The organism is Paenibacillus allorhizoplanae (assembly GCF_927798215.1).
In the GTDB taxonomy this organism is placed as follows: Bacteria; Bacillota; Bacilli; order Paenibacillales; family NBRC-103111; genus Paenibacillus_E; species Paenibacillus_E allorhizoplanae.
In genome coordinates, this window is record NZ_CAKMMW010000016.1 from 1 (window position 1) to 57,671 (window position 57,671).

Annotated in this window: 45 protein-coding genes and 2 pseudogenes (1 of these 47 running past the window's edge); 4 read left to right on the forward strand and 43 right to left on the reverse strand. The window is 41.4% G+C overall.

Annotated elements, in window-relative coordinates; translation table 11 throughout:
- Window positions 1-195: 195 nt before the first annotated feature.
- Window positions 196-594, reverse strand: coding sequence for a DoxX family protein (locus L6I86_RS22770; protein WP_236290730.1), 399 nt, complete (start codon window positions 592-594; stop codon window positions 196-198).
- Window positions 595-969: 375 nt separating this feature from the next.
- On the opposite strand from L6I86_RS22770, the gene L6I86_RS22775 reads away from it, so the two are divergent.
- Window positions 970-1,839 carry a sigma-70 family RNA polymerase sigma factor gene (locus L6I86_RS22775; RefSeq protein ID WP_236290731.1) on the forward strand — a complete coding sequence of 290 codons (870 nt, stop codon included), beginning with the start codon at window positions 970-972 and terminating at the stop codon, window positions 1,837-1,839.
- A 379-nt stretch (window positions 1,840-2,218) separates the two neighbouring features.
- Here the strand turns inward: L6I86_RS22775 and L6I86_RS22780 are convergent, their stop codons facing one another.
- The 10 genes from L6I86_RS22780 to L6I86_RS22820 all read right to left on the reverse strand — a co-directional run bounded on the left by L6I86_RS22780 (window position 2,219) and on the right by L6I86_RS22820 (window position 8,915).
- Entirely contained in the window at window positions 2,219-2,857 is a 639-nt protein-coding gene (locus L6I86_RS22780) for an immunity protein Imm33 domain-containing protein (RefSeq protein ID WP_236290732.1), read from the reverse strand.
- A gap of 208 nt (window positions 2,858-3,065) precedes the next feature.
- Window positions 3,066-3,512, reverse strand: coding sequence for a GNAT family N-acetyltransferase (locus L6I86_RS22785; protein WP_236290733.1), 447 nt, complete (start codon window positions 3,510-3,512; stop codon window positions 3,066-3,068).
- 293 nt (window positions 3,513-3,805) lie between these two features.
- Entirely contained in the window at window positions 3,806-4,306 is a 501-nt protein-coding gene (locus L6I86_RS22790) for a hypothetical protein (protein ID WP_236290734.1), read from the reverse strand.
- 98 nt (window positions 4,307-4,404) lie between these two features.
- Window positions 4,405-4,536, reverse strand: coding sequence for a hypothetical protein (locus L6I86_RS35705; protein WP_276574888.1), 132 nt, complete (start codon window positions 4,534-4,536; stop codon window positions 4,405-4,407).
- 30 nt (window positions 4,537-4,566) lie between these two features.
- The gene (locus L6I86_RS22795) at window positions 4,567-4,767 is read right to left on the reverse strand and encodes a DUF4926 domain-containing protein (protein ID WP_236290735.1); all 201 of its coding nucleotides are present in this window, start codon (window positions 4,765-4,767) and stop codon (window positions 4,567-4,569) included.
- 315 nt (window positions 4,768-5,082) lie between these two features.
- Window positions 5,083-5,526 (reverse strand): nuclear transport factor 2 family protein, encoded by a 444-nt coding sequence (locus L6I86_RS22800; RefSeq protein ID WP_236290736.1) that lies wholly within the window; start codon window positions 5,524-5,526, stop codon window positions 5,083-5,085.
- A gap of 221 nt (window positions 5,527-5,747) precedes the next feature.
- Complete coding sequence (locus L6I86_RS22805) at window positions 5,748-5,918, reverse strand: GNAT family N-acetyltransferase (RefSeq protein WP_236290737.1); 171 nt, start codon at window positions 5,916-5,918, stop codon at window positions 5,748-5,750.
- Window positions 5,919-6,224: 306 nt separating this feature from the next.
- Complete coding sequence (locus L6I86_RS22810) at window positions 6,225-6,620, reverse strand: (R)-mandelonitrile lyase (RefSeq protein WP_236290738.1); 396 nt, start codon at window positions 6,618-6,620, stop codon at window positions 6,225-6,227.
- A gap of 20 nt (window positions 6,621-6,640) precedes the next feature.
- Entirely contained in the window at window positions 6,641-7,870 is a 1,230-nt protein-coding gene (locus L6I86_RS22815) for a multidrug effflux MFS transporter (protein ID WP_236290739.1), read from the reverse strand.
- A gap of 4 nt (window positions 7,871-7,874) precedes the next feature.
- Window positions 7,875-8,915 (reverse strand): NAD(P)-dependent alcohol dehydrogenase, encoded by a 1,041-nt coding sequence (locus tag L6I86_RS22820; protein ID WP_236290740.1) that lies wholly within the window; start codon window positions 8,913-8,915, stop codon window positions 7,875-7,877.
- A 184-nt stretch (window positions 8,916-9,099) separates the two neighbouring features.
- Here L6I86_RS22820 and L6I86_RS22825 point away from each other — a divergent pair, with 184 nt between their 5' ends.
- Entirely contained in the window at window positions 9,100-9,648 is a 549-nt protein-coding gene (locus L6I86_RS22825; protein ID WP_236290741.1) for a TetR/AcrR family transcriptional regulator, read from the forward strand.
- 187 nt (window positions 9,649-9,835) lie between these two features.
- On the opposite strand, the pseudogene L6I86_RS22830 reads toward L6I86_RS22825, so the two are convergent.
- The 5 genes and pseudogenes from L6I86_RS22830 to L6I86_RS22850 all read right to left on the reverse strand — a co-directional run.
- A pseudogene (locus L6I86_RS22830) lies at window positions 9,836-10,041 on the reverse strand (short-chain dehydrogenase); the annotation flags it as partial.
- A 582-nt stretch (window positions 10,042-10,623) separates the two neighbouring features.
- Window positions 10,624-11,553, reverse strand: coding sequence for a phosphotransferase family protein (locus L6I86_RS22835; protein WP_236290742.1), 930 nt, complete (start codon window positions 11,551-11,553; stop codon window positions 10,624-10,626).
- 328 nt (window positions 11,554-11,881) lie between these two features.
- Entirely contained in the window at window positions 11,882-12,307 is a 426-nt protein-coding gene (fosB, locus tag L6I86_RS22840; protein WP_236290743.1) for a metallothiol transferase FosB, read from the reverse strand.
- 227 nt (window positions 12,308-12,534) lie between these two features.
- Complete coding sequence (locus L6I86_RS22845) at window positions 12,535-13,179, reverse strand: copper amine oxidase N-terminal domain-containing protein (protein WP_236290744.1); 645 nt, start codon at window positions 13,177-13,179, stop codon at window positions 12,535-12,537.
- A 532-nt stretch (window positions 13,180-13,711) separates the two neighbouring features.
- The gene (locus tag L6I86_RS22850) at window positions 13,712-13,888 is read right to left on the reverse strand and encodes a hypothetical protein (protein WP_236290745.1); all 177 of its coding nucleotides are present in this window, start codon (window positions 13,886-13,888) and stop codon (window positions 13,712-13,714) included.
- 517 nt (window positions 13,889-14,405) lie between these two features.
- Between L6I86_RS22850 and L6I86_RS22855 the strand changes: the two genes are divergently transcribed.
- Window positions 14,406-14,708: an integrase core domain-containing protein gene (locus L6I86_RS22855; protein WP_236290746.1), complete on the forward strand. Its 303-nt coding sequence runs from the start codon at window positions 14,406-14,408 to the stop codon at window positions 14,706-14,708.
- Between the two features lie 150 nt (window positions 14,709-14,858).
- On the opposite strand, the gene L6I86_RS22860 is transcribed toward L6I86_RS22855, so the two are convergent.
- The 6 genes and pseudogenes from L6I86_RS22860 to L6I86_RS22885 all read right to left on the reverse strand — a co-directional run bounded on the left by L6I86_RS22860 (window position 14,859) and on the right by L6I86_RS22885 (window position 21,656).
- Window positions 14,859-16,202, reverse strand: a complete 1,344-nt coding sequence (locus L6I86_RS22860) for a NosD domain-containing protein (RefSeq protein ID WP_236290747.1) — start codon at window positions 16,200-16,202, stop codon at window positions 14,859-14,861.
- A gap of 322 nt (window positions 16,203-16,524) precedes the next feature.
- A pseudogene (locus L6I86_RS22865) lies at window positions 16,525-16,727 on the reverse strand (fructokinase); the annotation flags it as partial.
- Between the two features lie 197 nt (window positions 16,728-16,924).
- Window positions 16,925-18,424 carry a glycoside hydrolase family 32 protein gene (locus tag L6I86_RS22870; protein WP_236290748.1) on the reverse strand — a complete coding sequence of 500 codons (1,500 nt, stop codon included), beginning with the start codon at window positions 18,422-18,424 and terminating at the stop codon, window positions 16,925-16,927.
- Between the two features lie 39 nt (window positions 18,425-18,463).
- Window positions 18,464-19,309, reverse strand: a complete 846-nt coding sequence (locus L6I86_RS22875; RefSeq protein WP_200957503.1) for a carbohydrate ABC transporter permease — start codon at window positions 19,307-19,309, stop codon at window positions 18,464-18,466.
- A 16-nt stretch (window positions 19,310-19,325) separates the two neighbouring features.
- Window positions 19,326-20,207 (reverse strand): carbohydrate ABC transporter permease, encoded by an 882-nt coding sequence (locus tag L6I86_RS22880; protein WP_236290749.1) that lies wholly within the window; start codon window positions 20,205-20,207, stop codon window positions 19,326-19,328.
- 69 nt (window positions 20,208-20,276) lie between these two features.
- The gene (locus tag L6I86_RS22885) at window positions 20,277-21,656 is read right to left on the reverse strand and encodes an ABC transporter substrate-binding protein (RefSeq protein WP_236290750.1); all 1,380 of its coding nucleotides are present in this window, start codon (window positions 21,654-21,656) and stop codon (window positions 20,277-20,279) included.
- Window positions 21,657-22,013: 357 nt separating this feature from the next.
- On the opposite strand from L6I86_RS22885, the gene L6I86_RS22890 reads away from it, so the two are divergent.
- The gene (locus L6I86_RS22890) at window positions 22,014-22,895 is read left to right on the forward strand and encodes an AraC family transcriptional regulator (protein WP_236290751.1); all 882 of its coding nucleotides are present in this window, start codon (window positions 22,014-22,016) and stop codon (window positions 22,893-22,895) included.
- Window positions 22,896-23,037: 142 nt separating this feature from the next.
- Here the strand turns inward: L6I86_RS22890 and L6I86_RS22895 are convergent, their stop codons facing one another.
- From L6I86_RS22895 to L6I86_RS22990, 21 genes are all read right to left on the reverse strand, one after another.
- A complete protein-coding gene (locus L6I86_RS22895) occupies window positions 23,038-25,095 on the reverse strand; it encodes a methyl-accepting chemotaxis protein (RefSeq protein ID WP_236290752.1) in 2,058 nt (685 codons plus the stop codon).
- A 17-nt stretch (window positions 25,096-25,112) separates the two neighbouring features.
- The gene (locus L6I86_RS22900) at window positions 25,113-26,036 is read right to left on the reverse strand and encodes an ABC transporter permease (RefSeq protein WP_236290753.1); all 924 of its coding nucleotides are present in this window, start codon (window positions 26,034-26,036) and stop codon (window positions 25,113-25,115) included.
- A gap of 50 nt (window positions 26,037-26,086) precedes the next feature.
- Window positions 26,087-27,643, reverse strand: a complete 1,557-nt coding sequence (locus tag L6I86_RS22905) for a sugar ABC transporter ATP-binding protein (protein ID WP_236290754.1) — start codon at window positions 27,641-27,643, stop codon at window positions 26,087-26,089.
- A gap of 101 nt (window positions 27,644-27,744) precedes the next feature.
- Window positions 27,745-28,743, reverse strand: coding sequence for a substrate-binding domain-containing protein (locus tag L6I86_RS22910; RefSeq protein WP_236290755.1), 999 nt, complete (start codon window positions 28,741-28,743; stop codon window positions 27,745-27,747).
- 551 nt (window positions 28,744-29,294) lie between these two features.
- On the reverse strand, window positions 29,295-36,263 hold the full coding sequence (locus L6I86_RS22915; RefSeq protein ID WP_236290756.1) for a GH32 C-terminal domain-containing protein: 6,969 nt from the start codon (window positions 36,261-36,263) through the stop codon (window positions 29,295-29,297).
- 182 nt (window positions 36,264-36,445) lie between these two features.
- Entirely contained in the window at window positions 36,446-38,224 is a 1,779-nt protein-coding gene (locus L6I86_RS22920; RefSeq protein ID WP_236290757.1) for a sensor histidine kinase, read from the reverse strand.
- A 12-nt stretch (window positions 38,225-38,236) separates the two neighbouring features.
- Window positions 38,237-39,841 (reverse strand): response regulator, encoded by a 1,605-nt coding sequence (locus tag L6I86_RS22925; protein WP_236290758.1) that lies wholly within the window; start codon window positions 39,839-39,841, stop codon window positions 38,237-38,239.
- 38 nt (window positions 39,842-39,879) lie between these two features.
- On the reverse strand, window positions 39,880-40,887 hold the full coding sequence (locus tag L6I86_RS22930; RefSeq protein WP_236290759.1) for a substrate-binding domain-containing protein: 1,008 nt from the start codon (window positions 40,885-40,887) through the stop codon (window positions 39,880-39,882).
- A gap of 195 nt (window positions 40,888-41,082) precedes the next feature.
- Window positions 41,083-42,558 (reverse strand): glycoside hydrolase family 32 protein, encoded by a 1,476-nt coding sequence (locus L6I86_RS22935; protein ID WP_236290760.1) that lies wholly within the window; start codon window positions 42,556-42,558, stop codon window positions 41,083-41,085.
- The gene (locus L6I86_RS22940; RefSeq protein WP_236290761.1) at window positions 42,545-43,513 is read right to left on the reverse strand and encodes a carbohydrate kinase family protein; all 969 of its coding nucleotides are present in this window, start codon (window positions 43,511-43,513) and stop codon (window positions 42,545-42,547) included. The genes L6I86_RS22935 and L6I86_RS22940 overlap by 14 nt, the downstream gene beginning before the upstream one ends.
- Window positions 43,514-43,549: 36 nt before the next feature.
- Window positions 43,550-45,793: a GH32 C-terminal domain-containing protein gene (locus tag L6I86_RS22945; protein WP_236290762.1), complete on the reverse strand. Its 2,244-nt coding sequence runs from the start codon at window positions 45,791-45,793 to the stop codon at window positions 43,550-43,552.
- Window positions 45,794-45,817: 24 nt separating this feature from the next.
- The gene (locus L6I86_RS22950; protein ID WP_236290763.1) at window positions 45,818-47,476 is read right to left on the reverse strand and encodes a type 2 periplasmic-binding domain-containing protein; all 1,659 of its coding nucleotides are present in this window, start codon (window positions 47,474-47,476) and stop codon (window positions 45,818-45,820) included.
- A gap of 117 nt (window positions 47,477-47,593) precedes the next feature.
- A complete protein-coding gene (locus L6I86_RS22955) occupies window positions 47,594-48,490 on the reverse strand; it encodes a carbohydrate ABC transporter permease (protein WP_236290863.1) in 897 nt (298 codons plus the stop codon).
- 12 nt (window positions 48,491-48,502) lie between these two features.
- Window positions 48,503-49,447 carry an ABC transporter permease gene (locus L6I86_RS22960; RefSeq protein WP_236290764.1) on the reverse strand — a complete coding sequence of 315 codons (945 nt, stop codon included), beginning with the start codon at window positions 49,445-49,447 and terminating at the stop codon, window positions 48,503-48,505.
- 57 nt (window positions 49,448-49,504) lie between these two features.
- Window positions 49,505-50,524, reverse strand: coding sequence for a LacI family DNA-binding transcriptional regulator (locus tag L6I86_RS22965; RefSeq protein WP_236290765.1), 1,020 nt, complete (start codon window positions 50,522-50,524; stop codon window positions 49,505-49,507).
- A gap of 511 nt (window positions 50,525-51,035) precedes the next feature.
- A complete protein-coding gene (locus L6I86_RS35710) occupies window positions 51,036-51,164 on the reverse strand; it encodes a hypothetical protein (RefSeq protein WP_276574889.1) in 129 nt (42 codons plus the stop codon).
- A 38-nt stretch (window positions 51,165-51,202) separates the two neighbouring features.
- On the reverse strand, window positions 51,203-51,715 hold the full coding sequence (locus tag L6I86_RS22970) for an MgtC/SapB family protein (protein ID WP_338113430.1): 513 nt from the start codon (window positions 51,713-51,715) through the stop codon (window positions 51,203-51,205).
- Window positions 51,716-51,769: 54 nt separating this feature from the next.
- Window positions 51,770-52,147 carry a carbohydrate ABC transporter permease gene (locus L6I86_RS22975; protein ID WP_338113436.1) on the reverse strand — a complete coding sequence of 126 codons (378 nt, stop codon included), beginning with the start codon at window positions 52,145-52,147 and terminating at the stop codon, window positions 51,770-51,772.
- 287 nt (window positions 52,148-52,434) lie between these two features.
- A complete protein-coding gene (locus L6I86_RS22980) occupies window positions 52,435-54,735 on the reverse strand; it encodes a discoidin domain-containing protein (protein WP_236290767.1) in 2,301 nt (766 codons plus the stop codon).
- 37 nt (window positions 54,736-54,772) lie between these two features.
- Window positions 54,773-57,436 carry a discoidin domain-containing protein gene (locus L6I86_RS22985; RefSeq protein ID WP_236290768.1) on the reverse strand — a complete coding sequence of 888 codons (2,664 nt, stop codon included), beginning with the start codon at window positions 57,434-57,436 and terminating at the stop codon, window positions 54,773-54,775.
- Window positions 57,437-57,468: 32 nt separating this feature from the next.
- Window positions 57,469-57,671, reverse strand: the 3' end of a protein-coding gene (locus L6I86_RS22990; RefSeq protein WP_236290769.1) for a carbohydrate ABC transporter permease. It continues 652 nt past the right edge of the window; only the last 203 of its 855 coding nucleotides appear in the window; its start codon lies off the right edge, out of view; it ends in the stop codon at window positions 57,469-57,471.

Consider the following 57,671-nt stretch of genomic DNA (forward strand, 5'->3'; position numbering starts at 1 on the left):
CGTTCAATACGTTGATTTTGTCCGTCTGATTGCTTAAACTTCATAATAAGAGCGCCTCCTTGATGGTGTTGGGTATCTACCCGTCGACAAACCCATCATTTTGACAAAGCCCATTTCTTAGGCTATACAGGAATGTTTAGCTTTATAAACTCTCCACTGCATTTATTACAGCTTCTGGTTTAACCAAGTTTATTCTTAAAATAATGGAAGCATCAGACCATCTGCATTAATGATGGACAGAGTGATGATTAACACAGTAAAAACGAATGCCGCTGCCGATTTGCTGATTGGGTCCTTGACCCTGAAATGCGCGAGACATGCCAATAACATAGTGACTCCAAGCCAAATGCAAGCCCATGCGACCACCTCTACATACCAGTAGCCAATGATGAGTAATGCTGCTCCGACTAACTGGACAATACCTGTGACTACACGAAACCACTGCGGTAGTCCAAGATTCTTGAAAATATCAGACCAGTATTTAACCCCTGCGATCTTGGCGCTTCCTGAAAAGGTATAGTATAAGACTAGTAAACTTTGAAGAGCGATGGAAAATACAGTCATTACGATTTCCTCCCTTATTATAAGTGTCAAAAATTTCGTATTACCATTAATGATGCGGATCGTTCACTTGACCATCTTGCTTCAATGCTTCAAAATATTGGGTAGCTTTAGCTTTATCGTTGTTTTGAACAACATGGTGATTTGTGTTCGCTTCTCGTAGAACTCATACTCACAATAATCAACTCCTTAGTTCAAATGTTCTTTACGGGACACCCTCTGTATTCTTCGTATGATCCGGTTTCCCTTATCACTTACTATGTCGTAAGTCAGCGAAGAAACGTGACGGATACGGTGAAAACTTTTTAAGAATAAGTAAGATGCAGATTTCGTATATCTCCGTTGTCACGTTTGTTGAGTTTCGTACGACATATCTGTATAAAGGAACCGAAGGAAGGAATGTGATGTATGAACGATCATGATTGGCTTGTGGAACAATTCGAGGCGTATCGAAATCACTTGCAAAAGGTGGCCTACCGGATACTTGGATCTTTAAGCGATGCGGATGATGCTGTACAGGAGTCATGGATTCGTCTTAGCCGCACCAATACGGATGAGGTCGAGAATATGGGGGGATGGCTGACAACTATAGTCTCTAGGGTATGTTTGGATATGCTGCGAACTCGTAAATCGCGGCGTGAGGAGCTTACTCTGGTGAACGCACCTGAACCGGTTAATAGCCATGAGGACGAAAGCAATCCTGAGCACGAAGCATTATTGGCCGACTCTGTTGGTCTTGCGATACTCATGGTCCTTGGAAATTTGAATCCAGCCGAACGCATCTCATTCGTATTGCACGATATTTTCGCGTTATCTTTCTCGGAAATCGCCTCGATTATAGGGCGTAACGAGGTTGCAGCCAGACAACTTGCGAGCCGTGCACGCCGTCGGGTTCAGGGAGCGAAAGCGACTGCGGATTCAGAGGATTTCAAGCGAAAACGGGAACTTGTAGATGCTTTCTTAGCTGCATCTCGCTCAGGAGATTTCGAGAAACTTCTTGAGGTATTAGACCCCGATGCCGTGCTCCGAAACGACCCTGCATTTCCTTCATGGCCAGTTGTTCACGGTGCTCATGCTGTTGCCAAGGGACTCGCTGGTCATACCCAAGATGCTCGCCCGGTGCTCGTGAACGGATCCCTAGGCGTAGCCATAGCTCCTCATGGTCGACTGCTTTTCGTACTCGAACTCAAGATTGTGGTTGGTAAGATCTCCGAGATCGACATAATTGCCGAACAAACGCGCCTTCTCCAGCTCGACTTAACAGAAATGAACGATTGATAGGCTAGCTTCAAAAAACATACAAAAGCACATAAAAAAGCACATAAAAACCCACTGTCCAGTTCGCAGACAATGAGTATTTTTTGTGCTTTATTCAGTAGACATCTGAACAAACCGTTAAAAAGCTTATCTAGTTGTTTTTCTCATTAATTTCGTATAACTCTCAATTCTATTTATCTTGGGATGGTTTAAAATGGTGTCCATAAAAAAACGCCCAATTCCTAATAATAGTGAATTGATGTTTTGGCTTCAAGGGATAAGATTTATTAAACAATTCTGCCAGTTACTTTAATGGAATCAAAAAAGAGCTGCACAATGCAGCTCCTGAGCTATAGTTCTTACGTTAGCGTAATCGACCAGCTCTGAGGCATAAAAATGGTTATTTTAATGCATTTTCATCGAACCAAACATCTTGTTCTTTCCCTGTGGTATTAAATCTATATCCATAAGGTAAAGCGAAATATTTGATTAGATCTGGCCTTTTAAATGCTAAATGGTGATAATGAACCGTCATCAAAGATCCCACGTTATCATCATACAGGTCAGTTGTAAGCCACCATCCTGACATATGCTCTGGTGAAGGATATCTCACTGCATCGACTGCTAGTCCTTCGTACACACCTTTAGAAATAACTATCATTTGATTGAAAATTGGAAATTTCGGAGTTGCTCCGTATGCCTGACATTCTTGTTTCTGTTCTTGGACTACTTTAATTGCATAGTCTGCACCTTTTCCAAAACCTTCACCATTGCTTTGGACTTCCCATATCTCGTAATAAAATTCAGAAAGTTCACAACATTTTACCAACCAAGAATGGTATGCAATGGTGTTGTCAGGCTTAATTAATGGTTTAGCATCAATTACGTAGTTAATTAGGTATCTGATCAGCTCTACATACTCATTATGCAACCTTTTTTTAATGGATATAATAAATTCCTTTTCAATCAATTTATATAGTCCTTTTGTCCGAATGTATCCATTTTCAAACAAAATTTCAATTCCGCGATATTCAATCATTCATTTTATCCTCATTTCAAAATCATTGCACTTCGACCCTTTTTACAGTTGATTAGTAATTCTAGTTCCATATCACTTTTCCCTTGTCATTAATCTATACTCCCTCAACGAATCCTGGGAACAGTTGCCGCGAGGCGATCTGCTCCCTGATTATTACATTATCGTTCTGCGTTAGCGTAACCTGTTGTCCATAATCTGATCTGAACTCTCATAGCTGAAGAAAGTGAGTATCTCTTTCCGAATCTGTCCTTGCTATAAACCCAAGTGAGCGATATAGTAAATCCGCGACTGAATTATCGGTTTTTAAAACAAGTATTTGATAGTAATTTCTAGCTTCTGCAATAACCGATTGCACGAGCATCCGACCCACCCCAAATCGGCGTACACTTGGTGATACATACAGTCGACGAACTCGCCCAACGTTTTTCATACGCGAATATGGGTCTTGATTCAATCCGCAAACCCCAACAATTTCTCCATTTAAAATAGCGATATAGAGCGCCTCGCCATCCAGATCGAATTTGTTAATTCCTTCATCGAAATCGGTTACCAAACGTTTGATATGCTTGAATCCTTCACTCGTACTCTCTTCCACCAAGCGCATTAACTTATCAGATTCTAGATGCTTCACTTTCGTAATGGTAAACTCATTCATTTAAGCCATCTCCTTGAGATCGTTTTTTCATCTTTATTCAACACAGTATTGATAGTATCCTCCCCAATTTTTCAAAGAAAAAGGGAGCCTCTGGCTACGACTGCAGCTGGAGAATCCCTACTGAAGTAATGTTCTTCGTTAGCGCAACAATTCGTCCAAATATAAATCTAACTTGAATCCTCTCGAGACCTGTTAATTGTGAACCTGCCAGTTGTCTTCGCTGTCGCAATCCAACTCAAATATCTTCTGTTTACCTCCAGAAAATGTGGCACTCTTCTCATCGGTCGATTACATTAGTAATCTTTAATTAGACGCAGTCCCCAATCATAGGTGTTAATTACCTTTTTATTTTCTAATTCAAAAATCAGATTAGTAGGATTTCCTCCAGTAACTATGATTTGTTTAATCGCTGTACTTTCATATTTATCTTGACCATCGGACACTTCGATCCTATTTTCTTGAATGTTTTCTGAATGGGGATATATAAAAATGTAAGAATGATTAACTAAAGGATCTTTCTTTTCCGAACGACCAAAATACTGATCAACAACAATGATGACTGGCTTTCCATCCTTTTTTGCTTTAAAAGCAAAATAATACGGACTTGTATGAAGCAAGTCAGTAGTTGCTGGTCCAAACAATTCAACGTTTGAAACCTTTAATTCTGTCGCGATCGTTCGTATTTTAGGAACGGGTCGTTCAGTCATTAGGAACCAAAATAGGTGATAACCCGCATATACGATTGCAACAAGTAAGAATAGCGATAATAAGGGATAAAATATCGATTTCTGCATTAGTAGGCTCACCCCATTTTTCTCCCAATATAAAGTATCGTTCTTACGTTAGCTTAACACTAGCTCAATTATATAACTCTTAAATACGAAAAGACGTTTTATCCAAAAGATGCAGCCAAGTAAATATGAATACCGCTTTCTTCAATATGTATCCGGCCACCGCTCAGTAATATTCCCGAAAAAAAGCCAAGCACAATAGATATTAAAACTTCAAGCAATTTGCTATTCAAAAGCTCACTCCTTGGGAAATTGTATTAAACTTATCTACCCGCAAGTTCAATGTCGTCTGGTCTTACAGCAAACAATGCCTTTGTAATTCCACCTTCACCCACAAACTCTAATTCGTATCCTTCCATTGGGTTTGTATAAACTTCTACAATAGCTGCAACCTCTCCCTTAAATACGCCTTCTTCGGAGAAATCCTTTAGCAATCTCACAACATCAAATAATTTATATTTCACTTGAAATCCCCTCACGTTTTTCCAGATATATTTAACTGATTGAGGAAAACTGCCCGTCCCTCAACAGGCTACTGAGGTGTCATCAACCTACACAGATTAATTTGATGAGAAGTGTAAAGGTGTTGCTGCACATCTATCGCGTTTTTTCGGCGAGAATGGCATGTAAATTCCCCTCCCCCCATGCTTTCATAGATAATATAAGAGGTACTAAGGTCTTTCCAAAATGCTCGAAAACTTCTAACCGCTAGTTAAGAAAAGGACCACCTCGCGGTAGCCCTTAATTGGTTTCCTTTAGTAGAATGTCGAATCACTAGCTCAGACACTTTGAAGTCGATCTGGAACCGGTTTGAGCTGGTCTCCCCAAACATTCCAAAAGAACTGATCGGCTATATGTTGATCAGCAGCAAAATTCTGTGCCTGCTTAATTCGTCCGTTCTCAATTTGATAGACAAGAACCCAGTTCATATCCACTTTATGCTCTCCGTATTCTCCCCAACCACGATGCACATCGACCACATGATTCTCGCTGGCTGAAAGTGAAATAACTTCAGCTTTAAAATTAGCTTTGGCAATTGTTGCAAAATAATTAATAATCTCATCCGCGCCATTCTTCACACCTGCCAGTGGATGGTGACCTGGGATTATCCAAGTTACATTTTCATCTAAAATTTCACGCTTCATTGTGTCTAAATCGCCACTTCCATAACACTCGAAGAATCTCTGAACTAATGTTAAATTCTTGTTCGCTTCTTGAACCATTTCACATCATCCTCTTCTAATTATTTGCGCCTATTACTTGTTCTTCCGTATTCTTAGTTGTTATTTTTAGTATATATTGGGTACATTCAAATTTCCAACAAAATCCATATTTTAGTTGTTTATTAAGCTATCGTACTGCGTTAGCGTAACCTGTTGTCCATAATCTGATCTGAACTCTCATAGCTGAAGAAAGTGAGTATCTCTTTCCGAATCTGTCTTTGCTATAAACCCAAGTGAGCGATCCGCGACTGAATTATCGGTTTTAAAACAAGTATTTGATAGTAATTTCTAGCTTCTGCAATAACCGATTGCACGAGCATCCGACCCACACCGAATCGGCGTACACTTGCTGATACATACAGTCGACGAACTCGCCCAACGTTCCTCCCCAATTTTTCAAAGAAAAAGGGAGCCTCTGGCTACGACTGCAGCTGGAGAATCCCTACTGAAGTAATGTTCTCCGTTAGCTCAATGGCACGATGAAGTTTTCAACTTCCTTAAAAACAATTCCCAACTGCCTTCTTCATTTAGTTCTATTTGAGAAAACTGCAGTATAATTAAGAAAAACATCTAAAGTCATGAAATAAGAGCAACTATACCTCATAAAACAAAAAGCCGCGATATACGCGGCAATGTTACTTCTGAATATCTATTGCAAGTCTTGGAAATGATGGTTATTTACGCCACGTTCACGTGTTTTAAAAGTTATATTGATCCTCACTCACTTTTTCCATCCATTCGACGGCCTTTCCATCAAGCCGTTCTTGAATGGCTGTATGCGTCATTGCTGTGGTAGGCGAAGCACCATGCCAATGTTTCTCTCCGGGCGGAAACCAAACCACGTCACCGGGACTAATTTCCTCGATTGGACCTCCCCAACGTTGAACTCGCCCTTTGCCAGCCGTTACGATTAGCGTTTGCCCGAGTGGATGCGTGTGCCATGCTGTCCGTGCACCTGGTTCGAACGATACGCTGGCTCCAGCTACGCGTGCAGGCTCCGCTGCTTCAAACAGTGGATCGATGCGAACCGTGCCTGTAAAATAATCCGATGGTCCTTTACCTGAAGGTTGTGAACCGACTCTTCTAATTTCCATTTTTTGAATCCCTCCGTTGGTTAGGCATTTGTTCTAGCTTTTTTAATTCCATCGCTTTGAGTCCCTACCTTCCTAATGAGGACGATATAGGATACGATGGCCAATAAACTGGTTGTAATCATAATAATTCCGAATGGAACGGCTGATTGCTCTCCCGCAATTCCCACAAGTGGGGATGTAACTGCGCCTAACGCATATTTAAAAGTACCTAGCACAGCAGACGCACTTCCCGCAATCTGTCCATGCGATTGCATCGCTAAGGTAAAAGAAACCGGTCCTATGATACCAATGGATACAGCAAATAAGAAGGTTGATACAAATATCGCCGATAATGAACCCTTAGAGAGAACTGTAATAAGGATAGCGGAACTCGAAAAGAAGGATAGCCATAATCCAATCCGAAATATACTGCCTTCCGTTAGGCTACCTGCCACTCGTTTGACAATCTGCGATCCAATCATAATAGCAAGACCATTCATGGCAAACAGGATCGAGAACATTTGCGGTGACAACTCGAAAATGTTCTGATAGATAAACGGAGTACCGGCAACAAAGGCAAAGACACCGGCGAACAACATACCATTTACTAGGGCATATCCAATAAATATTCGATCCCGAAACAGACGATTGTAATTTTTTATTAATTCTATGAAATTGCCAGTGACCCGATCTTTTACAGGTAAGCTTTCTTCTAATCCCCATGCTGTGATCCCCGTTATTAGTATTCCTAATAACCCCAGAAAAACAAACACGCCAACCCAGGAACTGAATGAAGTGACTGCACTTCCGGCATTTGGGGAAACTAATGGAGCGACTTTGCTGATCATCGTAAGCAGAGAGATAAACTTCGTCAATTCGACTCCGCTATATGTGTCACGAGCAATCGCACCTGCAATCACGATGCCTGCTGACGCGGCAACCCCTTGAATAAATCGTAAAAGGATGAAGGATTCAATATTGGGTACTAAAGCACAAGCGCTTGATGAAACGATATAAAGAATCAAGGCGATCAGCAATGGCGTCCGTCTTCCATATTTATCGCTTAAGGGCCCCATTACCATCTGCCCTAAGCCTAATCCTAATAAGCTGGCAGTTAAACTCGCTTGAATCATAGATGCATTGCTTTTGAATTCAACCATAATCTGTGGAAGCGATGCAAGATACATATCGACCGTAAATGGCCCCAAAGCTGAAAACGCAGCTAGAATTAGGGCTAGTCGAAGCGATTGCTTTTTAAGTTTATTGTTCATTCGTCTATAATGTGGAGATGTCGATAACGAATCTGTAACGCACGTCACTCCGCAGAATTCGCTCATACGCTTCGTCAACTTGATCGGCACGGATGACCTCGATTTGAGGCTTAATGCCATGCGCTGCAGCAAAATCAAGCATCTCCTGCGTTTCCAGAAGCCCGCCAACTAAGGAACCCGCTATACTACGGCGGCTCATGATTAGCGAGAAAACATTGTATTGACTTGGTTCCGCCGGTGCGCCCACATTAATGAGTGTACCATCTACGCGAAGCAGCGATAGGTACCCATCGACGTCAATTGGCGCGGATACGGTGTTTAGAATCAGGTCGAAACGGCCTGTTAGCATGTTAAAAGTTTCAGTGTCAATTGTTGAAAAATAATGATCCGCGCCAAAACTGAGCGCTTCATTCTTTTTATCTTTTGCCCGGCTTAAGACTGATACTTCCGCCCCCATCGCACGAGCAAACTGAATCGCAACGTGGCCAAGACCACCCATACCTAAGATAGCTACCTTTTTTCCTGGACCAGCTTTCCAGCGTTTTAAAGGGGAATACGTCGTAATGCCAGCACATAATAGCGGACTGGCTACATCTAACTCCATACGATCCGGAATATGCACAACGAATCTTTCTGTAACGACAATGTTTTGGCCATAACCACCATAGGTTGGATTTCCGTCATAGTCCAAGGAGTTGTACGTGGCTACAACACCTTTTGTACAATGCTGCTCTTCGCCTCGGAGGCAGTACTCGCACTCTCCGCAAGAGTCCACATAGCAGCCTACGCCAACGCGGTCACCTACAGCAAATTTTGTTACCTTCCCCCCTACATCCTTTACAATCCCGGCAATTTCATGACCAGGCACCATTGGAAAAATCCCTCCAGCCCAGTCCCCGTGTGTACTATGAATATCGGAATGGCAAATGCCGCTAAACTTAATATCGATCGACACGTCATCTGGTCGTAATTGTCGTCTTTCAATCGTAGTCTTTTCAAAAGGCGCTTTGGCCGCTGAAACACTTAGAACGTGAGTTTTGCACATGGGCGTTGTCTCCTTTTCCATAAAACAAATTATGATGATTAATCAAATTCATTTGATTAGCCAACTTGTGTCTATTATTATATAATTAAGCAAGTAAATTCAATGGTTAAAAAACTGTAATCTGTTGAGATCTCAACAGATCGGCTGAAGTTGTTAAGTATCATAGAAGTTGGGTGGGTGTACGATGGCTAAAGTGGATCGTAGAATTCTCAAAACACAGGAAGCTTTGAAAAACGCGGTTATTGGACTGATGACAGAAAAAATTTTCGATGATATCACCATTCAGGATATTGCAGACCGAGCAAACTTAAATCGCGGAACCATTTATCTTCATTATCAAGACAAATTTGATTTATTAGATAACCTCATAGAAACTCATCTCAATGAATTAGGAGAAATGGATGAATGGGCCTGTAAGATGGATTGGAACGAGGCTCTTGTCCCATATTTTGAATATTTTGAGAAGAACTATTTATTTTTTTCGACGATGTTAGCAAGTACAGGGGTCCCGTCAGCCTTTAGAACTCGACTTCTTGCTTCTTTTATTGAAGGCTTCAAAGGTGAAATTGACAGAGAAAGTGGAAGAAATACAGATTTAATTGACGATGTCATGCTGCAATATGCGGGTACTGCTTACGTAGGTGTAATTGAATGGTGGATCAGAAACGGGATGCCCTTTCCACCTAAAGTAATGGCTAAACAAGTTGGTACCTTGTTAGGAAGAAGCCTGTAGTCGATTTATACTTACAAATGCGTTCAGCTAAATTGACTCTTTTCAATTTTTAAAAATTTACCATCTGGGCTTGTAATTAGGTAAACAATTTGTGTATCTGCCCGCTAATTAAGAAAGGGCTGCCACGCGGCAGCCCCTTCTGATATTAAGCTATATGTTACCCGTTAACTTAAATAAACATAATTGACTACGCATTCGCATCAAACATTGCTGGGATATTTATTTCTTTTACACAAGATGCTTTGGAAAGGCTTATGACGCATTTAACTAATGAAACGATATCTTGAAGGGGGATTTGTGTATAATTGTAGGCTGACAAGACTTTTTCAATTCCATCCTCTAAAGGAACTTGGGTACAATTTCACCAGGGTTTATACAAGTTACACCGATTCCAAAAACAAAGTGGGGTATTGCCCTTCGGCGCCCTTCCCTCCCCGGGGTTATGTTGTCCACCGGATCCACAGTAGTATAGCCCCCTCCGACTCCCTTCCCGCAGCTCGCCTCTTCACCTTTGGGGTTTATAGGTCTACTGTTTACGAAAAAAAAACTTCGTGCGGGGGAGGGTCTCCCTATTTCCAGATACAACTTTCTCTTCATGCCGTTCCCCATACACCGGAGGGTTCTTCCGCGCTGCGGTTCCAAGGTCTTTGTGCGTTCTATGGCCTTCGCCGGGGCAGACGTGGCTCGGCTCCCTCTTATCCCTTTCGGGTTCAGTTTCACGATGCGGTAGGATTCACTTCATTATGGCCTGCAGATTTGCTTCATCACGATATTTCGTGACTTTTCACAGGGCTTCAGCCGTTGGATTTCGCCAACGTCTGCCTGAAATCCAAAAAGAAACCGCTTCAAAGTAGCAGCTCCTCTTCCAATACAGTTCCTCGTTTGTTCAATGATCGATCTTATCTTGTGATACGGCTCACCCTATTGTCACTCCAGACTACGAAGGGTTTAATCTAGAACGAACCACTGAAACAGTTAAAGAAAAGTCACAACTGGAATTCCTAATTTGTCGCAGATATTCTTTGTGTCTTTATGATGTTCCTCAGATGGATTTGCATATTCGAGACACCATAGCAATTGAAGTAATAATCTACGATGTGTGTAGTTTGTGGGTATGGGGTTGATGGTTTGATATTCTTCAAAGAAGCCCTCACCAATCATTCCCTTCCATAATTCTAACCGTGCCAAATCAGATTCAAATCCACCTGCCCACGCACTATCAAAATCAACAATACCCGCTAACTCCCATCGTCCATTCCTTTTTCTAACAAGGATATTTCCAGGATTCAAATCTTCGTGAGTTAATCGAGGACTGACAACATCGTTAAACAAACATTCATTTTGTTGTAATAGCGACACAAACAACTCTCGATTGTAAGGATTTCTTATGCGTTGTTCAGCACGATTTGATAAAGCCGATATATAATTCGGATCCGAAGTGTTAATTCCCCCCTGAATGCCAATTTCACCAAAAGTCCTATATTCAATGGAGTGTAGCTGAGCTACTGCACGACCAAAGTCTTGATATAATTTCTGTGAATCATCCAAATCTATGTCCTTTTTTACATCGGACCACAATCGACCATCAATATGTGTCATTAAAAGATAACGATATGGAACAATATCGTATGACATATCAAAGGCTAGAGCTTCAAACGTGGGAACCGTGGTCTGCTTACGAACTTGCTGGTTAATCGCAAAAGTACGATCAAACGGACTTAGAATCGGAGCATTAGGTCCCGCTAATTTTAAAACCACACGCTCGGTTGGATTAACAAGGGTTAAACGTACAACTAAATAATCAACTTTTCTTAGTAGCACTTCATACTCACAGAGAGTACACTGTTTACCGAAATATCGCTGTACTATGTGTTTAAGAACTAAATAATCTTTTTCAGATACCATATTAACCCTCTTTTTAAAATCCATGTTTTATGTTGTTAGGAAGGTACGATATAGGCGGTCGGAAGCCTTCTCCTGATACCCATTGAGCTCTCGTTATCCTTCTCAGTTTAATTATAGCCTCTCGTTGAATCTTTGTACTCGGTCAATTATTTGCCCTAAATGATACCCCGTATGTTCGACTAGAATCATACATATTGAGATTCCTTACGTCAATGTTCCCTTCTGTATAATTAGTCATTACTTCTCTCCATGAAAAGAAAAAGGAGCTGCCTTAGGCTGCTCCACAACTATTGTTCTGAGTTAGGTATATAACGAAAAGATAGTTTGCCTATATCTCAAAAAAATCCATGTGTGATTTGTCACTTTTGTAATAGGTAAGCCTGTCCTGTAATGTACCCGTGTGGAACTCAAATATATGCCCATCAGGGTCAGTAAAATATACAGAGCGTTTATCTCTATCATCTCGAAGTCGGCCTGGGAGAATGTTTACATTTAAATCTTCAAGTTTTTTTACCACGGTATCAAAATCTTCGCTTTTTACGGTAAAAGCTATATGTGTATATGAATGTTTGATTTCATTCCGTGGAATGTCATCCTCCACGTTTAATGCTAACCATAATCCATTCAAATCGAAATAAGCCAACTTTCTGCCTTTGACTAATAACTTTGCATCAAATACATCCTTGTAATATTGAATTGATTTATCTAAATCAGTAACAGAAAAAAGTAAATGATTAATGCTTCCAATTTTCAAAGTTGTTCCCCCTTTGTACCTACATATTCGGTAGATTGTTAAACAATCCTGCACCTTAATTGAGTAACAAAAAAGAGACCCACAGCAACGGGCCGCGGGTCTAAGGTTTATATTTAAAAGGGGGGCAAGTTTTATTATAGGCTTGATTCATTAATACCACATGAAATTAGTATATCAATTATGTTACATTCGTTGAATGGCAAAGGGTAATCTTTTTTAGTATTTGATTACTTCATCGGTCGAATCGGATTGCTCTTCAAGATGTCTTCCACTTCTTGATAGCCATCAAGGTAGGCAAAGTTATAGCGTGCTGGAAGTGCGAACACGTATTTGTCATTGCGCGTCAGTTCGCTTGGGCCGATAGGCGCTGCGCCGATGTGGAATTTATCTTGCTGAAGCTCGTTCCATTGGTCGACAGTAAAGACGAGTATAGGGATATCCTGTCTAGGCTGTTCAGCGGTCCATTCGGGATGGCGGATGCTGAGGCTCACGCCGCTGACCTTATCGCCTTGCGCATCCCCTACAGAAAGACCCTCCCATTTGTCCGTTACGATCGTGTACCCTTTCCAACTGTCCGGCAGCGTGAAACGGAAGCCAAATTGGGTATTCTCATAGACGGTTTGGCTTACTTGACCCGTTTGTCCCGTAATTCTAATCTCCCGTTTGTCCCCATCCCACTTTACATCAGCTCCAAGTGACTCAGAAACAACCCTCAAAGGAACATAGCTGGATCCATCTACGATCTGCAAATCCGCATTGATTATTTTCCCGTTAATAAATAATTTAATATCCGTTGCCGCATAAGCCCCAACAGCAATAGATGCTGCGATAACACCAGTGAGTCCAAGCGCAATTAATAATTTCTTCTTCAAGTAAATTCCTCCTCATTTTGTTTCGCCATCATTTCTCTAATGCTTAGCTAGTTTCTATCCCCTCGTTGAATGTAGCTTTCTCTTACAGTACCTTAAACGTATGATTGGTTGAAATTGTTGCAATTTTTTTTCCCATCGCATTAGTGTATTGTTTCGTTGTCACCATGAAGCACATTACATCAAATTAATTATTCCGTTACTCAACCTGATAGGTGAGCATTAGTCTTATTTTACAATTACACGGTTTTTCTCCTAGCCACTCACAGATTAATTTTAGGGGTTGTCCATTCATATCATTCCTTTCTTCCTAGCACAAAAATTATAACAAGATTAAGCCGTCGGCAAATCTGTGAAAAGTCATGAACTGCATAATAAAAAGGCACGACATTTGACCGAAAACATCATCCCCTATGCCCAAAGTCATGCCTTAGCGAAAGGCTGCCGATCGTGCCGGCAGCCTCTCATGGTGTTGTATATTGAACAAACTGTGAACTATAGTTCACAGTTAGCCTAGTTGTGTGGAGAAAATAAACTATAGTACAGGAAGATTGAGTTCTTTACGGAGTTGATTAACGGTCTTTTGATTTTTTTGGTATTCTTCTCTTCCTTTTTTAAATCGTTCAATCATTTTTAGTGATTCTTCTACCTTTTTGAGATACGTATCGTCGTTATATCTTACGGCAGCTTCTTTCAATTCAGTGATACCCATTGAATAGACTTCAATGGCTAAATCTAACTGTTTGGACTATGATCTCGAATAACAAGCGAAGCTATGACACTGCAAGAAGGACTAGGGGCTACCGGCCAAAAAATGATGGTGTTCCTTTATTGAAACAATTAAATTATCAATATTCTCTTTCTTTGAGCGCTGATAGCAATAAATGATTGAGGCAAGATATGGCTATTGTGAACAAGGCAGTGGTATTGATCTCTGATGAAGGCAAGGATTTACTAGGAATATCGAAGGGTGAAGATTGATCAGCTAAGTTCTAGTTAAGTGTTATAGATGACTTGATGCTTCGCTGCATTCCATGTATTTTACATCCTAAATAGACAGTTTAATCCTCAAAACAGAAACCGAGCCGCGGTATCTGTTTTGAGGATTTGAGGAAAATAATAGCCCCCCTTAAGGGGATAGATGGAGTCCTGAAGCTATCCATTCTTACATCTTTATCTCATAACCAATCGCTTAAGATGCTTCTATGGGCTGTTCCGTAAATAATTCATTGGAAAAGACAGATAGAGGCTCACAGTACCTTTCTTCTGAACTCCGTCAATTACAAGACCATTTAGCCATCGTTCCATCTTGTTCAAAACTCGCTTATCCCTGGGATAATGCAGTAATAGAACCTTTTTTCAAATATATGAAGAAAGAAGAACTGAATCGTAAAAAACTTACTTCGTTAAAAGAAGTAAAACTGGCTTGCTTCGAATATATTGAAGGGTTTTATAATCCTAGAAGACCTCATTCTGCCATTGTCATGCTTTCTCCAAATTTAAAAGAATACATTTTCTGGCAGTCTTCCTAAAGAAAATTCCTTTTTTCTGTCTGCTTTATTGGACATTTATCCAAATATGGGTAAACCTATAAAAAGAGGCACTTCCATCGCTAGGAAGCACCCAAAAAATTAGAAAACTTTGGAACAAAAACTACACAAAAACATAGTTGAATATATTATTTATGCTCCTGGCGTTGGAGTGGCTCTGAATGCATTTAAAGTCTTGTCCATAACAACCTGTGCATCACTTCCCGAATCAAGAATCGTATTTTGAAGCGACTCTTTTTCTACCAATACTGTTGTTACGGTAAGCGGCTCTGATGCTTCGGTAGTCAACAAAGCGTCTACTTGCGCAGAGAAACAAGAATCACTTATCTTGGCATGAACCTCCGTGGCAACAACATGATTATTAGAAATATAATTTCCATTACCCGAAACAATACGTATGATTACAGGTGTTGCACCTACCGGCTTGATGTTCTGAGTATTAATTCCTTCAGAAAAGTGATTAGCAATTACAGAATTATTATTGCCACTGATATAGAGGAGACCATACAAATCATCTAAACCATTATCTATTCCCAGAAAAGGAGTCCAGGGTTCATGGTCACGTAAAAAGTGATTTGAAGAAACCAAGTTTTCCGAACAATTTCCCCTAAATACCACCATTCCTGGATAAAATGAATGAAGTCTATTATTTGTGATACTGGAACGTGTCGCACCGTCAAAATAAATACTGCTCGCACCTCGTGGAAAAACATTATTCGCTGTAATCAAAAGTCCACCAAAATTTTGAGCGTAAATTGAATATCCTTTAAAACCGGCTCCTATCAAGTTATCGGTTATTTTTGAAGCCTGTCCCCAACCTCGTAGTTCTATACAGTTACCACATTCAGCGATGAAATTATCATGTATAGTCAGTGCATCTGCATGATAAATAGTAATTCCATGCTCTAAATACACAAACCCCATGCCTGTAATCCGAAATGAGTCACAAGCACTTGCAACATAAATACCCGTTTTCCCGTTAGTGTATGTGTTTTCCGGATTTGTTTCTCTTGAACCATCTTCAATAAAATGCAAACCATCAATACAAAAGTCAGAAAACTCTACCGAACTTATTCGGGGATTTCCACTTCGTTCAACATAAAATGCAGCTCCTTTATATTCCTCGTCATTTACTTCTAGGGGAATATCTACGAGTATGCGACTTCCTCCCGGCCACAATTCATGCAAATCCGCCCATTCATTCTCAGAAGTATTAAAACGAATACTCGAAGATGTAAACCCGTGTCCAGAACCCATAATTTTAAGATAACTGATGTCTATAACTACTTGACTGCCAAGATGATAATCTCCCGGTGGAATATAGATAACCGCACCCGGCTTTCCGCCTTTATTCACATCAGTGTCCGTTTGCCTACTTTTAATATCTGCTATAATGCTATTGATTACCTCACCAATATCCTCATACGGATTACCGACAGGCCACTCTGTTACGTCGTAATAATTTTTACTAGCCATAAATAAATTCTCCTATCAATTTAGTGTGTTTGTTCATAAACTACTTTTTCCTTGATATTGCTGGAAGTAAAGCCTTACGAATTCGTGCTTTTCCTGCCTACGTAAACTGCGCTTGCAGGGCCTAGCCGACGCTTACTTACGGCAGCTTCAAGATCCACGAATGAATGAACTATCCTTTGAAGAAGGTTTCGGTTTATTGGTCGATTCCGTAGACTCGGAAAGTTATAAATTCTTATATGGTCAAAAAGATCGCTAATATCCTTGCCAAGAAGGCAGGATGAGGCGATATTCTTACTTTCACAGAAACAATAGGCCCTTCGGTTTATTCGTTAGATGTTTTCAACGCCTTCAAACCAAGCGCCAACGCCCGCACAGTCCGGCATTATCCCCTAATCCCGGAGGAACGATGTATTTATCGATAGTCGTAAGAATGGCTTCCGCACTAACGTATCCATTTAAATTTCTCTGCACCTCCGTTCGTATCATCGGAAGCAGTTGCTTCTGTTGCATAACGCCGCCGCCCAAATGTGAAAGTATTTTTCTTCGGTGCATCAATGGCCGTTCGAAGCAGACGAAAATCCGGGTTTAAACGCCCTTTTAAAATGGTAGAAGGAACAACCCCATCCTTCTACCGTAGAAAAAGTTAGGTGTTCGGTAACATCCCATAAAAGCTGTCTCACATTGGGATCAGGAGAATTCCATACACATCATACTACTTAGGATCACCGCCAAATCGATTCGAGTTTCCAAACGTTTAATGAAAGCATTTTAACCGTTCCTCCACGGCAAAAAATATCAATCCCCGTACTCGCTGGATCAGGATAGATATTGTTTGACATCACGGAGCGCCCTTCATTTGCATAGATTTCTATACATGTAGTATCAACAAAAATTTGCAATGTTACCAAATCATTAGCCGTTGTCTCGAGCGTGCACGTTCGCACGCCTTCACTAAACGAATCTGAACGGGATCTATCAAACCGGAGTACCTTGGAGTTGACATCGTAGGATATCAAGGTTTCTTTACCGTCTTCAGAACATCTCAATCGCAATCCGAATTCTTCCGCATCGCAATCTTCCAATGAAAACTTCACCATGATCTCCAAACAATCGCCATTCATTTCTTTGGGAACGGGTCTTCGCCCTTCCTCAACCAACACATTCTCTACTACGTAATGCTCTTTACGCAAAGTTTGCAATTGTTCAACCGGAAGAAACTTCAAACGTCCGCCTGTATCCAATTCAACCGTTCTCGGAAGAGACATGGCCCCGCACCAATAGTTTGCTTTTGTCGGACCGAACGATTGAAACCACGGCATCCAATCCCAAGCGTTCAACCAACCTATAATAATACGTCTTCCATTATCATCAAGGAAGGATTGAGGAGCGTAGTACTCGAACCCGCAATCCACTTCTCCACAATAATCCCAAGTAAATTTCCCACTACTATAATCTAATGAACCAGTTAAATAACTCGCTTTTTTTTCACCCATTCCCATTGGGGAGAACATTAGTACATAACGATCGCCAAGCTGAAAAATATCCGGACATTCCCACATCGTACCCATCGTACCGTCACTCTCAGCCAACACACTTACATACTCCCATACATACAGGTCATTCGAGCGATAAAGCAAAGCTCTTCCTTTTCCATCTTTACTTGAACCTACGACCATATACCATTTATCTTCGTGTTTCCATACTTTCGGATCCCTGAAATCAGAGGAACTCCCTTCTGGAGGAACAGAGATAACCGGATTCCCTACATATTTTTGAAATGTCACGCCATCGGTACTGGAAGCTATACATTGGGTTTGAATGACACGCCCTTCCTTCATAATCGTGCCGGTGTAGATCAAAGTCAATATCCCGTTGTCATCGACGGCGCTTCCGGAAAAACATCCGCCTTTTTGGTCAAGATCATAGACTTCACTTGGCGCAAGTGCAATAGGAAGGTGTTCCCAGTGAACCAAATCTTTACTTTTTGCATGGCCCCAATGCATCGGACCCCACTCGGCTGAATAGGGATGAAACTGGTAAAACATATGATATTCTCCTTGATAGTATATAAGCCCGTTAGGATCGTTCATCCAATAGGCGGGAGGCATAAAATGAAACTTTAAGCGCATAGGATCTTTACCCACATGATCCTTTATAGTTGCAACCGATTGTTCTGCTTTACCTAACATGAGATTATGGAACGTATGGTGATCATATTGCATCAATATTTCCTCCACTCTTTATTTCATCATACAAATTCTCTATTCTTTAACAGCACCCATTGTCATTCCGCGAACAATGTATTTTTGCATTACAAACGAAAACAGCATGACAGGAACGCTAAATATGGTTGCCGCAGCCGTCATGGGGCCTAGATCCAAACCGTAAGCTGTTAAAAACTCTGAAATTCCTACTGGCACCGTTTTGGCCGAAGTGCTTGTTAAAAGTAACGCGAACAAGAAATCATTCCAGGAAAGCATAAAGCTAAAAATTGAGGTAGTTGCGATTCCAGGCAGCGAGATCGGTAAGATAATACGCATAAAAGTTCCAAACATCCCGCATCCGTCGACACGTGCAGATTCATCAAGCTCTTTTGGCAAATTGTCAAAAAAACCAATCATCATCCAGATAACAAACGGAATGTTTATGCTGGTATAGACTAAAACTAATGCTAATTTTGTATCCATTAAACCTAATTGCCCAATAATACGATACATCGGTATTGCAACACTAATCAGAGGCGTCATACGAACACCCAAAGTAAAAAGCAGAAATAAATTCCCTAACTTTGATGCGAATCTGGTTAAGCCATAAGCAGCTAATGAACCCAGAAAAACACTCAATAGTGTACCTGACATTGCAGTTATAAGACTGTTAACAAAATATTTGCCGATTGCCAGTTGATGAAACAGGGCATTATAATTGGCTAAAGTAAACACAGAAGGCAACAACGTAGGGGTTGTGGAAATCACTTCCCTTGGCGGTTTCAGTGAAGATAACACAAGGTAAGCGTATGGAAATAAAGTAACAACCAAAAAAATACATGAGATGACGAATACAAATAAACCGGCAACTCTGGATTTTTGTTTACTCATAGTAATAACCATCTTGCTGATCTCCTTCCTATCGAACCGCTTTCTTATTTGGATTCCAGAATTGTTTAAAAAAGAATGAACAGATTGCCAGCAAGATAATCATAAAGATTACAGCCATTGCGCTTGCATATCCTTCTTGATTGTATCTGGCTACCGATTTATAAATTAATGTGCTTACTAAGGAAGAGGAACCATTCGGACCGCCTTGTGTCATCACCCAAATAATATCAAAGGATTTAGCTGCATCAATCATACGTATGACAACTGCAACTAAAATGACCGGTTTTAAACTTGGCAGTGTGATATGCAAAAAGTTTTGAAACTTATTTGCTCCGTCTATGCGGGCAGCTTCGTATAAACTTTCAGGTATACCTTGTATGCCCGCTAATAATATCAACATCATAAATGGCGTGGTAAGCCATACATCAGCAATCATACAGGAAATTAAAGCCAACTTGCTGTCAGATAACCACAAGATACTTTGAGGATTCTTAATCAAGCCCAATTTGTATATAATTACATTTAAGATACCAAATTGGTCGTTTAGCATAAATTTCCATATTAAACCACAAACCAAAGGAGAAATCATTAATGGACTCAACAGCAAAGTACGAATGATGTTGGCGCCTTTAAACCCTGTACTTAGCAGAAGTGCAAGAAACATGCCCAATATTAACTCAATTGCAACTGCACCTATCACATACACAATTGTATTGTTTAAGGATTGGTAGAATGTGTCCGAAGTTAAAGCGTGAGAATAATGCCGAAGACCAATAAATTTTGAAGGATCTTCATCATCAAAAAAACTATCTTTAAAAAGCAACATCATTGGGTAAACAAAAAACAAGATCATGAAGACGAAAGCCGGTAGAAAAAATAAGAAAGAAAGCTTCTGATCTCTTAGGGACATATCCATCATCCTTCTGTAAGAATTGGAATTCGGTTAAAAAGGGGCTCGAACCTGAGCCCCTTTTTCCATTTATTTTCCTTGTATCTCGTTAATTTTTGCTGCGGCTCTGTTTAATGCTTCTTGCGGTGTTTCCTTTCCGGAGAGAGCTACTTGAATTGCAGAGACTAATGCTTCATTTTCGATTTCGTTCCAATGTGGCAATATTGGACGATTTTGTGTTTGGCTGGCAGCCAGTGTAGTTTCAAGCGCTTTCAGGTGTGCATATTCAGGTTTTTGGCCGTATTTTTCAAAGACCGATTTTCGTGCAGCCACTCCTAATGCTTTCATAAACAATTCATTTTTTTCATAAATAAATTTCACGTACTGTTTTGCGATATCTTGTTTTTTGGAAGTACTCGGGATCACTTGATACCAAGGTCCAGGCACAACCCCTACTCCGGAATCACCAGCAATCATTGGAGCGGCCCCCACTTTCCCCGCTACTTTCGATTTGCCTGGGTCGTTAGAAGGGACAAAGAAATGAGCCCACTCAAGCATCATAGCCATTTTTCCATTCCAGAACATTTCAGAAATTTCAGAAGAGGCCATGTTTAGTGCACCTTCTGGCGCAGACTTGTCTTCACGTAAAATCTTTGTTTCAAATTCCAGCGCTTTTACATATGGTTCCGAGTTGACTAAGGCTTTATTATCTTTACCCACAACCAAAGGTTTTGCTCCTGCTTGAGCGGCATGGTCCAACCAACTGGCAACCGAATCCCCGTTATTCATCCCTAATATGCCCGTACCATATAGATCAGTTGCCCCATCTTTATTCGTATCACGAGTAAAGAACTTGGCGACATCCCTATATTGCTGCCAATTCGTAGGCGGCTTCAAATCATATCCATATTTAGCCTTAAATGCATCTTGTTCCTTCGGATCATTAAACAAATCGGTACGATACATTAAAATTTTTGAGTTCGTCCAAACCGGCATGCCCAGAATTTTACCGTTCACTTTTCCGCCATCGACTACATTAGGTACAAAATCATTTTTGACCTCATCCGTCATTAAGTCATCCATAGCTACCAAGTTTTTTGCCAAAGCAGGAAACCACAAGATATCGATCGTGGCAACATCGTATGCACCTGAGTTAGCTTTCATTTCTACATTCAATTTGTCATAGACACCGATGTAGGGAACCGTTTCAATCTTCACTTCATAGCCAGTCTTTTGCTTAAATTCTTCCGCCGTTTGGCTGGCGACCGTATTGGCCGGACTTCCGCCCTCAACCAGAACCGTGATGGATTTATCCGACGAGCCAGATGCTCCTTTCTCAGAAGTTTGTTGTCCTTTATTGGACGAAGTGCTTTCAGGGTTCTTTTCATTACTAGAACATCCAACCAAAATCGCTGAAAAAGACATGCACAGTACAAGAACACCAGATAATAATTTACCTTTTAATTTCATAAAAAGTTACCCCCTCATTATTATTTAACAAATGGTAGTCCTTCTAAAGGACAATTAGGTTGCCAAGCGTTCATAGTAAGTTCCTCCATCAATTTCATTTGTTTTGTCATTATGCTTTCCAATACACTCAAATATCCCCAGGAACCCCCCCAAGTAAACAGAAAAGTTTATCCAAAATTGTGTTTCTCGAAAACCGTTTGATTTTCTCAGAAAACGTTTTCTTTTCTCGGAAAAACGTTTTCTTTTCTCAGTTAAACGTTTTCTTTTCCACAAAACCAATGATATACTAATAATGAAACATTGTCGTTGGCTTAAATTATGATTAATTTGTCAAATATTTTGGTTGGAGGTTACTACATGAACTTACACAATCTGTCTCCTTATTTACGAATTGCTATGGATAGCTACGTCTCATTTCCTTGGTTTTTAGAGGAAAGGGTATTATTTGACTATGAAATCCTTTATCTCAAAGAAGGCAGATTAAAAGTTACTGTAGAGGATGATGTTTATTTTGGAGAACCAGGTGACATATTTTTCTTTCGCCCCAAACAAAGACATTCGATTAGTAAAATTGGAACTGATTTAGTCCGACAACCCCATTTGCATTTTGATTTGTTCTATCAAGAAGATAGTCCCGATGTTAAAGTTTCTTTTAAAAAATTAGAAAATATGACAAACGATGAAATGAAGTGGTTCCGAAGCGACGAGATTGACAGATTAACTATTCCTCTAGCTAGTCATATACGGTTGCGGTATCATTTAGCTATAGAAAAATTACAAAATGAAATAATAAGAGAATTTCAAATGAAGCTGCCATTTTATGAATTAAATATTAAGGGATTATTTATTCAATTATTCACCGCATTATTGCGCGAAAACTATTGGAATAGAAATCCTCACTTATTTTCCAATATCAATGAGTTGGAGCAAGTCAGAATTTTCTTAAAGCATAACATTGGTCAAAGGGTGACTTTAGATGAACTTGCCAAAATATCTGGAATCAGCAAGTACTATTTGATCACCCTGTTTAATCAAACATTTGGAATGAGTCCTATCCACTATCACCAATTAATGAGAATAGAAAAAGCAAGAGAGATGATCCAATTCACTGATGAACCTTTAAAACGAATTGCGGAACTTATGGGATTTCCGGATATTCATTCTTTCAGTAAAGCGTTCAAAAAAATAGAAGGCGTTAATCCTTCTTTTTATCGGAAAAAGAAAACATCTCGCTCATAATTACATGGCCTCACGGCATTGATAAAAAGGCGATCTGGGATTTCCCCAAATCGCCTATCAGCTGAAAGCAGACCACCTAATGTTACTATCATACGTAAAGTCAATTAGTCTATGTATCGCTTAATCACATCTGATTTACAAATTACTTGAGTTTAAATGAAGCTACAGATTGCTGTAAGACCTTAGCCATATGGGCTAATTCGTTGGAATAAGAAGCAACTTCTTGGATTGCCGCTGTCTGTTCCTCTGTCGTTGCCGAGATGTGATTGGTTGAACTTGCTGAACTTCCGTAGAGATTAGAGACTACCTCCATGTTTTCAACCATTTTCTGCATATTCATTCGAATCATTATAATGTCATTGGTCATTTCGCCCGCTTGCCCAGATACCCCATCGACTAAGTTAAGAATCGTAGAGAAGGAATCTCCAGCCTTTGTCGTAAGCAGCTTCCCTTCTTGAATAGATGAATCTGCATGTTCCATCGCTTTCACTACTTGCGAAATATCTTCCTGGATCTCTGTAATTAATGTTTCGATCTCACTATTTGATTTCGTTGAATTTTCAGCAAGAAGGCGAATTTCCCGAGAAATCACCGAAAATGTTTTACCATTAGATCCTGCTTCGGCAGCAATAATACCTGCATTTAAAGCAAGCATTTTCGTTTGCTTGGCGATAGTGGAAAGTAAGGTCATAATCTGATTGATCTTTCTGGACTTATCTTCTAACTGTCGGACTATTCCAACCGAATCGAGTGAGTTTTGAGAAATCAAATTGATCTGATTTATTGCTTCCACAATATCCGCTTTTCCTTCAATGGACGTTTGCAGCGCTTCCTTTGCTGATTGGCCTGCAAGTTCAATTCGTTGCGTTATTTTCTTGATATTCACAAACATAACTTTTGTTTCTTCTACAGCTTCATCGGTTAATGAAAGTTGTGTATGCGTCCCACCCGCTACTTCTTGAATCGATTGTGCAATTTCTTCTGTTGCTTTCGCGGATTGTTCCGCATTATCGGATAAAAGAACAGAAGTTTCAGATACGCTTTTCGCGCTTTCAGATACTTGCAATAAAATGGACTTCAAGTTACATGCCATTGTATTTAGATTTGTGCCCATTTGGCCAAATTCATCGACCGTTTTTATAGGTATAGTCTGGGTTAAATCCCCGCTTGACATCGATTGAGCAAGAATATTTACTTTCTTAATGTTATTGGTAATGTATAAACTGTAGAAATAAATCACCATGACAACAATACATATCAATACAATTATGATCATAACCGAGATGATGAAATAATCGTTTAGCTTCTGGTAAAGCTCCTCCTGCGATATGACGATGGCTAGTTTCCATGATGTATCTGGAACCGTCTGATAATAAACGATATTGAGCCCCCTATCGTCACTAAAAACGGCATTCCCATTATTATTCGCCAGTATTTCTTGGCCAATTTGCGCCAAGCTTACATTAGAATCATTCTTGATTTGATGATTCGCCACGCTCTGGTTATCTTTATTAGCAATAAAGTTCCCATTACGATCCAACAAAAATGCCCATCCATTTTTTCCAACATGAATGTCTGAAATCTTCTGCTGCAGGCTGGTCAAATTGATGTTGGCTGTAACTACGCCTTGAAATTTATTATTGGTGTAAAATGGAACCGCTGTTGTTAAAATCATAGCATTGGAGGTTTTATCAAAAAACGGATCCGTCCAAACCATGGTTTCCTTTGTGTTTTTACCAAGCAGATACCACTCTTTTTCGGGATAATTATATTCTTTCGTATCATAATCATTGGAAAATAAAATGCGACCGTTGTCTCGGTAGGCGTAGGAACTGTAATATTGCAAATAATTTTTATATTGATAGGGCTCATACCATATCCCAACTCCAAAGGTGTCCGGGTTTGTGGACAATAAACCTTGAATAATCTGGAAATACTTACCTTTATCAATCTTATCTCCTACAGGTTCAATCGTGCGTGCTAAGCTTTCAGGTATTTTACTGTGCGCTGTTAATATGGTTTGCATATTGTTGATCGTTGCGTTTAATTGATATGCCATTTTATCTTGAATTTCTGCATTGATGATATTTTTAGAATAACTGTAACTTAACGCAGACAACGCAGACATGGATAAAATTAACATTGGTAGAATCGTGACGATTGTGCGGGTACGTATGCTTTTAAAACGAAATTTCACCATATTAACAGCCCTTCCTCTTACTTATCGCTACGGAGACGATCCAAAAGCACCGCAAGTACGATAACAACACCTGTAATAACGGTTTGCCAAAAGAAGCTAACATTTAAAAGTGTCAATCCATTTCTAATTACGCCCAAGATTAACACACCAATAATCGTCATTTGAATTCGACCAATTCCCCCAGCTAGGCTCGTGCCGCCCAGAACAACGGCAGCAATGGCATCAAGCTCGGCCATGCTTCCAGCATTCGGCTGACCGGAAATTAAACGGCCTGCTAGAACTACGCCAGCTAATCCCGCACATAGACCACTAATGGCATACACATTAATTAACGTCTTTTCAACCTTAATACCTGTTAATCTCGCTGCCTCTTCATTTCCCCCAATTGCATAAATATGTCTGCCAAACATCGTGTATTTAAGTACGATAAACATTACAACATATACACTGAGCATAATGTATATGGGGGTTGGAACCGATAGTATCTTCCCTGATCCAATAAACTTAAACGGTTCCGAAGCTAGTATCGTAGGTAATCCCCCGCTAATTACGAAAGCAGCACCTCTTATATAAGTCATACTTCCTAATGTAACAATAAAGGATGGAAGTTTGGTTCTTGCAGTCAGAAAGCCGTTAATCCATCCTGCTGCAAATCCCACCGCAATTCCAGCGAACATGGAAATAAAAGGGTTAACTCCTTGTTTGGAAAGCATGACGGAAATAACGCCCGAAAGTGCGATCGTAGATCCCACAGATAAATCAATCCCGCCAGTCAGAATAACTAATGTCATACCCGCCGCAAGAATTCCGTTAACGGATGATTGTTTTAATATATTGAGAATATTCCCCGTATCCGTGAAATTAGGTGCAAAAATGGCGAGTATAATACAAATAGCAACTAACACGATTAACATGCCTAGTTGATTCCAAATTTTTCTCATGGATAATCCAATACTATGTTTGTTATTAATGATTGCTTCCATTCCAGCGCTCATTTGATCTCCCCCGTTGCATAATACATAATTTTCTCTTGCGTCGCGTCTTCGCGCCTAAGGTTTGCACGTAATTTACCCTCATGCATAACAAGTATACGATCACTCAGCGCTAATATTTCTGGCAGCTCAGAGGAAATGACTAACACAGCAAGGCCGTTTTTGGCTAATTTACAAATAACTTTATGAATTTCAGTTTTGGCGCCAATGTCGACACCTCTTGTCGGTTCATCTAACAAAAGCACTTTAGGCTGGATGGATAACCAACGTGCAAGCAGCGCTTTTTGCTGATTTCCTCCGCTTAAGCTAACTACCTTTTGTTCTTTACTTGCCGTTTTAATGCCTAATTCTTTAATATACATATCAGCTTCTTTATTGATTTGCGACCAATCTAAAAGCGTTGCTTTTCGATATTTAAACATTTCAGCCATCATAATATTTTCTTTGACAGACATATTTAGGAATAGTCCCTGTTCCTTACGGCTTTCCGGTACATGGGCAATCCCATATCGCATGGCATCCTCTGGAGAAGATATTTTCACAGATTGACCGTTAATCAGAATTTCACCTGCTGATATTTCTGATAAACCAAAGATCGCTCTGACTAATTCTGTTCTTCCTGCCCCTACCAATCCTGAGATCCCAACAATTTCTCCTGAATACACCTCTAGCGAAATATCCTTTACATTTTTGTTATCAGATAAACCTTTAACCTCTAAAACCGGCGTTTTATCTTTAATCCAGCTCGTATGTGAAGGCGGTTTTTGAAATAAATCGGTTAATTCACGGCCAACCATTGTCTTAACCAGATGCTCCGGATTGGTTTCGGCGATAGGGATCGTTGTAATCCACTCTCCATCACGCAAAATGGTACAACGATCAGAAATTTTAAAAATTTCATCCATACGATGTGAGATGTATACAATCGCAACACCTTTTTGTTTTAGTTCATTGATAATAATAAACAGCTTATCTATTTCTTTGTGGGTTAACGAAGCTGTTGGTTCATCCATCACTAGAACTTCTGCTTCTATAGAGAGGGCTCTCGCGATTTCTACCATTTGTTGTTGGGCAACACTTAAGGTTGAGACATATGATCTTGGATCCAAGTCAGATCCGATTGATTTTAATAGAAAATGGGCTCGTTCGTGAACTTTCTTCCAGTCCACCATACCGAACTTGTTTTTAGGAAATTTGGTTCCCATCAATACGTTCTCACCGATGGTTATATTCGGAGAAAGATTAAGCTCTTGATGAATGACACTAATGCCTTTCTCACGCGCTTCCATCGCATTACGCCATGTGATCGATTTGCCTCGATACCTAATCTCGCCGTTATCGGGACGATGTATCCCTGCCATAATCTTCATAAGTGTCGACTTTCCGGCGCCATTCTCTCCCATTAAAGCATGTACTTCACCTTTATGCAGGTTGATATTTATGTTTTTTAAAACGGTAACCCCAGAGAAAGACTTGGAGATCGCTCTCATGCTTAACGCTATTGACGATGATTCAGAGGAAATGTTTTTTTCAACTTCCGCTTGCACAGCTTCCATGTTCTCACTCCAACCAATTTAATAATGAATATCATTTAATGACAATTGAATGAATACGATGTGGCACTCAGGTAGAGAGTAACCACATCGTAAGAATAAAACTACCAGCCTTTATAGTCTTTTACGTTTTCTGTCGTAATGAAGTCAGTTGGAAGTTTAATTAATGGTTCCACTTTTTCGCCAGCAAGAACTTTAAATGCTGTTTCAACCGCAATTGTAATCATATTAAATGGGTTTTGTGCCGAGCTTCCAACATAGCTTTTGTTTTCTTTCAGTGTTGTCACTGCATCAGGAGATCCATCCACACCAACGATAAACATTTCCTTGTCGCGACCGGCTTGCTCTGCAGCAATTTTGGCGCCAATACCTGTTGGATCATTAATAGCAAATACAGCGTCGATTTGTCCTTTACCGTTTGCTTGTAAAATGGTCTCCATCTTAGCAAGCGATGTTTCGCGATTACCGTTACCATTTTGATTTGCAACTATCTTAATTCCCGGAGCTGCTTTGAGAGCTTCATTAAATCCTGCAATGCGGTCTGTTACAGCGGACACCGGCGGTCCATCTAATACGGCAATATTTCCTTTTCCATTCAACCGTTTAACCAAATATTCACCCGCAATACGTCCTGCTTGAACGTTATCGGAAGTTACACTCGCATTAACGCCACCTTCAGAAATTGTATCGACAGAAATGATTGGGATACCTGCTGCTTTAGCTTGACCCACTGCTGCTGCGATACCTTTGGTATCTACGGAACTTAGAATAATCATACTTACTTTTTTAGTAATAAAATCTTCGATTTGAGCGGTTTGTGTAGCCAAATTATCTTCTGCACTAACGGCGATTACTTCACCGCCGTGTTTCTTAGCAGCTTCAGCTGCACCTTTAGACATCGCTACGAAGAAAGGATTGCTTAAGTTTTGTACGGTCAAACCAATAACTACTTTTTTCTTTGGTGCCGGTTCTGCTGCTTTAGTTGCGCTAGCTGTTTCTGCTGGCGCCCCAGTTGCTGCTGCGGGTTTTGTTTCTACTGCTTTACCACAAGCCGAAAGTGCAAATACAACAAATAGTAACAAGAAAATCTTCATGTTTTTCATTTTCAAATTCCTCCGAATTATTATAATTTTTTAAAAATAAGTTTGGCGAATAATAGGAAGCTATGTGATAATTAAAGTGTAATGTTTTTCTATGAACATGTTTTAGAGTCCAATTGTCTATCACGTTTAGCGACACAAGTAGCCAATTGTAAATCTCTTTAGCATGTTCTTTTCTCACTCCTTTTTTTTTGATACAACCAAATCCCCCAATTGAAGCATGATTGACACTAACACTTACCTAAAAGAAATCTCACCTCCTTAAAAGAGTGGATGTTTGTTTTCTGTGTATTCATCATACCTGTGATGAATACAAAAAATAATAGAAAATCTTCTTGAAACTGTTGAAATTTTTCTATTATCTTCATTCAGATATAAAAGACTTAGCATGATGTGGAATCAGGCATGGCTACTACTGCCTATGCTATTCGGGGCTTGAACCCTAGAGATAGCGAACATGCTGGGCGCACACAAAATAGCCCTAGCCTGTTATGACAGGGTAGGGCTTTATCTTGTTACTTCTCTTCACACCAACACATTCGTCTTGGCTGCGATTATTCCTGTATCAATAATCGGTAAAGGACTACAGCCGTCTCAGCTCTCGTCGTATGATCGAGTGGATGAATCTTCCCGTTGTTTCCTTCAATAATATGGGATTTCACAAGAGAAGAAACACTGTCAATGGCATATGACGAAATATCATTACTATCCTGGAATACAGTCAAATCCGATTTTGCACCTTTGGCTGTATCGCGTTTCGCTGCAGCCATCGCTCTATTCAGCATAACTATCATATCTTGCCTTGTAATGGAAGCATTCGGGTTAAAATGACTCCCATCTATGCCAGTGGTAATGCCTAACTTTTTGGCGATGCTGACCGCTTCATAATAATAATCGTCAGAGTTAACATCATCAAAGCTGGAATCCGCTTGGGCCGTTAATTTAAGTGCACGTACAAGCAGCAGAATGAAGTCTGCCCTTGTAATATCCTCTTGCGGAGCAAATGCTGTCTCTGTTGTGCCTTGAATAATGCCTTTGGATGCAAGGAGTTCGACCTGCTTTTTAGCCCAAGCATAATCATTAAGATCATCGAAGGACTTATTCACGTAAGCAATTGCATAATAGCTGAAATGGATCGTTTTAAAGATCATTTCACCTGTTGCTTTATTAAATTTGGCATTCGGAACAGGCACGATGCTGCCGGATGGATCCAGATACCAGACAACTAAATGATCTGCATTGTTCATTTCTTCTGCTGTAGGCGTGTATTTGATAGCTACCTGTACCGGAGCATCCGCATTACGCCATGGAATAACTTTACCATTCAAAGTGGCACTTAATTCAAGAATTGGTCTTGCTCCGATTTCTGATTGTTTGCCGTTACCAGCTGCATCACGATCAACAAGGGTCATACTTAATACAATGTTGTCATTCTCATTGAACGCGCCTTCGGTAAACATCTGACTCGATAAAGTCATGGTGCCTATTGGACTACGAATTTCAAATTGTCGATTAGCATGATTACTCGATATGAACGCAGATGGTATCTCGATGCTATACCCTTTAACATCATCCGCTTTGTCCAATTCGATTGTAATTTTTTTGGTGCCTTTCGCGTCAGCCCTTGCGGCATCCAACGCTTTACTCAACGTCTCTTTCGAAACTTTACCCACAGCAATTTTATTAATTAAACTAGTCGGAACAACAAGTCGGCCCTGATTGTTTTGCGTTGTTCCCGCCCCTGTAGTTACTGGGGTTTCTGGTGTAGGGTCTGAATGAGTTTCATATGATTGTAAAACCGTGACAGAAGCTGTTGTCACATGTCCTTTATACGCAGCTGTAATCAAGGTTTGACCTGGTCGCTTTCCGTACACTTTGCCAGCAGCAGTCACAATGGCTACAGAAGGATCAGAGCTTTTGAAGACAGCTTGGTCCGTAACAATTTGTTTGCTTGTCAGATCGCCATATCCATATACCGTTAATGGCATACCCTGCAAACCTCCATACACGATTCCCGTTACAGAGTTGCTTGTATCTGGAATGGCACCGCCATATACCGCTTGGCTTACAGTTTGAGTCATTGGACTTAAAACAAGAGCCGATACAACGGTTGAGAGGGTACTATTCGTTTCAAGTGTGTAGCTTCTTTTATCCATTTGAAGCTTCTTGATCGACCTATCTGCCCAAATACTGTCAAGTTGATAAATACTTAAAGAGTTGACGTTCACTTCCCCATTTTCAGCATAAAGCTCGAGGCCCTTACTGTTCGAATCAGGGAATATTTGATCTGTGAAAACTTTTCTCCCATCGTTTGCAAACACTTCAAGGGTATCCTCATCTACGAAGATATGAAGTTTAATTTTGTTATTTTCCGGAATAAGAGGAGCTTCTTGTCGGACAGGGACAATATCACTTACATCAGGCCCTCCAGAATGTGTACGGTCCACAAACACTTTTTGACTTGACGTGTCATACCCGATCACTGTCTCCTGAGAGTTGGACTTACGAACTTTGAATCCAAATTCTGACGCATCCTGAATACCGAATTCCGCGACAATTTCCATTGTACTTCCATATACGGCTTGCAACACATTATTATCCTGCCCAACTTGGAAATTGGTCCAATGCAGAACCGGCTTTCTTAATTCTTCCAACTGCTGAACCGGCTGCTGAATCAGACGGATTCCATCCGTTGTCGTCTTAAGCTCAACCGTACGCGGAATGCTCATTGCACCCCGCCAAGTACTTGTAGGCGTATTGCTCGCATATCTCCAGTTACTCATCCAGCCGAGCCATACGGGTCTTTCTAGCTCATCACGAATATTGCTCCATGTTACTGCTGCATAGAAATCTGAACCATAGTCGATCCAATTGGATTGATCAGCAGTTGGCCGTTCATCAGGTGTAAAGGTTTTGCCATCGAACGTGCCGACAAAATACATCATACCTGATCCTTTGCCAGGAGGCTCTGGGTCAACATCTCTTCTGTTTCCGTTACCATCGCCGGTACTAATGATCATAACCCATTTCTTCTTGGTTGGATCTCCATCGACGGGTAATTCGATCAAATCAGGACATTCATAAATGCCAAAATGTGAGCCAAGACCGTCAGAACCAAATGAGTTTTCATAAGTCCATTCTTTTAAGTTGGGCGATGAATAAAACTCGATGTGATGTCCTACCGCTAATAACATTATCCATTTGGAAGTGGCCTCATGCCAGAATACTTTAGGATCCCTGAAATCCGGCGCATTGCCCTTCGGCTCCCTTAAATCCGCTGCAGCATCTGGCAACAGGACTGGATTTCCATCATATTTGATCCATGTTCTGCCTTTATCCTTACTGTAAGCAATACTCTGCACCTGTTTCGCCCCATTTTGAGTATAGAACGCTACCAGACCTGATCCTTCTTCATTAAAGAATCCAGATGTGTTATTCGCATCGTATACAGCACCACCAGAGAAAATAGCACCGAGCTCATCAGGCGCCAAAGCTACTGGAAGCTCTTCCCAATGTGTAAGATCTTTACTTACCGCATGCCCCCAATGCATCTTATCGAAGGCAGGAGATGTGGAGAATGGAGTATGCTGAAAAAACAGATGGTACTCTCCATCAAAATAGACCATACCGTTCGGATCATTCATCCAATTTTTCTCAGGTGTAAAATGGAACTGTGGTCTGTATTGTTCTAAGTATTTTTCACGCGGAATACTCAGTTGAAAATCATCTACACTCATATATCCGAAAATCCCTGAAGTTTTATTGTCTACAACTTTAAAATATACTTCTTCCCCCAGGTAAGCTGAAGCATCCCATGTAACATCCTGAAATATGTCTGAGTCCGATCCCGTGGCTCTAAACAGTTCCATATGATCAGAAGCTCTGACTAGAGCTACATGCAGTTGAGCAGCATCCTTACCTCCAGCGACCAAGAAGCTCAGAATACCAGTCCCTGTCAATTGGAATACTTTGGATGACAATGTACCTGTCAAGGCAGGGTTACTCGCTTTATTCCCGTTCACATAATACGTTCCATAGTTCCCATTCCCGAGTAAATTTGAGACAGAATCTGCGAATGCTTCACCTTCCAGCGTCCACCCAGACAAATCACCAGTTTCAAAACCAGAGTTTTCCAATTGTGAAACTGCATTCACCGTTACAAAGCGATCCAGGTTGAGATGTCCAAATCCGGCAGTTGTTTGGTCCACAATCCGGAAATAGAGTTCTTCCCCTGCATACGGGGTAGCGTCAAAAACATGTTCTGAATATTGCTCATCACTCATACCTGTAGACGTGTAAAGAATCTCGCCTGTTCGATCCCTTACAAGCGCAACATATAAGTTGTCAATATCCGAACCACCGCCCATCAGGAAAGTTAATCTTCCCGATGTAGGGATATTCTTATCGCCCAAAGCGATGAAATGGCTGGATTCCATAATTCCCTTTCTACCGTCTCCACCGCCTTGAAACCCCCAGAGATGATACAGTCCACTGTGCTTAAATGGCTTTGTTCCCCAGAATTTATCCTGCGTAGTAATCGTATTATCGAATGCGTTACCCTCAACGACCTTCCAACCACGTAGGTCTCCGCTTTCAAAATCGCCATTCATAACTTCATGAGACACATAATAGTTGAAATCATCGACATTGAGATGACCTGTCGCCACATTGTCGACAATCGAGAAATAAAGCTCTTCGTTTATAAATTTCGAAGCGTCCCAAATAACGGTTTGATAGCTGTTAGAGTTGTGAGCTGCTGCTCTAAACAATTCTTTATTGTCAGATGCTCGAACTAATGACACATAAAGATGGTCAACATCTATATCTCCGCTAATTTTAAAATTAACAGTCCCTGTCCCTGCCAGCCTGAATGTGCTGGATGTTAAAGTGCCTGTCGCTTCGTTATGTCCAACAACATGATAATTGCGCTGTTGCCCGTAGGCAATTCCCGAAGAATCAGTGTCCTGATCAGAAACTGAAAAAGCGTCGCCACCTACTGTCCATCCAGATAAATCTCCTTTTTCAAAATCTTCATTATTCATCATATAAGAAGGAGAACCTGTGTTGCGAACATGGAAATCGTCGACATTCAAATGTCCTATTAGGCTATTGTCCATCACTTTCAAAAACACCTTTTGCCCTAAGTAGGCTTTGGCATCCCAAACGATCCGTCGAAGAGATTCAGGGTTTAACTCACCATTTGCCGGTGTCTCACTGTATAGGATTGAATTGTCTTCCGCGTTTACTAACGCAACATATAGGTTACTCGGATCATGATTACCGCTTAACATAAAGTTAATTTCACCGTTGCCGCCAAGTTTAAAGACTGACGATTGGAGAGAGCCTGTTTTTGCATCCGCATTACCCGAACCAGCGCCAGCTAAGCCTTGGATATAGTAATTGCCTATTGGGTTGATTGGGTCTTCACCCGACATTGTCTCAGCGGAAACGGTTCCTGTAAAAGCATCACCAGCAGCTTGCCAGCCCTCTAAAGTCCCTGTTTCAAAACTTGGATTCAAGATATCAGTCGGATCGTTGTTGAATACATGAATATCGTCAAGGTTAACATGCTGCCACCCGCCGCCAGGCACGCTATCCACTACTTTCAGATATACTTCCTCACCTGTAAATGCAGAAGCATCCCACACAACCCGATCATACCCCTCCGAACCTGCATGTGCAGTATGCGTGGATTTGATCAGTTCTTTCCCATCAGAAGCACGAACAAGCGCAACATACTCCGTTTGGGGGAAATTACCTCCGCCTAGCATGAAATTAATTTCACCATTACCGCCAAGCACAAACGTGCTTGATTGGATAGTGCCTTCCTTCCAATCATCACCCCAGAAGTGGTACTCACCGACTTTATTTATCGGGTCAGGATGCCAGTAATTTACTTCTGAAGTGACTCGACCAGGTGCCTCAGCGCTCGTAACAGTCCAACCCGTCAAGTCTCCCGTTTCGAAGTCAGGATTCACAATGTCATGTGGCAGATTATAAACATGGATATCGTCAAGATTCACGTGCTGCCATCCGCCTGCTGCTATCTGGTCCACAAGCATTAGGTAGACTTGCTCGCCTAGGTGAGCCGACGCATCCCAAGTCACTCTTGCATACGCCTCCGAATCTGCAAATTGTGTATTATTTGCTCTCATCAGTTCCGTATTGTCAGAAGCACGCATTAAAGCAATATACTGCGTATCGAGATTTCCGCCTCCCATCATGAAATTAATCTCGCCAGTTCCACCTAGGACAAACATACTGGATTTGATAGATCCTTGCTTCATATCATCGCCCCAAAAATGGAACTGACCTGTCTTATTAATTGGATTTTCATGCCAATAATTTACAGTTGGCGAAACTTGACCGGGTACTTCTCCAGAAACAACGGTCCATCCTGTTAAGTCGCCCGTTTCGAAGTCAGGGTTTACAACGTTATGAATTGTATTATATACACGGAAATCATCAACATTGATGTGTCCTTGACCCAGATCAACAGCTTTCAAGTAGACTACTTCGCCAAGATGAGCGGAAGCATCCCAAATCACTCTTTTCATGGATTCAAGACCATCACCAAGAGAAGAACCGGTTGCTCTATATAATTCTGTATCGTCAGACTCTCTGACTAGAGCAACATAGGTATGATCCAGATCATTCGTTCCGCCGATAAGAAAGTTTACTTCGCCTGTTCCTTCTAGCTTGAAGGAGGAAGACTGCAGAGAACCTGACTTCGCTTCTGCGCTTCCGGCATCACCGTTCAAGCCCGATACAAAGTACTTTCCTTTTTGATAATAAGAGGTTTGATCCTCACCATAAGTTACCGCGTTTGAGACTGAAAAAGCATCGCCCTTAGCGTTCCAACCACGCAAGTCTCCCGTTTCGAAGCTTGGATTGTCAATACTATTCGTTACATTATATACATGAAAATCGTCCACATTAATGTGCTGACTTGTGCTATTGTCCACAACTTCAATATAGAGATCTTCCCCTATGTAATCTTGAGCTTGCCAATTCACTCGCACATATCTTTCATATTGATCCGGCAATGCGAACCCAGCGCTTTTAAACAAGATTGTATGATCAGAAGCGCGAACGAGAGAGACATACAAATTGTCGATGTCATTGCCTCCGCCAACCAAGAAGTTAACCTCACCATTCCCGGAGAGCCTGAACGTACTCGATCTCAACGTACCTGTTCTTGAATCTGAGATGTTTTTGCTGCTATCGCTTGGATCTATTGCTTCCGGATTCCATCCCCATACATGATAAGTCTCGTTCTGTTTAAAAGGATGGTCTCCCCAAAAATGCTGTATAGATGAGGGCAGATCGCTAAATGCATTCCCGGTTGTCATCCAACCTGATAGATCGCCAGCTTCAAAATCAGGATTTGCAATTGTGACAGGATGTTGTAAAGCATTCGCGGCTGTTGATATTCCACTAAAAGCAACAACATTAGAAAATAACATAAAACTAGCTAAACCTAACGCAACATTACTTTTTAACTTTCGGGCGCTAATCGCCATTTCTGTAACCCCTTTCATAAAACCCCTAAATGAGTAGATATTTGTTTTTTCCTCGTCTTCATCATACATTCGATAAAAACTAAAAATAATAGAGAATTCTCTTGCAAGTGTTGAAATTTTTCTACTGAACAAAAAAGCCCTGGCCTGTTATGAAGAATCAGGCTAGGGCTATATATTTACTTCTATTCTATGACTGGCAGCCAAATATTGACGGTAGTTCCTTTCCCAAATTCACTCTCGAAATGCAGCCCATACAGATCGCCAAAATGGAGCTTGATTCTTTGATCCACATTTTGCACGCCGATACCACTACCTTTCGCAGACGTACGATCTTTATGGTAAATGTTTTGGATCTCCTCGGGAGACATACCAATTCCATTATCGATGACCTGAAGAAGAATACGATCCCCCTTACGTATGCCAGTTATTTGAATATTACCTTTCCCCGCATTATTTCTTATTCCGTGATAAATGGCATTTTCTACTAGAGGCTGTAAAATAATCTTGATCAGCTTACAGGAAAGAATACTCTTATCCACATTGATTTCAAAATCCAATTTAGATTTGTACCGCATTTTCTGGATCGTCAAATAGTTCTTAATATGCTCGATTTCGTTAAAAATAGAAAGGAATTCTTGTCCTTTACTAATGCTTAAACGGAATAACTTTGCTAAGGAAGCTGTCATAAGGATAACCTCTTTCGACTTTCCAGTCTCTGCCATCCATATAATTGAATCCAACGTATTATACAGAAAATGAGGATTAATTTGAGCTTGTAATACCTGCAACTCGCTCTTTCTTTTTAACTCCTGTTCCTTCACATTTTGCAGCATCAGTTCCTTGATCTCTGTCGTCATTCGATTAAATCGATTACTTAAGTGCCCGATTTCATTGGAGCTTTGAATATCAACCTGAATGTCGAAATTCCCCTTCTCTACCTCTTTCATCGAACTTTCAAGATGTTTAATGGGCCTTGAAATACGTAAGGAAAGAATAATAGAGAGCAAAACTACGATGATAAGAAATCCTATACCTCCAAAAAAAGTATACATTTGCAACTCATTCTTATTGGAGACTAATTCGTCCACATAAGTGACTCCGACAATTTTCCATCCGGTGCTTTGCGATGCTTTAATCGTGTACATCCGGCTATTTTTACCTTCTGATGTCACAAAGCTGCTGCCAGGAGTACGCATAACTTCAGAGATCAATTCACTTTTCTGATTTTTGTTAATCATTTGCTGCTCAGGGTGATAAACAATGTTTCCATTTGCGTCCACAATGAAAACATATCCCCTATTTCCTAGTTTAATCTTATTGCAAATATCGTTGATGACACTATAGTTCAAGTCTACAAGCAGAACGCCAAGCTTTTCATTCCCGACATCACTACTCAGTTCACGACTTAAGGATATCACTGAATTATAGTCGTTAAGAATCATATTTTGTACATGTGAAGAAGAAATAACGACTTTCCCCTTCGCTTCAATTGCCTTCATATACCAGCTTTGCACCGTTGGATTCACTTGTGGATTTAGTTTAATATTTTCATTGTAAGGTATAATCTCCCCATTTGTACCAAATATAAGAATTGACGAAATATCCTTTCTTGTATTCAACACAGTATTCAATTGGAAGGATATTTTCTGTTTCAAGTCTTCCTTACCAATTGCACCAAGATATACTTGCTTCAAAAGGTACTCTTTAATATCATAATTGGAAAGAACCATTCGCGAAATATTGTCCATATAATTGATGTAACTATCTATATTCGAGCTTACTTGTCCCATAAGCTGATAGGTATAATCCCTCGAATTTTTTTTCACTGCATCTGTGGAAAGGTGATAAGACATCCATGCAATCACCGTAATTGTGACCACAATTAAGCATGAAAAAGCGACAGCAATGGTTGACTGGATACTTTTGAAATGAAAAAAGTGCTTGATTCGATTTCTTACCATGTTTACGCCCCTTTACACCATTCTGCGATATACTGTCGGGGTCATACCCGTCGCTTTTTTGAAAATTAAATTGAAATAATGGGGGTCAACATAGCCTATACGATTTGCGATTTCATAAGTCTTCAAATCCGTACATTTAAGTAATTCTTTCGCCTTTTCTACACGAATCCGAGTAAGATAACTTATGAATGTTTCTCCAGTATGGTTTTTAAAAATAAGGCTAAAGTAACTTGTGCTTAGAACCAGATACTTACAAACCATATCCATGGAAATTTTCGCATCCGCGTAATTTTCCTTTATGTATTCTTCTGCCTTTAAAGCTTGCATCTTACAAAAGTTGTTTCTTGTTTCGAGGATGGAACCTGTGGTTTGCAAACAATAATTTTTCAGCCAATCTTCAACTTCATCAAGTGTTTTTAACCCGTAAATTTCGGTCAATGGATTGGAAGATGTGCTATGAAGTGTTTCGCGAATCTCAAGCTCATCCAAAACATCCAAAATCGAGACGATTATTTGCTGTATGTGAATATAACAACGATCCATTGGCAGATAGGATTCCTTAAGATTTTCAATAATTTTCTCAATGATCAATTCTATCTCTTGCTGAGTTCCTGACTTTAAGGTAGTATTGAGCTTCCTTTCCCAATGTTTATCGTAAGGAGTTCTTTCACTCATTCCCCCTTCCGTATCGCCAAAATGTATGATCCGATTCTTTCCAAGAAAAAAACGATAATCAAGAGCAAATGAAGCCCTTTTATGAGAATGATGAATTTTATTTAGAGAAGAGCAAATATCTCCCACACCAATAGACACTGTAAACTTCAGATAATCTCGTACCGATAGGTTGATCTCTTCGAAAATTAGAGCTGCTTCTTCACGGAGTATTTCCACATTCTCGTCATAAAGGATTACAATTGTTTTTTCATTATTGTTTTGGAACACGAGTCCGTTCTTTTTTCTTGTAATAATTTCTCCACTAATGTTACACACTGCAAAATAAAGTAGTTCACTCTCGCTTTCGGGATAAAATCTTTGCAGTTCCCCGTGATCATCTACATCAATCACTGCAACTAAATAATGGCTTCCTGGTAAATCAATATCCAAATAGGCAAGCTTATCCTCAAGCTTGCTTTCACGTAGTTCTCCTGTAACCAACTGATTCAAGAACCGCTCTCTAACGAGAGGCAAACTCTCTCTTAGCTGCTGCTTAAGCTTGCTTAAATCCTCCACCTTACGATTCTCATCATCAAGATCCGCCTTTACTTTGGAGAGGATTTGACATAATTCATCAGCTGTATTCGGCTTTAAGATATAATCATGCACCTTTAGCTTCAATGCTTGCTGAGCATATTCAAATTCATCGTAACCCGTAAGAATAATTATTTTTGTCTGCGGATAATGTTCATAAAGATAGCGTGACACTTCTAAACCATCCATCAACGGCATGTTAATATCCGTTAAAACCACATCAGGTTGAATCTGTTCAATGGCCTGGAGCACCTCACGACCATTTTCAAAGTCGCCAACCACCTCAAATCCCAACTCATTCCAGTTTAAACTATCTCGTATTCCTTCCCTAACGTTATCTTCATCATCCGCAATGATAATTTTATACATACATTTCACCACTATGCTTTCGAATTTGATAAAGAATATTACCAACCTTTGTAGGTTTCCACATTATCTTGAGTAATCAAGTCAACAGGAATTTTAATTAACGATTCTACCTTTTCACCTTTTAGAACTTTAAAGCCTTCATCCATTGCCAATTTAATCATTTCAAACGGATACTGTGCTGAGGTTGCGACGAAGCTTTTCTTTTCTTTAAGCGCACTAACGGCATCTGGCGCTCCATCTACACCAACAATAAACATTTCTTTGTCGCGGCCTGCTTGTTCAACAGCAATTTTAGCACCAACTCCAGAAGGATCATTCGTTGCAAATACAACGTCAATCTTTCCTTTTCCTTTGACTTGTAAAATGGTTTCCATCAATGTAACCGATGTTTCACGGTTGCCAAACCCATTCTGTTTAGCAACTACCCTAATTCCTGGAGTCGCTTTAATTGCTTCTTCAAATCCATTGATACGATCCGTTACAGCAGATACAGGAGGACCATCAATGACAACAACATTTCCTTTTCCATTTAAACGCTTAACAATATATTCCCCAGCTAATTTTCCAGCAAGAAAGTTATCTGAGGTTACAACCGTGTTCACACCTCCATCTGCACCTACGTCAACTGCAATGACGGGGATACCCGCCGCTCTAGCTTGGCTAACAGCACCCGCTATTCCTTTGGAATCTACAGCATTTAATAGAATTACACTTACTTTTTTTGTAATAAAATCCTCGATTTGAGCTGTTTGCTTAGCCAAATCACCTTCTGCACTAACTATGATTACATCAGCACCATGCAGCATAGCACCTGCAGTAGCACCTTTAGACATCGCAACGAAGAATGGATTACTTAAATTTTGTAAAGTAAATCCTACCACTACTTCTTGCTCTTTTTTTGCAGGTACTGCTTTTTCTGTTACTAAAGGTGCTAACGTTTCTTCAGATGTTTCTGAAGGTACCGTTATTTTACTTGAAGAGCAAGCGGTAAGTGTAACCCAAGCAACAGCAATTAATATTAATGATATTACTTTAATACTTTTCATATTAGACTATCCCCTATAATCATTTACCTTCAATTGAAACCTGCCAGTTAAAAAAATAATAAAGGACGATGCTAAGTTTTCTAAGACTCTGATTGAGAAAAACTTCTATCGAAGTACTTCGTAAACAAAACCCCCTTTCATCCGTAAGGGGGTTCTTGCAATCTTATCCGCAGCACTTTCTTCTCATAAAAAATACTAATCAAGCAATATGGAATTAAGTGTGTAAATCGTTAACGATTTCACTCTAACAGTACCGTCTTTCGCGTACATTTTTATTTCTGCTAGTGTTGATAATGGGAAAATTTGATCTGTCACGACACACTTTCCATCATTTGCAAAAACTTCAATGGACGATCGGTCTACGAAAATATGCATTTTAATAATGCCATTCTCCGGTTTCAATACAACACTGTGCTTGCATGCAAAATGTTCATGAAAATCGGTAACTCCAGAACGACTTCGATCCATATACAGCAATTGCTCCTGAACGCCATAGCTTACAACCGTTTCTTCTGTCTCGGAGTACCTTAGCTTCAAACCAAAATCTAAGGCATCGCCAATTTCAAATTCAACAATAATTTCAAATAAATCGCCGTCAGTTAATGTTATTTCGGAATTGCTCAGCTCGAATGCTGCCCGATTTATTTTATTCCGCCTCTTAGCCTCCAGCTCGCGGATCGGCTTCTGATGGAGTCGGACTCCCTCTGATTCTGTCGCAAGTGTTAGCTCTCTAGGAAGCGTCATCGCCCCTCTCCAATTGGCAGTTGGAATGATGTTGGCATATTTCCAATTGTTCATCCACCCGATAAACAGACGCCTTCCCTGCTGTTCAGGCACATCTGACCATGTAACGCCTGCATAGTTGTCTCTCCCGTGATCCAGCCAAAGTAGGGGGGCAGGACATTCCTCAGGAACAAAAGTGTCCCCATTAAAAGCCCCAATAAAATACTGCGTACGGGATCCTTCAGGGAAGTTAATATCTTCTCCAATACTAACAATAAGCACCCATCTCGTGTTGTTGACGTCATTGTCGACAGGCAACTCGAATAAATCCGGGCACTCCCAAACGCCGTCATGCGAGCCTTGCCCTAATCCAAATTGACCCGTATATGTCCATTCTTTCAAATTCGATGATTTGTAGAATCGAACGTAGTCACCCGCAGCAATGACCATTACCCAGCTTTGCCCAGGTACGTACCAAAATACTTTGGGATCACGGAAATCAGGAAGAGCTTCCTCCGTAAGTACAGGGTTATTTGCATATTTCGTCCATGTGCGCCCGCGATCCATACTGAACGCAAGACTCTGTCTTTGCCTAATTTGATCCGTCCCTGGTATCGTATCATGATGTGTGAAAATAGCGACAAGACCCGATTTTCCGGCAAAAAATCCGCTCGTATCATGCTTATCTACCACTGCGCTTCCTGAAAAAATAGCGCCATGTTCATCAGGAGCAAGCGCGATAGGAAGATGCTCCCAATGAACCAGATCCTGACTGACAGCGTGACCCCAATGCATAGGTCCCCAAACCGTACTTTCGGGGTGGTATTGATAGAAAAGATGATACTCCCCCTCATAAAACACCATCCCATTCGGATCATTCATCCACTGATCTTTCGGTGAGAAATGAAGCTGCGGTCGGAATTGTGTATGATTGTTAGCTGTTATCATGAATCTTCGTCACCTTTCGTATCTCGTCTAGACTTGGAATCGCCGGGATGGCACCTCTTCGGGTCGTGGTTAAGGCACCTGCTGCATTGGCGAAGCTGATCAAGCCCTGAATGTCAGATTCGCTCATGGTGTGAACGTCATGATTTGCATCCAACCATCCGTGAAGAAAACCGCCAAAAAACGCGTCGCCCGCACCTGTAGCATCTATGGCATCTACTGCATATCCACAAACGCTTCCCGTACTTTGACCCAAGCGGTAGAAAGCTCCTTTTTCTGCTAGTGTTATTAAGATGACCGAAGTACCAAAGGTCTCATATAGCATGCGTGATCCCTCTTCAAGATCCGTAACACCCGTTAGGAATACGAGCTCTTCTTCGGATAATTTCACGAAGTCAGCATAAGCCAACCCAAACTCCATCATACGTTTGGCGTGCTCCAAATCGTCCCAAAGCGGAATTCGCAAATTAGGGTCAAACGATATCTTGCAGCCATTTTCCTTTGCGAAAAGGAGTGCTTTCTTTGTCGCGGAAGCTGAGGGTTCATTCGTCATAGACAACGAGCCAAAGTGAAACAACTTTGAATCCGCGATTAAATCCAAGCGTACTTCATCTTCTGCTAGCAGGGTATCAGCTCCTGGTTTACGATAAAAGCTAAAGGAACGGTCGCCACTTGCATCTAATTGAACAAAAGCCAGCGTCGTATTTGCTTCCTTGCTCATTACTACGCCCTGCGTATGAATACCGCAATTTTCTAGCGTATCCACTAGAAACTGTCCGTGATTGTCAGCTCCTACTTTACTGATGAAGCCAGTCCGTTTGCCCCACTTGGCTAATGCAGCCAGCACATTGGCTGGCGCGCCTCCTGGATTGCGTTCAAATAAAACATATCCTAAATCTGACTGCCCAGCTGGTGTGAAGTCGATTAACACCTCACCTAATGCAACGATATCATACATCGCTCTCTCTACCTCCCGATATGCTCTTCCTTTTTTCTACACCGACACTTGAAATGCCGGTTTGATCTCCCACATTTGCACAGACATGATTCGAATGTCTCGCTCCCCATGCAAAAGTAAACCTAGCGCGTCCAACCTAGATGGGTAGGCGCGTGTCGTTAAGCATTTTTGCCCGTTAGCGTAAGCCTCGATCAATGAACGATCAACAAACACCCGCAAATTCAGTGGTTCTCCATGGAGTTCAAGCAAACCCTCTTGAATGCCTGTCGTTCGTTCACGCACATCTAACGTTGATTTATTACGATTCACGCCAAGTCGCTCGCGATCCTGATCATAGAATAGAACCGTCTCCTCTTCCCCATCTGGTGTTCGTCTGACCGAAATTCCATATTGGTGCACGGCTCCTGGACCAAAGGTTAGCTCGATCTCAAATGAATCATTCTGTATGTGCTGCAAGCACTCATTCGCTTCATCCAAGCTAACATTTTGTAAGTTCAGAAGCTGCGCGCCCCGGAGTTGACGCATCTCCTCGATAGGTTCAATCCCGAGCTGCCCATCCTCCCGCACAGTCAAACTGATCGGCATGCCGGCACCGTGCGACCAACCACAATCGTAATCGATTTCTGGTGTTCGCTCACCTTGAGCAATCGTAAACAGCAGCGATCTTCCTGTTACAGGATCAACCATACCGCTTGGGCCAGTGAAATGGAAATCACCTACATCAATGAGCCTTGGTTCTTCATGATCCGGGATAAAGCGGAAACGGCTGCTATCCCACTCTCCCATCCAATAATTCACTTCTACTTTTGCTTCTGGCCCCCATGGGCTTATTAGCAAAATATGTTTACCTGTTTCCTGGCCATCACGCTTTAGCGGCAGCAGTACAGGAAGCTCCCATACAACCCCAAGGTAGGGGTATTGCTCGTAATTGCTTACATACAGGGGACCTTCTAACTTCCAATCGGTTAAGTTCTCTGAGTGGTAGACCATCGCGGTACCGCCTTTCCCCTCAATTCCCGTACCGACGAGCATAATCCATGTATCATTTTCTTTCCAAACAAAGGGATCCCGGAATTCACCAAAGTATCCTATTCCAGGCTTCTGAACAACAATTGGTTCAGAATGTTTCACCCATTTTTTCAAATCTAGATCCCCATCCTGCGGATAAGTCGTATAAGCAAGACCTACCGATTGATTTGGAGAACAAGCGTAATTCCCTGCTGTATAAAATAAGGCCGGATATCCATTTTCATCAAACGCCGCACTGCCTGACCAGATCCCGTCCGGATCTATACCGGGCTCTGGCGCTAAAGCAACCGGAAGATCTCGCCAATGAACCAAATCCTCGCTCACCCAATGTCCCCAATGGATATAATGCCAGAAAGGGCCATTCGGATTGAACTGGTAGAACAAGTGATAGAGCCCATTGAAATAAATAGGCGCATGCGGTTCATTCATCCAATGACCCGGTGAAGTCAAATGGTACTGCGGACGATGCCGATCCTGGGCAAAGTTAGCTCTATGAATGGCCAGATGTTCGTAAGGAATAGCTGGTACAACCCCGCCGTGTTCGCTTAAATAATCCCGGTATGATCTTGCGATATCCTCCTCAGACATCGCAAGATCATAGAGACGAAGCTCATCCATCAATCCGTCGAACATATTCATAGTAAAGGCTTCTGCTAAGATAACCCCCTTATTATTTCGTCCTATTAACAAATCTTCCGTACTTGCAGTAATCCCGATATCCTTCTTTGAAAGCTGCTTTTCGGCAACCTTACAACCATTTAAATATAGCTTCATAAGACCTGTTAAAGCTTCGTACGTAGCAGAGACAAAGGACCACGCTCCCTTAGGGATCGGGTGATCATAGCACCAGACCTCCACCCACTCTTCGCCTAACGCAAGCTGGAGTGACCAAGACCCATGACGGGATAATCCAAATACATAACCCTCGCAGCGTTCTCTGTCATGTTGATTCACGATCGCTGCTAGGCGCTGCTCATCTCCGAAGTCATAGCTGCGTGGAGCTATCCAAGTGGTAATCGTCAACGATTTCGACAACCTTGGACTTTGGTCTACTGAGCGCTGCAGCCATGTTGAATAACCATCAAATAACAGGGCATACCCGCGAATGCCTTTCCGCCAAACCGGATCTTGCGGAGGCTGAAACCGGCCTTTGGCAAGCGCATAATGAATTTGATCCTTACTACTCGTACTTCGTTCATGCGCTAAACACCCCTGCCCCTCATCGAAGGACCAATAGGCAATAGGTTCCATGCTTGGATACCTCCTGATTTCTCATTACTTGGACGCTTTGTTGTAGCGGTCCAATGCGCCTTGATAGATTTTCAACAAATCATCTAATCCCATTTTCTTTAGCGTTGTTAAATAAGAATCCCATTCCTTCTCTACGCCGCCTTCCATCAACCATTTGGAGCGTTTTTCATTGGTCAGCTTGGCAAGATCAGGTTTAATTTTACCGATTTTATCCAGCTCCTCCGGCGTAAAGAAAATACTCGGGTAATTCTCTTTTTCCATCTGAGGAACGAAGGTATCCTTGATGCGATTCATTCTTTCCAATGCGCGAGGCTCGGGAGCGACGAGGTTTTGGAAATCCTCAGCCAAGATAACACCCGTCATGTTCGGCGCAACCTTTTGACGGAATTCTCCTGCGGCTACCCCTGCATCAAGTGGTTTCTGTACAAGTTTGCCGTCTTTTTCATCGAATGCAACGCCAATCGGTCCCCAATGAAGCTGCGCAGCCATCTTCGGCTCATATTGCAAATCTAGCCATCTTGCTGTGATTTCAGGATTTTTGTTTACTTTCGTGATGACAGGACCTCCACGACTCCAAGGAGAGCCATTATTATATTTCACGACCATGCCCTTGAAAGGCGGTACGAGCGCATAATCCTTGGCGCGGTCCGGTCCGACAATTTCCGTCTCTTCCCACCAGAGGTAGGAGCCTAACGTAACATCCTTCGTTTTTCCTTTTGCAAAGTAAGGAGCTGGATTGTTGTTGAAAGTAAAGGAATCTTTATCAATAAGGCCCTCTTCAACCCATTTGTGAAAATAGGAGACTGCTTCTTTGTATTTGGGATCGGTTGCCGCATAATTCACTTTGCCGTCTTTCACATTCAAGTGTTCAATAAACGAGTTATCGCCAGGCTGATACGTTTTGTCAGGAACTCCGAAAGCTCCGAACAAATAACCGATATCTCCAGTCCAGAAGGTATTCATAAAAGACATCGGCACTTCATCGGCTTTACCGTTACCATTAGGGTCTTTCGTTTTAAAAGCGCTAAGCACATCGTGCAGCTCTTCAATGCTCACAGGCATCTTCAAACTCAGCTTATCCAGCCATGCTTTGTTCAAGAAGAGAAAATCCGGATTCGAACCGATGCCAGCTTGCCCTTTGCCCAGCTCTTCCGCCACAGGAAGGGAGTAAATTTTTCCGTCGGGGGCAGTAACGAATGCTTTCAGCTCCGGTCTTTTTTCAAACAGTTTCTTCACGTTAGGCATATACTTATCGATAAGGTCATTCATGGGAATAATCGTGCCGTCTTTGCTGTATTTCATCAAATCGTTATCTGTGAATCGAGCGCCGTAGAAGACATCTGGTAAGTTAGAGCTTGCAAGCAGAATGTTCTTCTTATCGTTGTAGTTCGCTTCCGGCACATTATCCCATTCCACATGCACGTTGGTCTGTTCTTCCAGACGTTTGAAGATCTCCATTTCTCCGTAATTCGGTGCAAGTGGAGCTTTCGGTGATACCATTTTCACTGTTACTTTATCTTTTACGATCGGGTAACCGCTTTCGTTAAAGTTCTTGGCTGCCGCTTTCTCGCTGTTTTGTGGGGTTACCGTATCTTTTACCTCAGGCGTTTTGTCACTGCATGCTGCCAGTACCAGACTCAAACTCATCGTCACCATCGTTATTGTCGTTAATTTTTTCTTCATTCTCGATACCCTCCTCTTTATATGTAACCGTTAAGATGTATGACTGATCCTTAGATGCACTCTTTTAATATCACCGCAAGACCGCCACCACCTCCTCTAATGCTTGCCTTCGCATCTCTAACCTTTTACAGATCCAATTAGAACACCTTTAACGAAGTAGCGCTGCAAGAATGGGTATAAAATGAGCAATGGTCCTGCAGCAATGAGAATAACCCCATATTTAATTAGTTCCGAAACCCTTTGTTTAGCTAAAAGTGAGTCAATATCCGACACCATGTCGCCGATTGGCTGGCTTTGGACCAGAATATTACGCAAAACTAGCTGAAGAGGATACAGTTTTTCATTTTCCAAATAAATTAATGCATCAAAGAATCCGTTCCACTGCCGAACAACCGCAAACAGCACTAGCACAGCAATGATCGGTTTGGATAAAGGAATAACTATACTCCAAAGAAATCGTGTATTCTTGCAGCCATCCATGAATGCCGCTTCCCTAAGTTCATCCGGTATGGTGGATTGGAAGAACGTCCGGGCAATAATAATTCCGAATGCATCCACGGCTGATGGCAAAATGACTGACCAAATTGTATCCACCATACCCAGCTTTTTGACCAACAAATAGGTAGGAATTAAGCCGCCAGAGAAAAACATCGTAAATACAAAAAACAGCATAAACACATTACGCCCATAAAAATCCTTACGAGAAAGCGGATATGCGGCTCCTATCGTTAGAGCAACACTGATCAGCGCGCTTGCAGCTGCATAGATAATAGAATTTCCATATCCTGTCCAGATCTGGGGATCCGATAAAATTCTGCTGTAACCTTCAAGCGTAAAACCTTTGGGCCAAATCCACACTTTGCCGGCATAAATATGATCGGGCTCACTGACGGAAGCTATAACTACGAAATATAGCGGATACAATATGAGCAGCGCAAAGCCACTCAATACTAGAATGTTTAAAGTGTCGAACCATTTATCAGCAGTGCTTTTTGCTGTAATCATAAGGTGAATGCCTCCTCTCTTTTAAAATAGCCCACTGCCGTTTATTTTTTTGACAAAACGGTTAACGGAGACCAGAAGGACGAAATTGATCAAGGAATTGAACAAACCAACTGCTGCGGAGAAGCTGTATTCCGCTCGCTGCAGACCAATTTTGTACACATACGTAGCGATAATCTCAGATGAACTGGCGTTTAAATCATTTTGCATGAGAAACGCTTTTTCAAATCCAACATTCATGAGATTCCCAATCGCCAATATGAACAAAATGAGAATTGTCGGCTGAATCCCCGGGATATCAATATGCCAAATCCGGTGCCATTTCGTTGCTCCGTCCACGACCGCCGCTTCATGAAGATGCGGATCGATACCGGCTAATGCTGCTAAATAGATAACCGAGGCAAATCCTGTTTCTTGCCAGACGCCAGAGAAGACATACAGGCTTTTAAACCATTCTGCCTTAGATAAAAAGTAGATTGGCTCAACGCCAAACAGTTGAATAATGTGATTGATGAGCCCGCTTCCAGGCGATAAGAAAACATACATCATACCAACAAGCACTACGGTAGAGATAAAATAAGGAGCATAAATGACCGTTTGAATAAAACGTTTATACCTTTCGTGGAGCAGCTGATTAAGCATCAGTGCTATAAGAATCGGTACTGGGAATGAAACCACTAACGAGAAAAGACTAAGTCCTAACGTATTCTTAATGACCGTCCAGAAGTTAAAAGAATCGAAGAACCGTTGAAAATGCGTCAATCCTACCCAGGGACTTCCCCAGAATCCCTTGGAAGCGATGAAATCCTTAAATGCGATTTGGACCCCGTACATCGGCCAATATTTAAAAATAATGAAATAAATCACAGTTGGCAAAATGAGAAGATACAGCTCGTAGTTGGCTTTGATCTGTTTGAGAGGTTCTTTGAATGTGCTCATTTTAAATGGTGCAACCCCTTTCTTTTTCATCGGGAAATCGTTTACGTAAACGTTTTTCTAATAGTCAAAAAAAAGCCATATCAGCTTTTAACAAGAGCCTCGCAGGATTAACGCAGTTGGCAGTCTGTATTCTTTGCAAATCGAACCTGGGTTCTCAATTCGCTCTAACATGATCTCTGCCGACTTCACACCAATCTCATAAGAAGGCTGCCGGATAACCGACAACGGCGGGGTAGTAATCTGAGTCCAATCGTAATCGTCAAAGCCAATAATGGCCAGTTCGGTCGGGATTTGAATCCGTCTTTCTTGCATGTATTTCATGGCGCCCATTGTTAACACATTATTAGCAATGAACAGCGCAGTTATTTCCTGCTCCGCAAGCAGATCTTTAACGCTCTCGTAACCGCTCTCAAGTTTGGATTCCGCGATCCTCACAATAGAAGAATCAAATGGAATGTCGTGATCTGCTAATGCTTTTTTATATCCCTCATAGCGCTCATTGCTCGTTGTAATACCAAGTTCCCCAGTTAGCATCCCTATTCGACGGTGACCTTTTATAATAAGGGTTTGGACTGCCTCATAAGCGCCTCCGATGCCGTCAGCCAGTACACTATCCCCAATATAACCGGTAGGTTTACGGTCGATAAACACGACGGGATAATTCGAACGTACGATATCAGTTAAATAACTGACATCTTCAGCAATAGAAGCAATGAACAAACCGTCAATCATCTTGGAATTAAACAATTTAATCTGTTCTTGTTCATCTTCAATTTGTTCCGTTGTATTGTTGCTCAGCAGTAAATGATACCCGTGCTGCTTCAATGTATACTGAATCCCCTGCGCTACCATCATAAAGAAGAAATTAGAGGTATCCGAGGGAAGTACCGGCACAATAAGGCCGATAGTGTTAGATTTCTGGCTGCGCAAACTTCTGGCTGCTGAATTGGGACGGTAATCAAGCTCTTCCATCGCTTGGTAAACCTTGCGCTTAACTTCATCCGATACATAGCGGGTGTTATTAATAACATGAGACACAGATGCTATTGAAACACCAGCATGTTCGGCTACCTGCTTAATACCGGAACGCATAATAATTGCCCTCATTTCTCATAAAAACGTTTACGCAACCGTTTTCTTAATTATAGGTTCCCTTTATTTAAGTTGTCAATGTTTTTTACAGGGATTTATAGCGGTTTGTTTCTCATTTGCTATAAGGATCCACCAGTTACACATGCCTATCTTATACCATGTGTCTAAGTTGGATCTATCCATTGGACCGAAATCCCGCAAAATCTAAAAAATCAGAGTACAGGACCCCAAACATTATCTTCCATGGATATAAATTCTTTTATTTTGTTGATCTGCCTTGCATATATTCTTTTTTTACTACCAATATACATTAAAAATAAACCCGCGCAATTTTGCACGGGTTTAACAGAGAAAGAACGAATTTTGATATTTAATGAGCCTCTAAAACCAAATAATTGATCAAGATTACTTTCACCATTACCTACAATTGCTCATAATACCATCCCGAAACCTCAAAACCCGCCCTGTCTGACTTTCCTTCTAATCCTTACCGTCCCACGATCGGAATTCAACGCTTTCTATTCCGTCAATCGCCCGCAGCTCCTCCAAAAGAAACGGAACGCGGTTCTTTTTCCCCACTCTCACCTTTAAACTGAGCTGCAGCAGCGGCGCACACTCCTTCACGCTTTACCGCATCTGCAGAAAATTGATTCACGATGACTCCGTGGTTCTCCAATTTCTCCAAAACTGACTTCAATTTCCCCGTGGTTTCCTCCATGAAACCAGCATCAATTCGATGTGATTCCGATTTTTGGTCATACCCTTTTCCAGTTTATTCAGAAGAAACAGACTTACGAGAACAAGCAGTGCTGTTAGTAAAGCGCAATAGTAGAACCCAGCTCCTACAGCGAGCCCTAAAGCCGCCATAACCCAAAGCGAGGCAGCTGTCGTCAGGCCCGATACTGACATCCCCGTACGAAGAATTGTCCCGGCGCCCAAAAAGCCGATGCCGCTGATAACCTGTGCACCTAATCGGGCAGGATCCATCCGCACATTCGCTTCGTATGCAAATTCGCAGAAGCCATAAATGGAAAGCAGCATAATTAACGATGAGCCCAGACTGACCAAGATATGCGTGCGAAAACCAGCTGGATGATCGCCCCACTCCCGTTCAAGACCAATACGGCCCCTAATGACTAGCGATAAGACAATACGTATACTTAACTGGAAATAACTGATATGCCACACTTCAGGATGCATGGTCATACGGAAGATCATCTCCAATCATCAAGCATAATGCTGATTTCAACCTTCTGAAATCTATTTATTCGATCCCGAAGTCATACCTTCTACGAATTGTTTATGGAAAATGAGATAAACAATGATGCTTGGGATCATACTGATGAGGGTGCCTCCAAAAATAAGCCCGTAATTGGTCGCATTCTCCCCTGGAACGCATGCAGGCCAATGGATATCGTATATTTTCAGTCGATCTAGCAACACATACGGCAGCATGAAGTCGTTCCAAATGTTCATGAAAGTGAAGACCATCAGCGCGACGGCGCCTGGTTCTGCCAGCGGAAGCAGGATTTGAAAATAAGTCCGCCATTCGCCCGCCCCGTCGACCATCGCGGATTCCCGTATTTCTTTAGGAATATCTTTGAATGTATTGTGCATCAGGAAGAAAATCGTGACTATTCAGTCATTATCTATCGTGACTTTTTTTAAAAAAAACTGTGATATTCCAGAATTAATTAGAAAACGGAGCCCGCAAACCCGCGGCGCTCCGATATTGTTGTTTCAGAATTCAATAGAAATTGAAGATCATCTCAGCGGATATAGCGATTTGTTTCAGAATTCTTTAGAGGAAAATTTTAACACAATTTTTATTTATGCATCACTATGCATAAGCAAAAATTTATCACGAATATCATTGAAAATAAAGTTATCGACTGAAGTTATTGATCCAACGGGAATAACAACCCTTAATTGATCGTAATCTCTGAAAGCTCTGTATCATACGGAGCAAATGTACTTGATAACTCAACCTTCAAATAATTCGTTCCGGCAGGAATCGTTCCCGTATTCGTGAAATTCGTTCTATACCAATTACTTTGTGTGGCAACCAACGCATCGTGTGTAGAGTTTATCAATGTCCATGTCGTTCCATTCGGTGATGAATAAAACTTAACCTTGGTCAAATCTGCACCAAACTCATAAATTTTTGCGCTGAATGATGTTAGGCCCGTTTTGTTATACACAATCGTTCCTGCACTCGTATTATTCCGCGAAGCCCTTGAAGTATCGCCTTCAAAATACGTTGGACTCGTAGAGTCTAATTGCATATTGGTACTATGCGAATATGCTTTAGTCCAATCAGAAAGAGGATCTACCAGAGGTGTTGCTGGAGGAGTTCCACCACTACCACCCGTGTTGTAAACTTCCAATTCCCAGAAGGAGCTGCCATAACCAGTCGCTCGCGTAGTTAATAGGATCTTCACATATCTAGCACTAGTTGGAGAAAAGGTAATTGTGTCAATACCTCCATCCCCAATAGTTGTTGAGAACTGGGATGTGAAATTGATGTTATCCGTTGAGGTCTGAATGGTATAGGCCGTGTCATAGGCTGCTTCCCAATTGACAACAACCTTATCAATCGTCTTTGCAGCTCCTAGATCAACTTGATACCATTCATTGTTCAAGGATGCACTTCCCCAACGTGTACCTAAGTTGCCATCCACAGACTTCTGCACATCAGCGGGAAAGCTCGAGGCCGTTGCTGTTCGGTTTAATGCGAGATTGATGGGTACTTCAGCTGTTGCGTTATACAATTCAAACTCTTTCAAATTCACGCCACCTGCTGCGCTTTTTGTAGTGAATAATAGCTTCACATATTTTTTGGTCACGGCTGAAAATAAGATATCATCCGTTCCACCATTGCCTGCTGTTTCCGTATAAGCATCCGTGTACGTGGTCCCGTCGTCCGAAACTTGGATTTTATATTGGGTTGCATAGGTAGCACCCCATTTAATCACCAATCGATTCAGCGTCTTGCTTGTTCCAAGATTAGTTTGAATCCATTCATTGTTCGTGGTGGCACCCGTCCAGCTATCATTTAAATTACCGTTATTGGCATTGGCTGCAGTGCCTGAGCTAGAAGAAGCTGTGATTGATTGTGATAATGCTAAATTATCTTTATCTCTGATTTTCTTAGCAGCTCGAATCGTAAATCCTGCTTCCATCGCATAGTACGGCCACGGATGACCAGTTGTTATATAGGATTCTCTTATGTTAGTAAGAAAGGTATTCACTCGTGTCGAGTCTTCCATTACGCTGCCGGAATAGGCCAAGATTGCCCATGGAAATGCATCCGGCGTACTTAAATTCGGCCAGCCTGGGTAATTACTATTCAAACTGCCGTATAGACTGATTGCTCGCGCACTGGTTGGTAGAATAACCCCCGTCCAGATCGGAAAAACCTGCGCTGTTGCATCGGCATAGAAAACACCCCAGTTCGAAGGCTGACCCGCTGAACTGTTATAATTATTATTTCCTGTATTCCATAAGGATTCGATTCCGGTCGTATTTGAACTTTTCTTTCCCGAATAGTAGGTTCCTTTCGTCGAGTCTCCTAGCACGTTATTTTCCAGCCATGCCATACTAGCTAAGCCTTCATTCACCTCGACATTATCCATTAAAAACTTGATTTGATAGTCAGGCTTTGAATAGGTCAAGCCATCCGTTTGGAGCGTTGCAATCGATCCATCCACAGCCATCTCAATCTTAGCTTTATTGTTGATAAGCAGCGTACTGTCTCCGCTTACTTCAACATACTTCTTCAACATCGTTGCAAATGTAGTCCCATAAGAATCTGTCGAATCATATCCGCCAGACGAAGTTTCCACACCTGTACTTGCATTGGCATAATAGACATAGACCGAGCCATTGATTCCGTTATAATCCGGTTGGTTCAGATGGTTAAAATACCAATTAATCCAGTTTTTCGCTACAAGGATATTGGCGGCTGAAGGATTCTCCAACATACCGATGACAGCCAAGTTCGCAAAATAAGGCTCGATTTTATAGCTCGTTGCCCCTGTGACTGGCGGCCAAAGAAACGTATTGGTTTTGGAAACTACGATAGCTCCCGATGGCTGCTGCAAACCAGCGACCCAATTGGATTCACTTTCAATAATGCCTGAATAATCGACATGAGCGAAGGAAATGGAAGATGCACTAACACTAAGAAGCAATACCATTACGAAAGCGATTGTCTTTTTAAACATCAAAGAACACTCTCCCTTAAATCATGATAATTGCAAACTATTCATTATCGTTAAAAATGCCGATCTCCCAGAAAGAACTTCCCCAAGGTGTGCCGCGTGTCGTACATAAGATCTTCACATATCTTGCCCCCGCTGCATCGAAAGTAATTGTGTCCATACCACCATCACCCGTCGTTGTTGAATAAACAGTACTATAATTCACATTATCTGCCGATACTTGAATCGCATAACCGGACGCATAAGCAACCTCCCAGTCTATGGTGACCCGATTTATCGTCTGTTCGGACCCTAAATCAATTAGGAACCACTGATCGTCCAAAGCGTCACTTCCCCATCGGCTATTCGGATCTCCATCAATGGACCGATAGGCGATTTCAGCATTTGTAGAAGCCGTTGCCGATTTATTCAAGGCTAAATTTGGTGAGACAAATAGGTTGGATTCATCCTTATACACACTTGCTTCCCAAAACGAACTGCCGTAAGGTGTTGCACGCGTTGTGAAACCAATTCGCACATATCTCGCATCGATTATAGGAAACACAATGATATTGGATCCGCCCGTCCCCGTAAGTGTCGAATACACCGTTTTATAGCTGACTCCATCCTTTGATACTTCAATGCTATAGGCAGAAGCATAAGCTGCCTCCCAGTCGAGCTTCACTTGATTCAAGCTTTGGACAGCGCCAAGATCGATTTGATACCATTGATTATCCAGTGGATCGCTACTCCAACGACTGCTTAAATCACCATCTACAGAGCGACTGCTGAATTCGGCTTGGGTTGACGCAGTTGTGTTCTTCATTAATGCCAAATTTGTTAGATTAGAAGGATTCGATGTATCGTTATAAACACCAATCTCCCAGAATGAGCTGCCATAAGGTGTGGCTCGAGTCGTACATAATACTCGAATGTACCTAGCTTCTCTTGTGGTAAATCGAATTACGTCCGTACCCCCATCTCCCGCTGTCGTTGTATAAGCTACGCTGAAATTCACATTGTCCGTGGATGTTTCTACGGTATATGCTTTGTCATAGGCTGCTTCCCAATCTATGGTCACTTTATTAACGGCTTTGATTTCTCCAAGATCAAGCTTATACCATTCATTGTCGGCTGCGTTGCTTGACCATCTTGTTGCTGTATTTCCATCGATGGATTTAACTGCGTTTTCCACATCCGATGATGCTGTCGCCGTTTTGTTCAGGGCCAAGTTAAGTTTTGGATTAGGCGGCGCATGGTAGACCTCATGATAAATTTCCACTTCATTTAGAGACGCTTTGCCATCAGACTGAGACAATTCAATCTTTACATATCTGGCCTGCACGTCTGCAAAGCCAAGATCGTCTGTTTTACCGTCTCCCGCAGTAGTTTCATACACGGTGGAAAATTCATGTGTATCGACTGACACTAAGATCTTGTATGAATCTGCGAAAGCTGAATCCCAATTCAATACCAAGCGGTTGATCAACTGGCTGCTTACTAAATCAATCATCACTGCGTCTGGTTTTTTGGATCCCTTCCAGCTTGTTGTTACATTACCGTCATTCACAGGGGAAGGTGAAAATTTCTTAACATTTCCTGAATCGCTTACTGGTTTGTTTAACGCAAGATTGGTTTGATCCCGCATGGCCTTCGCAGCCCGAATCGTAAATCCAGCCTCCATGTTGTACCAAACCCACTTGTGATTTTGATCTATATAATCGGATTTAACCTTCTGCAGGAACGTATCGACTCGATCCTTATCTCCCATCACTGCTGCTGTATAGGCAAGGATACTCCAAGGAAATTCATCCGACTTTATCAAATACGGCCAACCAGGGTGATAGTGATTTAAGCCATTATAAATATCTAAGGCCCTTTGGCTGGTCGGAGAGAGAATGCCATTCCATATTGGAAACATCTGCGCCGTGGCATCTGGATAAAAGATCCCCCAATTGGTCGTACCCGCGCCCTCATAAGCCTTATAATTGTTTACCACGTTATCCCACAGCGTCTCGATGCCATTGAAATTTGCAAGCTGTTTCACTTCATAGGATTGAGCCAACGTCTCATCCTTCAGCATATGTCTCGCAAGCCATGCCGCACTTCGCAGCCCTTCATAGACTTCAGAATTATCCATCAAATATTTGATGGCATAGTCAGGCTTAGCCAGCGTTAATCCATTCGCATCCATTGTCGCCAACATAGCATCTGCAATTATTTTGACTTTTTCTTTGTTCTTTGTCAGTACTTTTTTATCCCCGCCTTCGCGAATGTATTTCTCCAGCAAAGTAAGGAAAGTACCCGCATAAGAGTCCGTAGAATCATAATAGTTTGAGCTCGTATAGTGACTTCTTGTGGCAGTATCAACGTAATACACATAAATCGTTCCGTTCAACCCATTATAATCCGGTGTATTCAAATGATCGAAATACCACTCGATCCACTTCCGGCTGACCTCCAAATTGGCATCTGTTGCGTGATCCAGCATACCGATGACTGACAAATTAGCAAAGTATGGTTCTACCTTGTAGGAATCCACACCTTGATATTGGAATGTTTTGTCCCTGGTCATCACAATGGCTCCAGAAGGCTCCTGTAAGGAAGCAATCCAATTGGATTCGCTCTCCATGATTTCTGAATAATTGACCTCTGCCTGACAAACAGCCGACCATCCCGCAATCCCAAAAAGGGCGAGCGCAAACAGAAGTATGACTTTTCTCAAAATCCCCCCTCATCTTCGCTTAATTACCTCATTTACCCTTTGATTGCTCCTGATGTAATCCCTTGAATAAACTGCTTCTGCATCAATACATAAACTAGAATAACAGGTATAACCATAATGGACATGGCTGCCATGAGCAGCTCATATTGTGTAGTATATTGTCCAACGAACACCGATAACCCCATTTGAATAGGCATTAATTTATTGTTAGAGAACATAACTAACGCAAGTAGAA

What these genes read in the sequence shown, in the direction of transcription:
- L6I86_RS22775 (WP_236290731.1), top strand. Translation starts at nt 970, where the DNA reads ATGAACGATCATGATTGGCTTGTGGAACAATTCGAGGCGTATCGAAAT.
- L6I86_RS22780 (WP_236290732.1), bottom strand. Translation starts at nt 2,857, where the DNA reads ATGATTGAATATCGCGGAATTGAAATTTTGTTTGAAAATGGATACATT.
- L6I86_RS22785 (WP_236290733.1), bottom strand. Translation starts at nt 3,512, where the DNA reads ATGAATGAGTTTACCATTACGAAAGTGAAGCATCTAGAATCTGATAAG.
- L6I86_RS22790 (WP_236290734.1), bottom strand. Translation starts at nt 4,306, where the DNA reads ATGCAGAAATCGATATTTTATCCCTTATTATCGCTATTCTTACTTGTT.
- L6I86_RS22800 (WP_236290736.1), bottom strand. Translation starts at nt 5,526, where the DNA reads ATGGTTCAAGAAGCGAACAAGAATTTAACATTAGTTCAGAGATTCTTC.
- L6I86_RS22810 (WP_236290738.1), bottom strand. Translation starts at nt 6,620, where the DNA reads ATGGAAATTAGAAGAGTCGGTTCACAACCTTCAGGTAAAGGACCATCG.
- L6I86_RS22815 (WP_236290739.1), bottom strand. Translation starts at nt 7,870, where the DNA reads ATGAACAATAAACTTAAAAAGCAATCGCTTCGACTAGCCCTAATTCTA.
- L6I86_RS22820 (WP_236290740.1), bottom strand. Translation starts at nt 8,915, where the DNA reads ATGTGCAAAACTCACGTTCTAAGTGTTTCAGCGGCCAAAGCGCCTTTT.
- L6I86_RS22825 (WP_236290741.1), top strand. Translation starts at nt 9,100, where the DNA reads ATGGCTAAAGTGGATCGTAGAATTCTCAAAACACAGGAAGCTTTGAAA.
- L6I86_RS22835 (WP_236290742.1), bottom strand. Translation starts at nt 11,553, where the DNA reads ATGGTATCTGAAAAAGATTATTTAGTTCTTAAACACATAGTACAGCGA.
- L6I86_RS22850 (WP_236290745.1), bottom strand. Translation starts at nt 13,888, where the DNA reads ATGGGTATCACTGAATTGAAAGAAGCTGCCGTAAGATATAACGACGAT.
- L6I86_RS22860 (WP_236290747.1), bottom strand. Translation starts at nt 16,202, where the DNA reads ATGGCTAGTAAAAATTATTACGACGTAACAGAGTGGCCTGTCGGTAAT.
- L6I86_RS22870 (WP_236290748.1), bottom strand. Translation starts at nt 18,424, where the DNA reads ATGCAATATGATCACCATACGTTCCATAATCTCATGTTAGGTAAAGCA.
- L6I86_RS22875 (WP_200957503.1), bottom strand. Translation starts at nt 19,309, where the DNA reads ATGGTTATTACTATGAGTAAACAAAAATCCAGAGTTGCCGGTTTATTT.
- L6I86_RS22880 (WP_236290749.1), bottom strand. Translation starts at nt 20,207, where the DNA reads ATGTCCCTAAGAGATCAGAAGCTTTCTTTCTTATTTTTTCTACCGGCT.
- L6I86_RS22885 (WP_236290750.1), bottom strand. Translation starts at nt 21,656, where the DNA reads ATGAAATTAAAAGGTAAATTATTATCTGGTGTTCTTGTACTGTGCATG.
- L6I86_RS22890 (WP_236290751.1), top strand. Translation starts at nt 22,014, where the DNA reads ATGAACTTACACAATCTGTCTCCTTATTTACGAATTGCTATGGATAGC.
- L6I86_RS22895 (WP_236290752.1), bottom strand. Translation starts at nt 25,095, where the DNA reads ATGGTGAAATTTCGTTTTAAAAGCATACGTACCCGCACAATCGTCACG.
- L6I86_RS22900 (WP_236290753.1), bottom strand. Translation starts at nt 26,036, where the DNA reads ATGAGAAAAATTTGGAATCAACTAGGCATGTTAATCGTGTTAGTTGCT.
- L6I86_RS22905 (WP_236290754.1), bottom strand. Translation starts at nt 27,643, where the DNA reads ATGGAAGCTGTGCAAGCGGAAGTTGAAAAAAACATTTCCTCTGAATCA.
- L6I86_RS22910 (WP_236290755.1), bottom strand. Translation starts at nt 28,743, where the DNA reads ATGAAAAACATGAAGATTTTCTTGTTACTATTTGTTGTATTTGCACTT.
- L6I86_RS22915 (WP_236290756.1), bottom strand. Translation starts at nt 36,263, where the DNA reads ATGGCGATTAGCGCCCGAAAGTTAAAAAGTAATGTTGCGTTAGGTTTA.
- L6I86_RS22920 (WP_236290757.1), bottom strand. Translation starts at nt 38,224, where the DNA reads ATGGTAAGAAATCGAATCAAGCACTTTTTTCATTTCAAAAGTATCCAG.
- L6I86_RS22925 (WP_236290758.1), bottom strand. Translation starts at nt 39,841, where the DNA reads ATGTATAAAATTATCATTGCGGATGATGAAGATAACGTTAGGGAAGGA.
- L6I86_RS22930 (WP_236290759.1), bottom strand. Translation starts at nt 40,887, where the DNA reads ATGAAAAGTATTAAAGTAATATCATTAATATTAATTGCTGTTGCTTGG.
- L6I86_RS22935 (WP_236290760.1), bottom strand. Translation starts at nt 42,558, where the DNA reads ATGATAACAGCTAACAATCATACACAATTCCGACCGCAGCTTCATTTC.
- L6I86_RS22940 (WP_236290761.1), bottom strand. Translation starts at nt 43,513, where the DNA reads ATGTATGATATCGTTGCATTAGGTGAGGTGTTAATCGACTTCACACCA.
- L6I86_RS22945 (WP_236290762.1), bottom strand. Translation starts at nt 45,793, where the DNA reads ATGGAACCTATTGCCTATTGGTCCTTCGATGAGGGGCAGGGGTGTTTA.
- L6I86_RS22950 (WP_236290763.1), bottom strand. Translation starts at nt 47,476, where the DNA reads ATGAAGAAAAAATTAACGACAATAACGATGGTGACGATGAGTTTGAGT.
- L6I86_RS22960 (WP_236290764.1), bottom strand. Translation starts at nt 49,447, where the DNA reads ATGAAAAAGAAAGGGGTTGCACCATTTAAAATGAGCACATTCAAAGAA.
- L6I86_RS22965 (WP_236290765.1), bottom strand. Translation starts at nt 50,524, where the DNA reads ATGAGGGCAATTATTATGCGTTCCGGTATTAAGCAGGTAGCCGAACAT.
- L6I86_RS22970 (WP_338113430.1), bottom strand. Translation starts at nt 51,715, where the DNA reads ATGACCATGCATCCTGAAGTGTGGCATATCAGTTATTTCCAGTTAAGT.
- L6I86_RS22980 (WP_236290767.1), bottom strand. Translation starts at nt 54,735, where the DNA reads ATGTTTAAAAAGACAATCGCTTTCGTAATGGTATTGCTTCTTAGTGTT.